The 57671-nt window shown below is 41.9% G+C and carries 58 protein-coding genes (1 of these 58 running past the window's edge); 2 read left to right on the forward strand and 56 right to left on the reverse strand.

Features of this window, described 5'->3' with window-relative positions; translation table 11 throughout:
* The 28 genes from A3I5_RS0110895 to A3I5_RS12710 form a co-directional block, all read right to left on the reverse strand.
* A partial coding sequence (locus A3I5_RS0110895) for a BMC domain-containing protein (protein WP_018374643.1) occupies window positions 1–152 on the reverse strand: 152 nt, incomplete at its 3' end.
* Window positions 153–182: 30 nt separating this feature from the next.
* Window positions 183–461, reverse strand: coding sequence for a BMC domain-containing protein (locus A3I5_RS0110900; protein ID WP_018374644.1), 279 nt, complete (start codon window positions 459–461; stop codon window positions 183–185).
* Between the two features lie 11 nt (window positions 462–472).
* A complete protein-coding gene (gene pduL / locus A3I5_RS0110905) occupies window positions 473–1165 on the reverse strand; it encodes a phosphate propanoyltransferase (protein WP_018374645.1) in 693 nt (230 codons plus the stop codon).
* Window positions 1166–1175: 10 nt separating this feature from the next.
* Complete coding sequence (locus A3I5_RS0110910; protein ID WP_018374646.1) at window positions 1176–2834, reverse strand: acetaldehyde dehydrogenase (acetylating); 1659 nt, start codon at window positions 2832–2834, stop codon at window positions 1176–1178.
* A gap of 33 nt (window positions 2835–2867) precedes the next feature.
* Window positions 2868–3503: a BMC domain-containing protein gene (locus tag A3I5_RS13005; protein ID WP_018374647.1), complete on the reverse strand. Its 636-nt coding sequence runs from the start codon at window positions 3501–3503 to the stop codon at window positions 2868–2870.
* Window positions 3504–3517: 14 nt separating this feature from the next.
* Window positions 3518–4159 carry a cupin domain-containing protein gene (locus tag A3I5_RS0110920; protein ID WP_018374648.1) on the reverse strand — a complete coding sequence of 214 codons (642 nt, stop codon included), beginning with the start codon at window positions 4157–4159 and terminating at the stop codon, window positions 3518–3520.
* A 347-nt stretch (window positions 4160–4506) separates the two neighbouring features.
* A complete protein-coding gene (locus tag A3I5_RS0110930; RefSeq protein ID WP_018374650.1) occupies window positions 4507–4803 on the reverse strand; it encodes a EutN/CcmL family microcompartment protein in 297 nt (98 codons plus the stop codon).
* Window positions 4804–4816: 13 nt separating this feature from the next.
* Window positions 4817–5650, reverse strand: coding sequence for an ethanolamine utilization protein EutJ (gene eutJ, locus A3I5_RS0110935; RefSeq protein WP_018374651.1), 834 nt, complete (start codon window positions 5648–5650; stop codon window positions 4817–4819).
* Entirely contained in the window at window positions 5637–6272 is a 636-nt protein-coding gene (locus A3I5_RS0110940) for a hypothetical protein (RefSeq protein ID WP_018374652.1), read from the reverse strand. The genes eutJ and A3I5_RS0110940 overlap by 14 nt, the downstream gene beginning before the upstream one ends.
* Before the next feature lie 64 nt (window positions 6273–6336).
* Window positions 6337–7467 carry a 1-propanol dehydrogenase PduQ gene (locus A3I5_RS0110945; protein WP_018374653.1) on the reverse strand — a complete coding sequence of 377 codons (1131 nt, stop codon included), beginning with the start codon at window positions 7465–7467 and terminating at the stop codon, window positions 6337–6339.
* Window positions 7464–7910, reverse strand: a complete 447-nt coding sequence (locus tag A3I5_RS0110950; protein WP_026217045.1) for a EutP/PduV family microcompartment system protein — start codon at window positions 7908–7910, stop codon at window positions 7464–7466. The genes A3I5_RS0110945 and A3I5_RS0110950 overlap by 4 nt, the downstream gene beginning before the upstream one ends.
* Window positions 7907–8257, reverse strand: coding sequence for a BMC domain-containing protein (locus tag A3I5_RS0110955; RefSeq protein WP_018374655.1), 351 nt, complete (start codon window positions 8255–8257; stop codon window positions 7907–7909). The genes A3I5_RS0110950 and A3I5_RS0110955 overlap by 4 nt, the downstream gene beginning before the upstream one ends.
* A 121-nt stretch (window positions 8258–8378) precedes the next feature.
* On the reverse strand, window positions 8379–9359 hold the full coding sequence (gene cutD, locus A3I5_RS0110960; protein WP_018374656.1) for a choline TMA-lyase-activating enzyme: 981 nt from the start codon (window positions 9357–9359) through the stop codon (window positions 8379–8381).
* Between the two features lie 323 nt (window positions 9360–9682).
* A complete protein-coding gene (gene cutC / locus A3I5_RS0110965; protein ID WP_018374657.1) occupies window positions 9683–12229 on the reverse strand; it encodes a choline trimethylamine-lyase in 2547 nt (848 codons plus the stop codon).
* 248 nt (window positions 12230–12477) lie between these two features.
* Window positions 12478–13833, reverse strand: a complete 1356-nt coding sequence (locus A3I5_RS0110970) for an aldehyde dehydrogenase family protein (protein ID WP_018374658.1) — start codon at window positions 13831–13833, stop codon at window positions 12478–12480.
* A 13-nt stretch (window positions 13834–13846) separates the two neighbouring features.
* The gene (locus tag A3I5_RS0110975) at window positions 13847–14164 is read right to left on the reverse strand and encodes a BMC domain-containing protein (protein ID WP_018374659.1); all 318 of its coding nucleotides are present in this window, start codon (window positions 14162–14164) and stop codon (window positions 13847–13849) included.
* An 11-nt stretch (window positions 14165–14175) separates the two neighbouring features.
* Window positions 14176–14475, reverse strand: a complete 300-nt coding sequence (locus A3I5_RS0110980) for a BMC domain-containing protein (protein ID WP_018374660.1) — start codon at window positions 14473–14475, stop codon at window positions 14176–14178.
* A gap of 14 nt (window positions 14476–14489) precedes the next feature.
* Complete coding sequence (locus A3I5_RS0110985) at window positions 14490–14774, reverse strand: hypothetical protein (protein WP_018374661.1); 285 nt, start codon at window positions 14772–14774, stop codon at window positions 14490–14492.
* Window positions 14775–14777: 3 nt separating this feature from the next.
* A complete protein-coding gene (locus A3I5_RS0110990; RefSeq protein ID WP_018374662.1) occupies window positions 14778–15791 on the reverse strand; it encodes a DMT family transporter in 1014 nt (337 codons plus the stop codon).
* Window positions 15792–15818: 27 nt separating this feature from the next.
* Entirely contained in the window at window positions 15819–16097 is a 279-nt protein-coding gene (gene eutM / locus A3I5_RS0110995; protein WP_018374663.1) for an ethanolamine utilization microcompartment protein EutM, read from the reverse strand.
* Window positions 16098–16589: 492 nt separating this feature from the next.
* Window positions 16590–17447, reverse strand: coding sequence for a MerR family transcriptional regulator (locus A3I5_RS0111000; RefSeq protein ID WP_018374664.1), 858 nt, complete (start codon window positions 17445–17447; stop codon window positions 16590–16592).
* A gap of 1004 nt (window positions 17448–18451) precedes the next feature.
* On the reverse strand, window positions 18452–18925 hold the full coding sequence (locus A3I5_RS0111010; RefSeq protein WP_018374666.1) for a sigma-70 RNA polymerase sigma factor region 4 domain-containing protein: 474 nt from the start codon (window positions 18923–18925) through the stop codon (window positions 18452–18454).
* A gap of 357 nt (window positions 18926–19282) precedes the next feature.
* Window positions 19283–19858: an anaerobic ribonucleoside-triphosphate reductase activating protein gene (gene nrdG, locus A3I5_RS0111015; protein ID WP_018374667.1), complete on the reverse strand. Its 576-nt coding sequence runs from the start codon at window positions 19856–19858 to the stop codon at window positions 19283–19285.
* Window positions 19859–20407: 549 nt separating this feature from the next.
* Window positions 20408–20899: a GNAT family N-acetyltransferase gene (locus A3I5_RS0111020; protein WP_026217047.1), complete on the reverse strand. Its 492-nt coding sequence runs from the start codon at window positions 20897–20899 to the stop codon at window positions 20408–20410.
* Window positions 20900–21198: 299 nt separating this feature from the next.
* Window positions 21199–21342: a hypothetical protein gene (locus A3I5_RS12770; protein ID WP_018374669.1), complete on the reverse strand. Its 144-nt coding sequence runs from the start codon at window positions 21340–21342 to the stop codon at window positions 21199–21201.
* Window positions 21343–21408: 66 nt separating this feature from the next.
* Window positions 21409–23583, reverse strand: coding sequence for an anaerobic ribonucleoside-triphosphate reductase (gene nrdD / locus A3I5_RS0111030; RefSeq protein ID WP_018374670.1), 2175 nt, complete (start codon window positions 23581–23583; stop codon window positions 21409–21411).
* A gap of 187 nt (window positions 23584–23770) precedes the next feature.
* On the reverse strand, window positions 23771–25354 hold the full coding sequence (locus A3I5_RS0111035; protein ID WP_018374671.1) for a hypothetical protein: 1584 nt from the start codon (window positions 25352–25354) through the stop codon (window positions 23771–23773).
* 36 nt (window positions 25355–25390) lie between these two features.
* Window positions 25391–25531: a hypothetical protein gene (locus A3I5_RS12710; RefSeq protein WP_018374672.1), complete on the reverse strand. Its 141-nt coding sequence runs from the start codon at window positions 25529–25531 to the stop codon at window positions 25391–25393.
* Window positions 25532–26062: 531 nt separating this feature from the next.
* On the opposite strand from A3I5_RS12710, the gene cls reads away from it, so the two are divergent.
* Window positions 26063–27610: a cardiolipin synthase gene (gene cls, locus A3I5_RS0111050; RefSeq protein WP_018374674.1), complete on the forward strand. Its 1548-nt coding sequence runs from the start codon at window positions 26063–26065 to the stop codon at window positions 27608–27610.
* Window positions 27611–27778: 168 nt separating this feature from the next.
* On the opposite strand, the gene A3I5_RS0111055 is transcribed toward cls, so the two are convergent.
* A complete protein-coding gene (locus tag A3I5_RS0111055; RefSeq protein WP_018374675.1) occupies window positions 27779–28978 on the reverse strand; it encodes an ROK family transcriptional regulator in 1200 nt (399 codons plus the stop codon).
* Between the two features lie 247 nt (window positions 28979–29225).
* On the opposite strand from A3I5_RS0111055, the gene A3I5_RS12825 reads away from it, so the two are divergent.
* Window positions 29226–29513: a hypothetical protein gene (locus tag A3I5_RS12825; RefSeq protein ID WP_018374676.1), complete on the forward strand. Its 288-nt coding sequence runs from the start codon at window positions 29226–29228 to the stop codon at window positions 29511–29513.
* Here the strand turns inward: A3I5_RS12825 and A3I5_RS0111065 are convergent.
* The 27 genes from A3I5_RS0111065 to A3I5_RS0111200 all read right to left on the reverse strand — a co-directional run.
* A complete protein-coding gene (locus A3I5_RS0111065) occupies window positions 29496–31535 on the reverse strand; it encodes a family 16 glycosylhydrolase (protein ID WP_018374677.1) in 2040 nt (679 codons plus the stop codon). The two genes, A3I5_RS12825 and A3I5_RS0111065, sit on opposite strands and share 18 nt — an antisense overlap.
* Window positions 31536–31559: 24 nt before the next feature.
* A complete protein-coding gene (locus tag A3I5_RS0111070; RefSeq protein WP_018374678.1) occupies window positions 31560–31868 on the reverse strand; it encodes a PTS sugar transporter subunit IIA in 309 nt (102 codons plus the stop codon).
* Between the two features lie 9 nt (window positions 31869–31877).
* Complete coding sequence (locus tag A3I5_RS0111075; RefSeq protein WP_018374679.1) at window positions 31878–32189, reverse strand: PTS sugar transporter subunit IIB; 312 nt, start codon at window positions 32187–32189, stop codon at window positions 31878–31880.
* A 9-nt stretch (window positions 32190–32198) separates the two neighbouring features.
* Window positions 32199–33098 (reverse strand): DUF7916 family protein, encoded by a 900-nt coding sequence (locus tag A3I5_RS0111080; protein ID WP_018374680.1) that lies wholly within the window; start codon window positions 33096–33098, stop codon window positions 32199–32201.
* A gap of 15 nt (window positions 33099–33113) precedes the next feature.
* Window positions 33114–34442, reverse strand: a complete 1329-nt coding sequence (locus A3I5_RS0111085) for a PTS sugar transporter subunit IIC (protein WP_018374681.1) — start codon at window positions 34440–34442, stop codon at window positions 33114–33116.
* Between the two features lie 448 nt (window positions 34443–34890).
* A complete protein-coding gene (gene rsmA, locus A3I5_RS0111090; protein WP_018374682.1) occupies window positions 34891–35763 on the reverse strand; it encodes a 16S rRNA (adenine(1518)-N(6)/adenine(1519)-N(6))-dimethyltransferase RsmA in 873 nt (290 codons plus the stop codon).
* Between the two features lie 12 nt (window positions 35764–35775).
* On the reverse strand, window positions 35776–36312 hold the full coding sequence (locus tag A3I5_RS0111095; protein ID WP_018374683.1) for a DUF1697 domain-containing protein: 537 nt from the start codon (window positions 36310–36312) through the stop codon (window positions 35776–35778).
* 101 nt (window positions 36313–36413) lie between these two features.
* Entirely contained in the window at window positions 36414–37043 is a 630-nt protein-coding gene (locus A3I5_RS0111100; protein ID WP_018374684.1) for a DJ-1/PfpI family protein, read from the reverse strand.
* A gap of 33 nt (window positions 37044–37076) precedes the next feature.
* On the reverse strand, window positions 37077–37646 hold the full coding sequence (rnmV, locus tag A3I5_RS0111105) for a ribonuclease M5 (protein ID WP_018374685.1): 570 nt from the start codon (window positions 37644–37646) through the stop codon (window positions 37077–37079).
* Window positions 37647–37884: 238 nt separating this feature from the next.
* Window positions 37885–38658, reverse strand: coding sequence for a TatD family hydrolase (locus A3I5_RS0111110; RefSeq protein WP_018374686.1), 774 nt, complete (start codon window positions 38656–38658; stop codon window positions 37885–37887).
* A 47-nt stretch (window positions 38659–38705) separates the two neighbouring features.
* Window positions 38706–39716, reverse strand: coding sequence for a type I glyceraldehyde-3-phosphate dehydrogenase (gene gap, locus A3I5_RS0111115; RefSeq protein WP_018374687.1), 1011 nt, complete (start codon window positions 39714–39716; stop codon window positions 38706–38708).
* A gap of 313 nt (window positions 39717–40029) precedes the next feature.
* Window positions 40030–42111, reverse strand: coding sequence for an elongation factor G (gene fusA, locus A3I5_RS0111120; protein ID WP_018374688.1), 2082 nt, complete (start codon window positions 42109–42111; stop codon window positions 40030–40032).
* Between the two features lie 486 nt (window positions 42112–42597).
* Entirely contained in the window at window positions 42598–43068 is a 471-nt protein-coding gene (gene rpsG, locus A3I5_RS0111125; RefSeq protein ID WP_018374689.1) for a 30S ribosomal protein S7, read from the reverse strand.
* Between the two features lie 19 nt (window positions 43069–43087).
* Complete coding sequence (gene rpsL / locus A3I5_RS0111130; RefSeq protein ID WP_018374690.1) at window positions 43088–43501, reverse strand: 30S ribosomal protein S12; 414 nt, start codon at window positions 43499–43501, stop codon at window positions 43088–43090.
* A 395-nt stretch (window positions 43502–43896) separates the two neighbouring features.
* The gene (locus tag A3I5_RS0111135) at window positions 43897–45756 is read right to left on the reverse strand and encodes a beta-glucoside-specific PTS transporter subunit IIABC (protein WP_018374691.1); all 1860 of its coding nucleotides are present in this window, start codon (window positions 45754–45756) and stop codon (window positions 43897–43899) included.
* Between the two features lie 224 nt (window positions 45757–45980).
* The gene (licT, locus tag A3I5_RS0111140) at window positions 45981–46820 is read right to left on the reverse strand and encodes a BglG family transcription antiterminator LicT (RefSeq protein ID WP_018374692.1); all 840 of its coding nucleotides are present in this window, start codon (window positions 46818–46820) and stop codon (window positions 45981–45983) included.
* A gap of 338 nt (window positions 46821–47158) precedes the next feature.
* On the reverse strand, window positions 47159–47974 hold the full coding sequence (gene purR / locus A3I5_RS0111145; RefSeq protein WP_018374693.1) for a pur operon repressor: 816 nt from the start codon (window positions 47972–47974) through the stop codon (window positions 47159–47161).
* 356 nt (window positions 47975–48330) lie between these two features.
* Window positions 48331–49269 carry a 3'-5' exoribonuclease YhaM family protein gene (locus tag A3I5_RS0111150; protein ID WP_018374694.1) on the reverse strand — a complete coding sequence of 313 codons (939 nt, stop codon included), beginning with the start codon at window positions 49267–49269 and terminating at the stop codon, window positions 48331–48333.
* 33 nt (window positions 49270–49302) lie between these two features.
* The gene (locus A3I5_RS0111155) at window positions 49303–50586 is read right to left on the reverse strand and encodes a DNA recombination protein RmuC (protein WP_018374695.1); all 1284 of its coding nucleotides are present in this window, start codon (window positions 50584–50586) and stop codon (window positions 49303–49305) included.
* Window position 50587: 1 nt separating this feature from the next.
* Window positions 50588–51214, reverse strand: a complete 627-nt coding sequence (locus A3I5_RS0111160; protein ID WP_018374696.1) for a thiamine diphosphokinase — start codon at window positions 51212–51214, stop codon at window positions 50588–50590.
* Window positions 51207–51866 carry a ribulose-phosphate 3-epimerase gene (gene rpe / locus A3I5_RS0111165; protein WP_018374697.1) on the reverse strand — a complete coding sequence of 220 codons (660 nt, stop codon included), beginning with the start codon at window positions 51864–51866 and terminating at the stop codon, window positions 51207–51209. Before rpe ends, A3I5_RS0111160 begins: the two co-directional genes overlap by 8 nt.
* Window positions 51867–51910: 44 nt before the next feature.
* On the reverse strand, window positions 51911–52795 hold the full coding sequence (gene rsgA / locus A3I5_RS0111170) for a ribosome small subunit-dependent GTPase A (RefSeq protein WP_018374698.1): 885 nt from the start codon (window positions 52793–52795) through the stop codon (window positions 51911–51913).
* A 909-nt stretch (window positions 52796–53704) separates the two neighbouring features.
* Window positions 53705–54226, reverse strand: coding sequence for an HXXEE domain-containing protein (locus tag A3I5_RS0111180; RefSeq protein WP_018374700.1), 522 nt, complete (start codon window positions 54224–54226; stop codon window positions 53705–53707).
* Between the two features lie 64 nt (window positions 54227–54290).
* Complete coding sequence (purB, locus tag A3I5_RS0111185) at window positions 54291–55583, reverse strand: adenylosuccinate lyase (protein WP_018374701.1); 1293 nt, start codon at window positions 55581–55583, stop codon at window positions 54291–54293.
* A 193-nt stretch (window positions 55584–55776) separates the two neighbouring features.
* A complete protein-coding gene (locus A3I5_RS0111190) occupies window positions 55777–56433 on the reverse strand; it encodes a hypothetical protein (RefSeq protein ID WP_018374702.1) in 657 nt (218 codons plus the stop codon).
* Window positions 56434–56506: 73 nt separating this feature from the next.
* Entirely contained in the window at window positions 56507–57406 is a 900-nt protein-coding gene (locus A3I5_RS0111195; protein WP_018374703.1) for an NYN domain-containing protein, read from the reverse strand.
* A gap of 63 nt (window positions 57407–57469) precedes the next feature.
* On the reverse strand, window positions 57470–57671 hold the end of the coding sequence (locus tag A3I5_RS0111200) for an aspartate/glutamate racemase family protein (RefSeq protein WP_018374704.1). It continues 491 nt past the right edge of the window; 202 of the gene's 693 nt are visible here — the last part of the coding sequence; its start codon lies beyond the right edge, outside the window; it ends in the stop codon at window positions 57470–57472.

Below are 57671 nucleotides of genomic sequence, written 5' to 3' on the forward strand. Positions count from 1 at the left end.
ACATCGCCACGAACCATGACCGTTACCAAGCCACCGCCGACATGTTCTTTACCAATCAAGGTCACGTTGGCTGCCTTAACCATTGCATCAGCCGCTTCAATTGAGCCGATTAATCCCTTAGTTTCTATCATTCCTAGTGCTTCTGAGTTCATTGGGGTCTCCTTATTTCTTATGAGTTCACATTATTTGGAAGCGGGTAAAACCGCAGCCACTTCAGCATGTGGGCGTGGAATCACATGCACTGATACCAATTCGCCGACACGCTCAGCAGCTGCCGCACCTGCATCTGTGGCTGCTTTGACAGCACCGACATCGCCACGAACCATGACCGTTACCAAGCCACCGCCGACATGCTCCTTACCAATCAAGGTCACGTTGGCTGCCTTGACCATTGCATCGGCTGCTTCAATTGAGCCGATTAATCCCTTGGTTTCTATCATTCCTAGTGCTTCTGAGTTCATTGGGGTCTCCTTTATTTAATTAATTTCAATTTATCTTCACCTGATACTCCGAGTGCATTTGCTTCTTCTGTATCTAGATGACATTCTAATGAAAATGTCTCATTCACACGAATCACGACATTCCCTATTATTCCACCGCGCTCTCCCGGTAATTCCAGAGAAACAGTTTGATCATCTTGAACACCATACCGATGTGCATCATCAGGTGACATGTGGATATGACGCTTGGCAACGATGCACCCTTTCCCCAGCTGAACAGATCCCTTCGGACCAATAACTGTGCAGCCTGGTGTCCCATCTATATCACCTGAAATCCGAAGTGGTGCTTTAATTCCCATTTTAAAACAATCTGTAACCGTCAGTTCTATCTGTGTATCGTCCCTAACAGGTCCCAAAATCCGAACCTTCTCAATGACTCCTTTGGGACCTGCTATTGTAACACATTCCTGATAAGCATACTGACCTTTTTGGGAAAGATTTTTTAAAACCCCAAACTGGTACCCTCTACCAAACAAAACATCGACATCCCTTTGTGAAAGATGAATGTGATGGTTCGAAACTCCTAACGGAATCGAAAAATCGTCCTCTGTTACTTTAGTATTTTCAACTATAGATGAGAATGGAGCAGGTTCTTGTGCTGTTCCAGGAACACCACTCAGCTGATCAATAACCTGATAAAACAGACTTTCTAATGATTCTTCCATATCTCCTCCCTTACTTTTGTTTTAACGCCGATAAGATCTCTCGGACAATCGCTTCGTTATCAGAAGTATTTCCAGTGTTAACATTGTTCGGGACAGATTCTTCTACAACTACTTCTTGTCTTTTTTCAAATGCTTCTTGAATAGACTGCGGTGTTTGGTTTAAAAAGGCTTGTTGACTATTACAAACGCTGTTTTTAGAGACATGAACAGAGGCGGAGCAGGAAGCATCAACCTTGCTGACATCTGTTAAGAGCGTTTGTTTTGGCAAAGCCTGGAAAATCGCATCGTCTGACATCAGTTTGGAGATGTCCTTCAAGCCATAGGCTACCGTCTTGACATTGACGAGGTGTTTTGGTGACAAATTATCTGAAACTGAGCTGCCACCATCTGTACCACAACCCAAGGTAAAGGCAATTGGTAGACCTGTTGAAACGCCAGTCCCACCTTGACTACCTCCCGTATTGATCAAGATACGAGACGCTGGCTTGCTTGAAAAACGAAAAATCATTTCAGGGTCTTCTGTATGAAGGCTCATCGTATGGCCAATCCCATTTTGCAAAAGCTTAATACTCAGGGCACAAGCTTCTTCCCAATTTTTCACGACATAAAAACCAACAACTGTCGTCAATTTTTCAAATGACAGTGGATTTCCTTGACCGACACCTGACTGAGGACCAACCAGTAAGACTGTGTTTTCTGGAACAGAAAGCCCTACTGCCTGAGCGATAGAAAGTGCGGATTGTCCTACAAACTTAGGATTCATAGATAGATTGCACCCTTTGGAATTTCCTTTAAAGAGTATCTCGCAAACCCTATCAGTCTCTTCCTTGGTCATCATATAACAACCTTGATCTTTTAGCTCCTTAAGAACTGCCTCTTGATTAGACTCTTCACAGATAATGGCTTGCTCAGAAGCGCAAATAGTGCCATTGTCAAATGTCTTAGAAGCCACAATATTGGCAATCGCTTTTTTGACATCAGCTGTTTTTTCAATATAGGCTGGAGAATTTCCTGCTCCCACACCAATGGCAGGCTTTCCACTGCTGTAAGCAGCTTTCACCATGCCAGGACCACCTGTCGCAATAATCAAGGCGATTTCTTTAGCGTGCATCAGCTCAGTTGTCGCTTCTAATGTCGGGTTCATCACGCAACCAATAATATGCTCAGGTGCTCCAGCTTCTACCGCAGCTTTTCGAACCAATTCTGCAGCTGCAGCACTACAGCGTTTGGCAGAGGGATGCGGGGCAAAAACAATCGCATTGCGAGCTTTTATGGCAACCATCGCCTTAAAGATGATTGTGGATGTCGGATTAGTGGAGGGGGTAATCCCCAGCAGCAGGCCCATCGGTTCTGCTACTTTAAACACTTTTTTGTGCTCGTCCAACTCTAGAATACCTGAGGTTTTCTCATCTTTTATTTCATCATACAATAGCCGCGAAGCTGCATAGTTTTTGTAAGCCTTATCGGTCACCTTGCCAAAACCTGTTTCTTCAACAGCCATATCAGCTAAGTAATAAGCATTCGCTTCAACCGCTTTTACAATACGCTGAAGAATGCGATCAATTTGCTCCTCAGAAAATGCGGCTATAGCATCAGCTGCCTTTTTGCCTTGCCTTACCAAGTCTCGCGCTTCTTGAATGGAGCAGAGATCAATGTCAATTGCTTTCATTCTCTCAAATCTTCCTCTCTATCATCACTAGCTTTACCCTTGAAAGGCTTCAACCAACAGAGCAATCATTTCTCGTCTGACCAACCTTTCTAGCTCTTCCTCAGAAATGTGAATCTTGGGATTCTCAGAGACCAACGCTCTCAAGTCAGCAGCCTTAGTCTTTCTGAGCCCTCGCTCATATTCTTCCAGACTCACCTGGTGAATACTGTCAGTTACTTCTTTAGCGGCTTCTTCACCCTTTCCTGATCCTTCTGTTATGAGCTCTACGGACTCCTCAAAACTATGTGCCAAATCCTCTTCAAAACTTGCTTTTCCAACTGTCTCCGTTGACAATTCTTGTTGTTCAAAGCATTCATCTTTGGTGAGATTTGTCACATCACTATTTGCAGAAATATCTTTTGCATCATAGATAGATTGCAATTGATAATCAGGCCTTGGAATCACATGAGAACCCTGAAGGCTGCGTTCATTTAAACGTCTAACAGCACTAGCACCAGCTTCCACAGCTGTCTTAACAGCTCCAACATCTCCTTCAACGCTAATCATGACTAGCCCGCCTCGGACTTTCTCTGCGCCCAATAAGGAAACATCTGCTACTTTCAACATCACATCTGCTGCCTCAATCGCTCCAATCAATCCGAAGGTTTCAATCATGCCTAATGCTTTCATTTTGAACCTCCTCGTTACATCAAGTCAGACCAATTTGAAGGATATGTTGTGTAGAAAATTTTAGCCTGATCTGGCGATCCCCAGACAACATCTGATCCCGAAGGAACAAAGATGACATCCCCTTCTCTAGCAACATAAGTTTGACCATCAATCTCAATAGAAACAGTGCCAGAGATAACATAGTCAATCTCTTCGTAGGGCAGTTTCCAAGCAAAATTGGAACGGTCAATCGTTAAGAAGCCAGCGCTCATTTGGGATTCGTTTTTACCGACTAACTCTTGAAAACCAACCTTATCTTTAGGATTTCCTGTATCAAATTCATCCATTCTAACAGTCCCACCCTTAACCACTTTAAGACCATTGGGGTGGGAGACACTTCGATAAGGTAAGCATGGTTTTGCATTGCCTTCCTCATCATTATTGGTCAAAAACTTTTTTAGAAGCGATAGAATCTCCTCTGTGCTGATGCTATCTATGTCTTTATCTGATGAATGACTTGTTGGACAAACCTGATTGCAGGTCTCAATTGTGATTCCGTACTTTTTGGCTTCATCGTACGCAGCAGGCGTAATAATTGTCCCTTTTTCAAGGTGACACACCGACTGGCCAGCTTCATGGCAACTGACAATATCTTTTGCAACAATTAACTTTGCCATTTCTTCTCCTTTATTAGTTAAGATATGAGGCCGTTGAAAAATCCGATGAAAAATGAGAAAACAGACGACAAGTCGCGGGACTTGAGGAAGTTTTTGAATTTTATCGAGGATTTTAGGCCGAATTCAGTTCTAAGATATGGGGGCGTTGAAAAATACGCTGGAAAATGGGAAAACAGACGACAAGTCGCGGGACTTGAGGAGGACTTTGAATTTTTTCTAGGATTCTAGCTTGAGTTCAATTTAATTAAAATACACGACTATATAAGATTTAGTAGGAAAACAAGAACAGTCAAAGGAATCTGGAAGCTTTACTAATTTTCTCTAAGATTTTAGCCGTATCCATTCGATTAAGAAAATCTCTCTATTTTCCCATTTTGTTTTTTGATTTCATCATAATTCTCATCAATAATCCCAATGACTGCAGCGTCTACAGGCATCTGATCATCTCCCATCATGCGACGAGCGGCAGAGCCAGTCGCTATAATGACACGGTCTCCAATGCCAGAGCCAATGCTATCTACCACAACCAACAACTCACCTGCGCGACTGCCACCTTTGACTTCAGCCAGTAAAAATTTGACGCCGCTCAGGCTATCCGATTTGCGAGTTGCCCAGATGGTATCTACTAATTCTGCAACTAACATCTTCCCTCCTTATTCAGTCAATGACCTCTTGACTACAATTCATCGCAATACCAATTGGGGTCACAAACATAGGATTTCTCGGTTTAATTGTTCGAATCCCCAACTCCTGCTCAATAATCTTCTCAATCCCTGTGAGACAACTTGTTCCCCCAACCAGATAAATAAGATCAATATCGAACCCTTCGATGCTTTTTTTAATAATGGAAGAAATTTTTTGGACAACAGGTTTTAAAAGACCAAGCAATTCCTGATGGTTACGGGAGTTTCTCTTATAATCATCTGCTTCATCAAATGGCAACTGGCATGCTCCTGAAACAACTAAGGTAAAATGTGTTCCCCCAGTCGCCTCATCAACAGATTTAACCACCTGCCCATCTTTTAAAATGGAAATACCAGTAGTCCCACCACCAATATCCACAATCGCACCATTTATCAGACCAACGATTGTATTGGCTGCTGTTGGTTCATCAAGGAGAGCTGTTAATTCAAAACCCGCACCTTGAACAACATTTTTGACCACACCTCCATCTAAAGTAGCCATACCAGGCGGAATCGCTGCTGATGCAAAGAGAAGTTCTGTCTGTAATTGCTGCTCCAATTTTTCCTTTAACTCACGGACAATTGTGATCGCTCCAATATAATCCACAATCATGCCATCACGAATCACATCCGCTCGCCTATGAGCACCGGCAACGATATTCTTTTGATGATCCAAAACAACTAGGACGATATAAGCTGTTCCTAAATCAATCCCCGTTAGATAGTAGGGACTATCTCCTTTTATGGGAAACTGCTCTGCCTTTTCAAACTCTGCGACATACTGGTCACATGTCTTATCCCGAATCATAGCTTCCCTCCTCTGTTTTATTGAGGTAATAAGCAATCAGCTGTCCCAAACGATTAGCCACCTCTAAGAAGCGCTCACAATCAGAAGACCGATACTGATTGCTCAGCGCACCTAATTGAAAATATAGCGAATATAGTCTTCGTAAGATGCGCCCCTTAGATTTGTGAAGGCAGAGACCTACCACCGAAAGATTATCCTCAATAAATGATCGATCCACTCTCTCTGGGACTTTTTCGATCTGGATGATATGCGGAAGATTGTAATTTGCTTCTGATACGTCTACCGCCAGAGCACGCTCCAACAGCAAGATCTCCTCGGATAAAGACGAATCTAAAACGGCTAATTCTTCAGCTACTCTAAAAAATTCACAACGCATCATCAACCAATCCGACTGATATTCTCGCTTCTCCACATCTTCCTTTTCTTTCTGACAGTGACTCGGAACAACTGGAGACCATTTTCTTTTCTTCTGTAGGCTATTGTCGTCTTTAATCGTTACCTTTCGGTCCATCAAAAACGTTCTTGCGCCGGGTGTTAGCTTTGTTTGCGGTGGAATCGTGAACGTCTCAAAAGGAAATTCATGATAGGCCACTCGTAAGTCATTTTCGGTTAAAAATTTCATAAATTTCTTCTTCCATTCAACAGTTCTTCACTCCGTCACTGGACGAAAGCTCTCTTCCGTAAACCTATAAACCACGATAGATGTCTTCTAATTGTTTAACGGTAACTGGTCGCGGATTAGTCGGCGTGCACGCATCTGCAATCGCTCGTTGAGCCATTTCAGGTATTCTGCGGTTAAATTCTTCACAATCAATGCCCAACTCCTCAATTGTAGCTGGCATATTTAAGCGATTGGTCAAAGATCTAATCGCATAATTCAAGGCGCGCACACACTGCTTTGAAGAAGTTCCATAGAGCTGGAGCATATTAGCAATTTGAGCGTATCTCCTTGTTGTAACTGTCTCGCCCTCTTCTGTCAAAGAAGCATTAAAAACAATGACATGTGGCAAAAGAAGTGCATTGATTCGCCCGTGTGGCACATGAAAGAACGCTCCTATCGCATGCGAAAGACTATGACATATCCCTAAGCCTGCGTTATTAAAGGCTAAGCCTGCTAGAGAAGAGGCATTGTGCATCTTCTCGCGAGCAAACTCATTTGTAGTGCTCTTATAAGAATCAATCAAATATTTCCAGGTTAGGTTAATTCCTTTTTCTGCACAGGCGTCCGAAAAATCACTCGCATTACTAGATACATAAGCTTCCAGACAGTGCGTTAGAACATCCATGCCAGTGTCTGCTGTCACCTGAGCTGGCACACTCATGGTATAAACAGAGTCTAAAATAGCAATTTCTGGTACCAAAGCTTTATCAACCAAAGCATATTTCTCATTTCGAGTCGGATCAGAAACGACTGAAAATGCTGTATTTTCGCTACCCGTACCACTGGTTGTTGGAATCGCAATGACTGTAGGTTTCTCTACTTTTGCAGACTCCGTATAAACTTTGACTACCGCCTTTGCTGCATCTATGGCTGATCCGCCACCAAATGCAATCACGACATCTGGGCAAAACTGTTTAATCTCAACGACACTCTCAGAAATAATTTCGATAGTTGGATCCGGCACGATATGTGAAAAAATAGCCGTTTCAACATCCTTTTTTTCTAGAATATCAAGAACAGTTTTGATCATCTGACTCTTTACAATGAACGGATCACAAATGATGTAGGCCTTCTTGATAGATAGCTCAGAAAGTTTCGCTGTAGCCCCATGACCAAAAATAAATTTAGGGCCTACATTAAATTCTTGTATTTTCATTCTTGACCTTTTCTTATTACATTTACTGTCGCTAAAAGTTCCTGACATTGCTCCGATTGATTTAAATCCACTTGATAGATACTATCAACACCTGCTTCAACCAATTCCTTGCGACAGTCTTCTAAACATTCCAAATCACCCTCCTTTTGATGGACAATAATTCCTAAAACCGGAATTCTAAAAACGTTTGCAAAATTTGGGGAATACACTCTAAATTGGCGACTGCTAGGCAGCAACATCAAGATACTATCTGCTTTTTGTTGTGTCGCAATAATGTGTTGCAACATGCCCTGACTTCTCAAATACGCACTAGGAACGACTATCGTCTCTGAATAATAAGTTACTGAACTCCTAAAAGACAGATCTGACTTCCTCTCCAGTAATTGTACGATACGTTTTTTCCCACTGCCTTCTGGACCGATAATAAGCACTCTTTTTCTCATGATCGTGTTAGGTGAACCACAGAAAAGTCTAGGTTTTCTTTAAAATAATTCAAAATACGCTGCAAAGCTGTCTCCACACTCTGAACATCTCCGCTAAACATTACCGATCCTGTAAACCGATCCACAAAACAAATCTCAACATCAGCTGCTTTTCCTGCAATATCAGTTGCAATGACAGCTGTCTCGTAAGGTGTCAGGGCCAAAATGCCAATAGCGCCCTTGTGAGCAACCCCTAAACTCTCATAAACCGCTTCAATAGGAGCAGCAATGACATGTGCTAAAGTGATTTGCTTTCCAGGAACAGATTCTTGAATGATTCGGTCAATTTTTCCCAATCCATCAATCACTTAAAGCCTCCTTGTAAGATACAAATGTGTTGGAAAACAAGAGAACAACCGATGAACGTCAAGGAACAAGAGAAGCCATATCGTTTACCAAGCATTTTAGCTCAAATTCTGTTGCATATCATTAATGTTTAACAACCGTCACTGGGAAATCATAAGACAAAATATAACTCTCGATACGATCCAAATCGTACTGACTCAAGGACGGATCTCCTTCAATTGGGTATTCCATGCCCAATTGCTGATACTTATTTACCCCTAGCTTGTGGTAAGGTAGCAAGTCAATTCCATCAAAATTAGAATAGTCCTTGTAAGGGAGAAGAAACTCAACAATTGCTCTAATCTCCTCTTCGCTGTCATTGATCCCCTTGAGCATCGGCATTCGGATTTTGATATTGTAGCCTGATTCGATGACGTATCTGAGATTGGTCAAAATCCGTTCATTCCCAACTCCAGTCCATTCATTATGTTTTTTAGAATCCATATGTTTCATATCAAAGAGGAAGAGATCCACATAAGGAGCAACTGCTTGAAACACTTTATTAGGAACATGACCAGCTGTTTCAACCGCTGTGTTGATACCATCTTGCTTACAGGCCTGTAGAAGCGCCAGTGCACCTTCTGGTTGCGCAAGACATTCTCCGCCAGACAGAGTCACCCCGCCACCGGACATATCGTAGAAAGCATCATCTTCATGGATAATAGCCATCAACTCAGAAATCGTCTTGGCTTCGCCAGCAACAGCAAGTGCACCTTCTGGACAGCCTTTGATATCCTCCTTAGTCGGCAATTTTTTGGCATATTTTCGAATATCAATGGGGTGTTCCACATCCGAATACTCATAAGGGACTGGGTTGTTTTCATTTTTGTATTTAAAGCAAACTTTGCCCAGCGGACAGGTCGCAGCACAACTATTATAAGGCTTACACAGGGTTTCCTTGTACATCATATTGGTGCCAAACTCCAATCCTTCTGGATTTGCGCACCATTTACAGCGCATAGGACAGCCCTTGAAAAAAACAATCGTCCTAATACCTGGTCCATCATAAAGGTTGTATTTTTGAACATTAAAAACGTTAATCCGTGTCTCATGTTTTTTGGACATTACCACCACTACCTTTTATCCCTGTTATTGAGGCTGGGACAGACCACCGTGATGGCTTCGCCCTCACCCACAAAAGCATATAACCGTTGAAGATCACGTATAATAATCCTAGTCTCTACAAAATCACTTTGTCTAACGAACAAGACGCAGGGGTTGGGAATAAGAGTTGCTGACTATGCCAACTCAATCTTACCCCTGCACAGGTCGGAGCTGAGTAGATGATCCAGACCCACTCAATTCATTGAGCCAAAATGACATTTCATAGATGACAAAACCGAATCTTTCGGCTTACCAACTTTTGTGCCATTCCCAATAAAATGTTATTAAATATTAGTCAGCACCGTACGTGAAATAATTTCATCCTGTACATCTTTACACAATTCAACGAAGAAGGCACTGTAGCCCGCTACACGGACAATCAAATCGCGGTATTTCTCAGGATGTTTCTGCGCATCAATCAAAATCGAGTTATCTAAGTAGTTGAATTGCATTTCACCATTTCCGAGAATACTTGCCGTTCTCAAGAGGGTAATCAAGCTTTCTTCACCTTGAGGCGTATCTAGCAATCCAGCCATAATCTTGAAGTTGTGCACCATACCGATGTTCATATTTTCATTGGCCATCTTAGATACAGACTTGATAATGGCAGTTGGGCCTTTGGTGTCCATACCGTGGTCTGGAGAGATGCCATCTGACAATGGCGCCCACGCGCGACGTCCTGAAGCAGATGCTCCTGTGATTTGACCGAGTGGCGTATTGTTTGAGATAGACAAGGTACCGTGACTCAAGATTGAGTACAGTGTCTTGTATTTACGGTGCTCCTCTTCAGTAAATTCAATGATATCTGACGCAAAGTAATCGACATAGTCATCGTCATTACCATATTTTGGAGCTGCAAGACAGTCTGCTCTGACTTGCTCATAGCCTTCAAAGTCAGCGACCATGGCGCGGTTCAATTCTTCTAGGGTGTATTTCTTATCTTCAAAGACTAATTTCTTGATGGCTGCCATAGAGTCTGCATAGTTGGCAAGACCTGACCATACAACCCCAGGACCGAAGTTATACATGGCACCACCAGATTTCACACCACGGCCATTTTCCATGGTGCCTTCATACATCATAGACATCAGTGGTACAGGTGTCAATTCACGTTGCACACGTTGTGAAATCACAGTCATCACAGACGTCCATTTAGTAACATACTTGATGGTTTCCTTGACTGCTGCTTCAAATTGTTCAAAGGTTTTATACTGATCAAGCGGCCCCATATCTGGTGTGACAGGCTTGCCGTACCATAGTGGCACACCATGGTTTAGAGTGGTTTCGATCAAGATAGGCCATTGGGTATAAGAAGTCGATGTCCATTGGTAGAGACGACCTGATTTCTGTGGTTCCACACAGCCCATGAGACAGTAGTCACGCGCATCTTCCATTGACACCCCTTTGGCCAACATCATCTTGATATGGCTATCATCAAAGTGGCAAGCTGGGAATCCAACACCGGCACGCACCACATCTACAATCTTCTTCAAGTATTTACGAGGTGATTTGTTATTGATACGTGTTGCAAGAGTTGGTTGATATACTTTAACATGACGAATAGCATCCATGAGCAAGTAAGTCAAATCATTTGTCGCATCACGGCCTTCACGCGTAACACCACCGACACACATATTAACGAATGGCTGGTAACCTGCGAAGAATTTAGAAGAGCCTTCTGATGTCAACCACATCATTTCAGACATCTTAATGAACATAGAACCAGCAATTTCAAATGCTTGGAAATCTGTCATCCGACCTTCTTCGATGTCTTTCTTGTAGAATGGATACATGTATTGGTCCACACGACCGATGGACAAGCCTGTTTGGTTTTCTTCACAAAGGAGCAAGTGTTGGATCGTTACCAAGTACTGCATTGCTTCCCAGAAAGTTTCTGGCTTGTGAGCTGGTACATTGGCATTGACACGAGAAATCATTTCCAATTCCGCCTTGCGTTTTGGATCTGTTTCCTTGCTAGCCAATTGCGCCGCATAGTCAGACATCCGTTTTGCGTAGATCATCACACCCTCAGCTGTCAAGATTTGCCCTTTGTAGAAGTAAATCTTTTCAAGGTCATCTGGATTAGCATAATCCAATTTTGCGAGATGGGCTTCTGCTTCTGCCTTGATATCCAACATCCCTTTTTTCATACCGACAACGTCGTAACCTGGATTAGAGTCACCACCACCAGATTGGGCATGGTAAGAGCAGTCTGAAACAAAGGATTCACCTGATAATTCCCAGGCACCCGCTTCACGGTATTGTGATTCACAGGCTTCGTCAACTGATTTACCAGTCCAATATGGGAAAATTTCTTCTACCAAGATTTTCTTATCTTCTTCTGACAAATCGTATGGGTCTTGCGGACGAGTAGAAACCGTGTCTAATTCATCCCGCAACCAACGCCAAGAAATATCTGGTGAGAAAGCACCAAACCGTGCGCCGCCATTTGGCGCACCAACTAACAATTCATGGTCTTGAATCACAAGTGGTGCGATTTTACAAAATTCTTTAAAAGCCGTTCCACGAAGCACCGCTTTTGGCATGCCTTCATTTTCTTTTGATACGCGAGTCAAGTTGATCGCGCGGAGTAATGAAATCGTTGGACGAGCATTTAAGTATTGATTTTTCAACGCTTGCAGACGAGGCGTAATGCCATCTGGCACTTCCGTTCCTTCTGCTGCGATGACTGAAGCTGTTGTCTGCTTAGCCTCTGGTTTCGTAATCTCTCCAGATACACTCTGGAAAAGTTTGGTCAGTGCTTGGCGCTCCTCAGCACTTAATTGTTTTGTTGCTTCTTCTAATTTAGCCGTAAATTCCTGCATTTCCATTTGACTATTGTCCTTTCTCAATAAGGGCTGGGCTCAAGTCCAAACCCATTCATTTTGCTTGGTAAAACGAGCTAATCGCAGTGGTTTAGAGATATACGACTGCTATTCCTATACATCAGCCACTGCTAATTGGTAGCGTTATCCACTTTTTAAAATCCAATCATCCATTCGCTATTTTCAATCGTAACTGCGCGAGAGGATGACGAACTCTTTTTAGTTAGTAAAATGTGAGCTCGCTCTCAGCGATTTTAACATTCTAAAGCAAATCCAATCCTTCTCGTGTATGTCCAATGTTTAGGGGTAATGTTTTCTGAACTAAAACCTCGTCCAGTTGTAATACCACCTAAAATTAAGGATGGTGCAAACGCTGAGATAATCCCTGTCGCTGCACAAGCAGTCGGTGCGTTGACAACGATACGACCAACAGCTTTCACCAAAGCAAATTCCTGAATAACTTGCCAATTTTTGGAATGAATGGTTAGGGTGTGCCCCATTTTCAGTTCCGCCAATAGGCGCATACACTTAGTGCAAGCCAGAGTCCAGTCTGGCTCAAGATAAACCAAAATGATTGGACAGAGTAACTTTTGATTGAAAAAATCCTCTTCATTCATATAATCTTGTACAGACACAAGAACCTTTGTATCTGGCGGAACAGAAATTCCCGCCTGATCCGCAATCCAAATCGCTGATTTTCCGATATAATTATCTACAATATTTTTTTGTGATTGTTTTAGAAAAGAAACTAATCGCGGCAAATCTTCTGCTGTTAAAAGATAAGCACCATTAGCCTTCATCGCAACTATAAGCTCATCAGCTATGACGTCTTCAGTGACAAGAAATTGCTCTGCCCCTGGTAAAATTCCGTTATTAAAACTTCTTGAATGAATAAGGTCCTCAACAGCTTGCTTGATATCAGCCGTTCGTTCAATAAAGACAGGGCCAGATGACTCTCCACCATAAATAAGAGGAGTATTTGTCTGAAATACCTTTGTCACATACTCTGGACACCCAATATTGACGATCAAGGATAGCTTATCGCTAGCCAATAATTCTAAAACAGCAGCATCGCCACTATTTTCTAAAATCACAATGCTTCCTTCAGGGAAGCCACATTTTTCTGATAGTGTAACGAGGTTTCTAAGACTTTTAATGGTTGAGGCTTTTGATAAGGTATTAGCTACTAATATCAGAGAATTTCCTGATTTTATGGCCAATAAGAGAAGATTTACTAGCAAGGTAAAGGTCGGATGAGTTGGTAACAAAACTGCTACAACTCCAAGAGGAACACCAATTTCAATGGTCTTATCAGCAACATTTCCACCTATAATCCCAACGTATCGTTCGGGTTGAATCGTCTGTGTAAAACGCTCCAAAAACTTGACACAGAGCTCGGCCTCGTCCTCTACAGTACCATAACTATTTCCCTGAACAAAATCATCAATCAATTGCTCTTTTTCCTTTAGCACTTCCTCAATAAAGGCTGCACTGTAACCGTCTAAATCAGATTGCATCAGCTGCTTTAACTGACTAGCAACCATCTGAGCATTTTGCAATGAGTTACGAGCTTCTTGAATAGCATCTAAATCTTTGTCAATATACCTCATTTGGCACACCCTCTTACTCAGAAGTTTCCTCTGGAAGCAAAACTGATAGGGAATACCGATCGATAATCTTTCGTAAATCCTCATGTGGACCTGGGATGACAACGTGACTGTAAACTTCCGTTCCCATCTTCTCTACCGCTCTTACTCCAGCATCCACTGCTGTTCTACAGGCCTCTGTCTCCCCTTGAACGATGACAGAGATGTAACCCGAAGCAGTATTTTCGTATCCAATAACTTCAACATCCGAAGCCTTTACCATCGCATCAGCTGCTTCAAGCACATAAACCAATCCGAATGTCTCAATCGCTCCAATTGCTTGATATCTTTCCACGATTTTCTCCTTTACACATTGTCAATGTCATGCACGGAAACAATATCCCCAACTGTAGGAATTGGCCTTGGCATGACATTATGTGACGTCAACTTTCCAATGGCTGCGGCTGCAGCTGCGCCAGCTTCTACAGAAGCCTCAACCGCAGCAACATCTCCAACAACCATAATCGTTACAAGAGTAGAGCCAACATTTTCATATGATACCAGTTTGACATTACTTGCTTTTAACATTTTGTCACAAGCTTCTAAAGCTGGAACCAATCCTACGGTTTCAACCAGACCTAGCGCTTGTCCACCATAATACCTCATTTTGCTCACTCCTTTCAGTGTCTAAATTCTTTTACAACATACTTCTCAACAGCTGATTGACCATCTTCTGTGATTTTATAACGGATTCTCAAGTTGCCCAATTCATCTAAGTCATAACCCGTTTGTTCCAGATAGCCATTACATTCCAGTGACATCAAATGTTCTAAGAAAAGCGGCTCTGTAAACTGCTTTTCCCTACCATATTGAGATTTTAGGGCAAGCATCACTTGCTGTGTATCAGCTTCATCAACCGTAGACATGTAATTTAAAACAGCTGTTCGTGCCGGTAGTAAACCCATCTGTTACACCTCTTTTTTTCTAAATAAGTCTAGTGGATTCGTTGTAACCAAAATCGCACCTGCAATAATGACAATCGAGCCAATCACAATAGTAGCTGTCAGCGGCTGATTGAGAAATAGAATACTTAATAATACTCCCCAAAATGCATAGGTAATGTTCAACGACATACCAACCGCTGTACCAACCATGGCATTTGAACGATACCACTCGGTATAAGAAAAACCAGCGAGCACTCCAGAAATCAACAACAAGAAGAGCACCCAAGGCGATGCTAAGACACCTGCGAACAAATCTGTCGCACCAATCAATGGAACAATAATGAGCATCTGAATCAACCCAGATACGAGCTGTCTTAATGTTACCGTCACCTCAGAATCCAACATCGCTCCACCAAAACTTGAAATGGTTCCTTCTAAGCCCCAGCAAACTGCAGCCAAAACCGCTAAGATAATCCCCAGAGTAAAATTAGGAGCACCATCTGGCTTGACTAGGTTGATAATAATCGCACCTATCACACATAAAAGCATGCCACCCATAACCCGTTTATCCAGTTTTTGCTTTAAAAATATCGCTGCAAAAATCGCACCAAATGCGGCTGTTGTCGCTGAAATCGGAATCGCAAAAGCACCCGCCAAATACAACCCTACTAGATAGGCACCGTTAGCTACAGGGCCACCAAGTACATAACCTAGAAGCATGATTTTCCCTGGCTTAGTCGCAAGTGTCCTACCAAGCTCATGAAATTTCCCAGTTCTGATCACATTTAGCAATAAAACACAGCCCCCTAGAAAGTCATTAAGTGCTCCTGTTACAAAAGGAGCTGCTAGAATCCCAACTGCTGACTTGACTGGGTCATAACCCTGAGCAATCATAATAACGAAGGAATAAAGACCGTAGAACAAGCCCGATACAGCACCGCTTCGGATACCCTCTGAGCGGAACTTCTTGGTCATTTCCATCATTTTCTGTTGTGCACCTATGCCTACTTGATTAACACTACTGACATTTTGTCCCATGCAATGATTACCTCTTACTTCCCAGTTTTATTTTGTGTTTGGCAAAATCGTTTCAACTTCAGTATGGGGACGTGGAATAACGTGGACTGAAATCAATTCGCCTACTCTCTGCGCTGCTGCTGCTCCGGCATCTGTCGCTGCTTTTACAGCCCCAACATCACCTCGGACAAGAACTGTAACCAGCCCTCCACCTACGTGCTCTTTCCCGATTAAGCTGACATTCGCAGCCTTAACCATAGCATCAGCTGCTTCAATAGAACCAACCAATCCTCTTGTTTCAATCATTCCCAAAGCTTCGGAATTCATGATAGTACCTCCATTTTTTTATTTTTTGACTAAAATAACTGACACCGTGCTCCTAAAATAAAGTTCACCCCAATGATAAACTAGCGGTGCTCTATGTTCATTTTCTAACAAAATCACTTCTATTCAATTGTAAGCCCTTACATAAGGTCAAAGTCAATCCTTTTTTTAAAATTAGAAATATTTAAATTTTCAGAAATTATAAATTAAAGAAAAAGTTCACAATTAGTAGGCTTAAAAGGAATTTTAATTCTTGCCACTGTTTATTTATTTTAGGTTAAACATTACTTTTTAACCAGAAAAAGACAAGTCATTCCAGCTTAAAAAAGAGCTATTTCCTTTCAAAACTTTATCCTTAGGGAAAAGTTTACGGGCAATAAATCAGATAAATTAAAAAGACAAACCCTATAAAAATTAGTTTGTCCTTGCTATACTATTTTTTAGTTTAATAGTCAAAATGGTCAGTTCATCGGTCGCGCTAAGCTATTCTTATACTCAAAGAGTATTACTGGCTATCGGAATGATGATTTCCGTTACAAATTCCTCTAGGTTTTGCGTAACCCAATAATCAATGACATGGCGCTCATAACATTCATCCATGAGCAAATAGTTATTTTCCTGACTATACTGAATCATTTTTTGATAAGTGGTATGGATTAAATCCAAGGAACCAATATGGTAGCAACTTAAAGCCATAAATCCACCAAAAGTGATGAAATCTAGCGATTCAGGAAAACAGTGCTGCAAGATTGTGACCTGATGACTATTTCCTGACATTTTTTCCTCGTAGGAATCATACTTCAAAATAACTGGCCCAGAGACTTCTAACCCTCTGTCGCTCAAAAACTTCGTCCACTCAAGATTGATAATCGATTCTTTGTGATTATAAGTGTACGATTGTTTATTTTGAAAATAGCTTTTCTCCTCAGGATAGTATTTCAAATTAATCATGGGAACATTACCTGAAAAAGTCTCTTTCACTTGATTTTGGAGACACATTTCTCCTTCAATGATAAGCTGCAACCAGTCATCAACAGATGCTAAGGCAACTAATAGTTCATCTCGCTCTGCCTTTAACTCCTCTTGTCTCTTCTTTAAGTAGTGATAATTATTAGAGCAGCCCGCTCCAGTGACTAATTCCTTAATTCGCTTTAAATTTAAGCCAATCTGCTGATAGTATTTGATAATCGGAATCAAAAGCAGTGTTTCCTTGTCGTAATACCGGTAGCCGCTATCTTCGGAAACATGTTTGGGATGAATTAAATCTAGACTCTCATAATAGCGTAAAGTCTTGGTAGACACACCACTCATATCAGCAGCCCGTCCAATCGAAAATAAACTTTCTCTTACCATAACATCTCCTTCATTTTTTAGTATATGCAAAACCTAAATATTATTTTTTGAGGGTAAAAAAACAGATCAGTTCTAAGAAAGAACCGATTCAATCAAGCACTTTACGCTTGTTCCAAATAACTGTCTATCCTATAATAAGTAAAAACAATACTATCTGCGAAAAGAGGCAAACTAGCATTAGTTAAGATAAACCTATTCAATTGGTCTTACCTTTTATTTATCTGAATGAACTCGGAATCATTATACACTGCTTTTTTAAGTTTTGCAACCGCTTTCTAGTAATATTAAAATTTTCAGACAATACAGTCATCTATAGTTATCTTGAACTGGCTTCCCATCGATCAAAACTATTGGCCAGACTAAAACACCTGTAAACCTTTGTCTAAAGCCATTATCAGACTCTATTTAAAGCCACTCCGTAACAAGATTTACGGAATTACGTTTATCTCTTTGAAAACTGAGCACATCGAAAATGAAGCTAGTCTTAACAAGTCTCGTTTGGTGTCAAAATAAACTGATCACAAGTCTTAACTTACGCTCCTATAAAGATCAGATGAATTGTCATAAGCGATATCGCTTAGGGATTATTTACATCCTGCGTTAGACCACTTCCAGTTCAATATCTCTCTGTTATTATTCTAATGGCAGTTGCTGTCAAAGAATTGATGGTAGAACATAAGCGATTCATCATCGCTTCAAGAGATTGAAAAAGCTGATCGTAGCCTAAATTTGTTCAATGGCAGTCATCTCAGACACATAAAGAGGAATAAACAAAAGTCTGAGACAGACCACCATGATCATTTCCAGGCTTATAATCATTTTGAAGATTAAGTATCAAAAGTCTTGTCTAAACAACAAAAACGAACAAAGTTGGATTTCAGCTGATCGAAATGCTGCCTTTGTTCGTTTTTAGATGTTCTGCAAAGTTTTAGATAAAAATCTTTTGTCTTAGATGCTTCATAAGACTGGGACAGACTGTCATGATGGTCTGTCCCAGTCTCGTTCTACTGTTTAAAATCCTTCAAATAAATCTTCAAATCACGCAACATATCCTTGCGTCCTCGAAAAACCTCTCCTCCCATGAGACGGTCAAAATTGTCCTGCAAAGGCTCTGGCAAAGCCTGTCGGTACTGCTCCAGCATGTCTCGCAAAATGACCCGATCAGCTGTAGCCATCTCACGAATGTAGAGCTTATGCGCTACCTCGCTCACTTCCTCATAGTTTTGGCGGTTGAGCTTGCGCTTGTCACTCTCCTGCTTACGAACCATGTCCAGCACGTAATTCCGAAACTTGGTCTTGAAAAAGCGGAATAACTCTCCTTCATTGTTTTCAATCCCTGGGCAGGCGGTCAACAAGCGTGATAAGGTCAGCATCCCTTCCTGATCCCAGTCTTCTTGATCCCACAGCTGGATGTAGTAGTCCTTGCGCGTTTTGTGCACGATGGGTGCCACCTTTTTATAAATAGATTCAAATGTCATCACTATCTCCTTTAGCATTCTTTTGTTAAGATAGGAGCATTGTAACCTATTTTTAGCGCCCTGTGGTCAGGATTTCATAAACGGTCGCCTTTCACTCACCAATGGTCAAAATGAAAAATCCCGAGAGAGTACTCACGAGATTTATCCTATGCTTAGAACTTGCATTCACAAGCAAGCTCCTTTGATTCAGAAGATCATTTTTCGAACATTAAAGCAGTTTACGTTCCAACTCAAACCTTCTATCCTCAGCCATATCTGTGGTTCATTCTCTGCTATTCAAAGCAAACTGAAAGACTGACTGTATTTTACGAGACTAGCGTCATACTGATTGGTGTGAACACAAGGTCCTACACCGCATTATTGCTCCGCCGCAGCCCCATCATTAAGCTTGTCCCAGATGATGACTTTATTTTGCGCTAGAGACTTTTGCACGTCAATAATACGTTGATTGGAGGATCCTCGGAACTGAAGCATAAGATTTTTCTTGGTCCGATCAAAACGTCCATCTACCAAGATATCTAGATAAGAGAGCAACTCTAACTTATCTGGTGTCTCCAGCAGCATCTCCTCCCAGGTATAACCCGTCCAAGACCAAATGTCCTTAGTTGGCAATTCCCTGCGGATGCGTTTGACCAAGGGAAGGAGAATCCCTGTGTTCAGAAAAGGCTCGCCACCCAGAAGGGTCAAGCCCTGAACATAGGGCTGAGCCAAATCAGCCATAATCTGCTCCTCCAGTTCTGGTGTATAAGGAATACCTGCTTTGAAATTCCAGGTCGCTACATTGTAGCACCCCTCACAGTGAAACATACAGCCCGAGACATAGAGGCTACAACGCACACCCTCGCCATCTACAAAATTAAAGGCCTTATAATCGATAATACGACCTTGACTAAGTTCCTCAGCCTTCCATTCCTGAGGTTTGGGATTGTTCATATCACTTCTCCACTAAGATAGAACGGACCTTGAAGCTCCGTGGAAAAATTAGAAATCAGAAGATAAGTCCTAAACTTGGTACTACTAAAGTATAAGCGATTTTATACTCAAATGAATTAGGAATGACATTCTTCATTTTAGTATACTTTGGGGAGTAAAATGAGGTAGGCTCAAAGGTGCTCAATCTCGTTTCTTTGATTTGAACAGGTTGACGCAGATGTTGGCTTCGCCCCTCACCCCCAAAGCATGTAACCGTTGAAGATTACGTATAAAAAGTCCAATCTCACCTCTCATCATTTGCGTAAAGTTCTCAGCGCAGTGGTTGATTGGCAGATTTGTTCGTGTTTTACACTCAAAATCCAGCCTAATCAACTGTGCGGGGGTGGGAAAACGAACTCTTTTTTGATTGCTCGAGTTATTTCCCACTCCCAATGAACCACTGCTAAGTGGGGGTGAAACGACAAAATCGATTTCAATGATATCACAACTTCTGTCTCACTCCCATCCTAGACTCTTCTAAATTTCTCTCGTTTTTAGTCCCTGTTTTAGTTAAATCCAATAACGCTCAGTGCCCTCACGAACATCTTCCAAGTTTCCACCGTTAGCCAATATGACTGCACGACTAGCAATATTGGTTTGGTCACAGGTCACAAGAACCTTCTCAATATTTTTAGATTTGGCCAGCTCAAGACCCTGAGCCAGCATTTCCTTGGCATGACCTCGACCTTGTTTGCTTGGACGCACCGAATAGCCAATATGACCTCCATGCGTCAGCAGGTAATCATTGAGTCGCAGGCGGAGATTGAGAAAACCGACTGCTTGGCCAGTCTCGTCAAAACCGACTAATTGGATAGCAGGCACCCACCCCTCTGGCAGATTGAGCCCTAGCTCTTGGTCAAGATTAGTTAGTAACCATTCTTCATAATCAAAATCATCCGCTGTCCAAAAGCCACCGTCATGGGCGGAACCTGAATCTTCAAACTCTGCTATCATGTCTAAAACCGTTTCGCGGTCATCTTGTTCTGGTCGTCGTAGTCTTATCACTATTCTCTCTCCTTAGAATTTAGAGCACCAACAGGCTTCTTAGAGCTGCGAACTGATCATGGATAGTCTGACTGAGCCGGCCTGCTGGACGATACTCCCAGCCTAACCAGCCCGATTTTTAGCAGCACAAATAGCTTAGGACCTGTATTCACAAAGGAAGATTTCCCAGATTAGCTCTGATTTTAGGGACGATCAAGGCAGATTTTTTTGAAATACTGACGTATTTCAAAAAAATCTAACGATGAGTGGCTCCAAATAAGAGCTGAGATGGGAAATATGCCTGTGAATACAGGTTCTTAGTTCTTCTTGGTCAATTTTTGAGCGAACTGCGCCTTGAGAGCCCTAGCCTTATCTGCCTTGTTCTTGTTTTCAGATGAATGCTTCTCGTGGAAGCGCTCCACCTGCTTCATCCCCTTATAATCTAATTGGTACTTTCCCATTTTCTCTCTTTTCTAGTGTTTCATATAGGCCCGTGGCAGACAATCATATTTTTTAAAATCTGAATGTTATTCACCTGGATTTTTAATGGTTGACCCATTCATGTGTTTAACGCGGGCTGAGATTTCCTTGTGACGGCCATTGACCATCGGTCTGGCCTGAGGGTTTCCCAGATAACCACAGGTTCGCTTAACCACATCAACTGTCTTCGGATCATGATTACCACAGTTAGGGCAGGTAAAGCCACGCGCTGTCGGCTCAAAATCTCCCTCAAAATGGCACTCATAACAACGGTCAATCGGGGTATTTGTTCCCAAATAACCAACCCGATCGTAGGCATAGTCCCAGACGGCTTCTAAAGCTTTCGGATTTTGCTGAAGGACAGGGTATTCACAATAATGGATAAACCCACCGCTAGCTCCGACCTCAGGATAAATCTTTTCAAAGTCTAATTTCTCAAACGGTGTCGGGTTCTTGCGAACATCATAATGGAAGGAGTTGGTGTAGTATTCCTTGTCGGTGATGTTCTCAACAATACCAAATTTCTCAGTATCTAAGCGACAAAAACGGTCCGTTAGACTTTCAGATGGCGTTGAGTAGATGGAGAAATGATAGTCATATCGATTAGACCATTCATCTGCTAAACGCTTCATCTCACGAATAATGTCAACTGTGAACTCCTTTGCCTCAGGATTGTTTTCCCAATTTCCGCCATAAAAGACAGTAGCCACCTCGTAAAGACCGATATAGCCCATAGAGACAGTAGCCCTGCGATGCTTGAAAACTTGGTCTACCGCATCATCTTTAGCCAGACGCTTACCAAAAGCACCATACTGGTAAAGGATTGGTGCATTAACAGGTGTAGCTTCCTTGACTCGCTCCACTCGGTAAACTAAGGCGTCATGAAGAATAGCCATCCGCTCGGCGAAAATTTGCCAGAATTTATCCTTATCACCTGCTGACTCCATAACAATCCGAGGAAGATTGACCGTCACCACACCTAAGTTCATCCGGCCTGAATTGACCTCGATACCATTTTCATCCTTCCAACCTTGAAGGAAGGAACGACACCCCATAGGCACCTTGAAGGAACCCGTCAACTCGACAATCTTGTCGTAGCTGAGCATGTCTGGGTACATACGCTTAGTCGCGCACTCAATAGCCAATTGCTTGATGTCATAGTTAGGTGAATCTGGCTCTAAGTTGAGACCACGCTTAACAGTGAAAATCAACTTTGGAAAAATAGCTGTGCGGTGTTCAGCACCCAAACCCTTGATACGAATGTTGAGAATGGCTTTTTGAATTTCCCGCGCCAGCCATGATGTTCCAAGACCAAAACCAAGCGAGGTAAAAGGTGTCTGACCGTTAGAGGTAAAGAGAGTGTTTATCTCGTACTCCAAGGACTGCATCGCATCATAAATATCCTTAGTGGTTTTCTCACGCGCATAGGCTTCGCGCTTGTCCTCTGCCACCCAAATCTCAGCATCAGCCATATGTTTTTGATAATTTTTAGCCGCATAAGGAGCTAGTGTCTCATCGATACGGTCTGCCGAGCAGCCACCGTACTGGCTGGACGCGACATTGGCAATAATTTGGGAAATCTGCGCTGTCGCTGTCTGAATGGACTTAGGCGTCTCCACATCAGCATTGCCAATCTTAAAACCATCCCGCAACATGCCTTCAAAATCGATCAAACAACAATTGGTCATAGGTGTATAAGGACTGTAGTCCAGATCGTGGTAGTGAATATCTCCCTTTTGGTGGGCATTAGCCACATGACTAGGGAGCATCTTGAGGCCAATGGATTTCCCGACAATCCCTGCGGTTAAATCGCGTTGGGTATTGAAAACATCACTGTCCTTATTGGCATTTTCATTGACCACAGTCTGGTCCTTGTTAATCAGCTTGTCAATTGAAAAATTAATGTCCGTCGCTTGCGCGCGTGCAAAATCACGGTCTTTTCGATAAGTGATATAAGCATCGGCCAGCTGATAGGCTTTGCTCTCTAAAAGCTCGTGCTCGACAATAGCTTGGATTTCGTAGATTTTAACATCCGTTTGAAAGCGACTAAAAATCTCTGCCACCGCTCGGTCCGTGATATATTCAATCTCTTTTTCCAAGAGCGGCGTCATTCCTCCAATCGCCTGTGCTGCTTTAACGAGAGCTTGATAAATCTTATCCCGATCAAAAGTCACCCTTCTACCGTCCCGTTTAAGAACAAAAAGAGTTGCTACTTGGCTCATGTTTTCCGACCCCTTTTCTAAACCTTAAAAGCTACTTCGCCAAATTTCTCATCCATTACCTGATGAGTCTAGCCTTTAAGGTGGCTTGATAATATCTGTTACCTATTGTAGCACTTAAAAGATAAAAAAACAATATCTTGTGTGAGTTTTTAAATTTTTTATTTTAAAAACACAAGATATTGTTGTTCTATTTTAGGCGATAAACCTTGAATTCATGCAGGTTCAGGTCGATTTCCTCATAAGATTTAGCCAAATGATTGGCAAAAGAATCAAGCATCGGTTGATTTTGATTGACCACTACATAACTAGCCCTGTCATAACCGAGCGCTAGGTTAAGATCCGACCGCTTATCTTCATCAACCAGATAGGTATCTGGCGTAATGTACGCAGCTGAAGCCCAACGACCGCTTTCTAGGTAGACCAAGGCACTATTATCCCAAGCATAAATTTTCTCATCTTCGCCCGTATTAGCCGCAATATGCTGAGCGACAAGAAGGCGCTCTTCCTGAACCCTCGCTTGGCTAACCCACAACCAAGCAGGATAAGCAACGAGATAAAGAAGCGCAAGGATCGGCAGAAAACCATTGAGCGCAACATAAGACTTAGGCTCTGTGTAGTCAATAAATTCATCATCATCTGAAGGCAACACTTTGATTGTGCTAGCCATATAAAGCCCCGTCAACAAAAGACCGTGTGGCAAGAGAGGAATCAGATTGGAGACAGAAAATGGTGTTTCTAAAACGGCTAAGATAGCAGTCGTCAAAAACAGGAGATAAAGAAAGATTGGGATAGGCTTGTTGTCCGAAGCAACTATGGCCATCACACCATAAACCAAACTAGTCAGAAGTCCTGTCACCAACACTAAACCAGCAGCAATCATCAACGGAAGAAAACTCGTTTTCAAGCTAAGTCCTAAGGTTGTCAGAGGATAAAGGAAAGTTTGCTCAATAGCTGCGCCAATATTTTGATACAAGACGGTATAGTAACCAGCAAGGTATACAATCAGCAAGAACCCCAGTACTGTCGCTAAAAATTGGTAGAACCCACGCGCTTTGCGCTTCCACCTCCAATTAACCACAGCCAAAAAAACGAAACTCATTAACCACAGGAGGATGCTTTTAGGATCAATCAAGAAAGCCAATGCTCCATTAAGGCCAAATAATATGAACCCTTCATCTCGAGTATCTCCTGACAGGTACCGCAACATAAAGGACAGGCCATTGAGAACAAAAGGCAAGGCAAAAAGAGAAGCATATAGGCCACCCCATCCCAGACAGGCAAGGCCGAGGTAGAAGGCGAGAAGAATCTGGCGACTGATCCCATCATGATAAGTCAGGAACCAAATAATCCGATAAAACAGAGCACCTGACCAAATCGTGAAAACAAACTGAATCCCCATCAGAAGCCATGGTGAACCCCAAAAGTTTCCAAGCATGGTCAAAAGATAGAAGATCAGACCATCTGTCCCAAAGAAATCGAGATAGGGAATATAATTTGCTACCATAGCCGCCCCAGCATAGAGGTTCTGAGACTGCAAACTGTCTGCAAAACGCATCAGCAGAGGATTAGCTACACTAAATACTGCCATCAAGGCACTTAGCCCAAAAATTATCCCCCAAGGTAGATGAATCCTTGATTCTCTCAAAGATAAACGAGAGCTTTTCTCTTCACGCTCAACTGGCACTTCTTGCCGCTTTTCATTTCTGAGACGGCTTTTCCTGCCATGCTTTCCACGCGGGTATAAACTTTCCATACGACTGTACTCACTCATTGGTAACTCCTTACTTCCTAGCTATATCCTAGTATATCAGAAAGTCAGCTGAGTGTCATGCACTTCTTGAACCTTTTGGCATTCTGTCACAGTACTTTGCCGCGCATAGCGTTCAAGTTCCCTAAAGGCATGAAATTTTTCGTTCCAGAAATCTTGAAGAGGATGAACAGTTTCCATAAAACTCCTTTTAAATTCATTTTTTGGTTTTGATTAATACTCAAAGAAAAGCAAAATCTATTGAGATGACAAAAGTATAAGACTTCAACAGGCAGAGAAGCAACTGTTGAAATTGAGAAAGCATGATTTTCTTCGTTCCCAGCTTACAGCAATCTGAGACAATCGCATGAATTTTTGATTTGTAAAACATATAAGAGAGAGCTTTCCAAACCTCGTCTCCTCAAATACCAGCCTGCCTTGTTACTTAGAGGTGAATTTTTTAGTAAAAATAATAACTGGACTGTCAGGAATATTACCACAACAATCCTTACTCAGTTAAAACTATTTTTCGTAGTGAGTGGAAAACGCGGGCTGACTATCCTAACTTTTTTAGCTCACTTCAAAAGTATTAGTTGCCCTGACAAAGTTGTCGAAATCATAGATTTCTGCCTGACTGCCTATTTCTACAGAAATTACGATAAGCTAGTCTCCTCATCTCTCTAATTCGGGAAAAACTTTGAAAAAGCTTCTTATTTTTGCTATAATTTAGCCATGGAAAAACTGTACACTTTTATCTCCCGTTTTGGATTTTATCTTTTTTGCGCCTTGGCCATTATCATCGAAATTTTGGCAGTCATCCTCTTCTTCGTCTATTTAGCAGACAAGGCGCCCTTCTTATGGATTCTGCTTCTGATTGTCTATCTGGGATCCATTTTATCCATTATTAATAAAAATACAGCCCCTGAAAACAAAGTGGCTTGGCTGATCATCGTCTTTATGTTGCCAGGTGTTGGTAGTCTTTTTTATGTCATGTTCTTTGAACGACGGATTTCAAAGGTAGAGCGCCAGCATTTCCAAAAAATAGAAAAGCGCGCCCTCAGGCATGTCTTACTTCCCGGTGAACATCCCTTGCTACAGGGCACACACTTATCCGATCCTCCCACCTACAATCAGCTTCATGCCCTGATGATGACTGACCCGACAGCTCAACCCTACACGGATACCCAAGCCCAATATTTCTCGATTGGTGAAAGCATGTGGGCTAAGATGTTGGAGGATTTACGCCAAGCCAAGCACTTCATCTTTATGGAGTATTATATCGTCGAGCTCGGTCAGATGTGGGATAGCATCTTAGACATTTTGACCCAAAAAGTCAAGGAAGGCGTTGAAGTCCGCTTCATGTACGATGACATCGGCTGTATGGTGACCCTGCCAAACGACTATGATGTTCAACTTCAGAAGCTAGGTATCAAGGCTACGCCTTTCAACCGTGTGACCCCTAAAGCTTCTGTCGTCTATAATAATCGTAGTCACCGCAAAATCCTCGTCATTGATGGTCAAGTCGGCTACACAGGTGGCATCAATCTAGCGGATGAGTATGTCAATATCAAGGAGCGTTTTGGGCACTGGAAAGACGGTGGGATGCGCCTTGAAGGCATGGCTGTGCAGGCCTTGACCAAGCTTTTCCTGCTCAATTGGGACATCAACTCCATTGAGGTTTCTGACTTTAATCACTATCAGAGCTTCACTCAGCCAGTTACCAGCGACGGTGGCCTTTACGTCCCTTACGGCTCTGGCCCCAAGCCGATCTACGAGCACCATGTTGGCAAGATCGTCTACCTCAATCTTCTCAAGCAAGCTCAGCACTATGTCTACATCACGACCCCTTACCTGATTATCGATTATGACTTGACTGAGGATTTGAAAAATGCTGCGCTCCGTGGCGTGGAAGTTATCATTCTCATGCCTTTCATCGCAGACAAGCCACTGATCCAAATTGTTAATCGCTCTGCTTATCAGGAGCTACGTCATGCTGGTGTGCGCATCTTTGAATACACCCCAGGCTTCATCCACAGCAAAAATTTTGTCGTTGATGATATCTATGGTGTCATCGGTACCATTAATCTGGATTACCGTAGCCTCGTTCATCACTACGAGAATGCCGTCTTCATGTACAATTCCCCAGTTATCGCAGATAGCAAAAAAGACTTCCTAGAAGCCTTGGCTGTCTCCCAAGAAATTCATGACGACACCCTCAAAATCAGTTTCCGTCACAAAGTCATCAAAGGACTGGTTGAAGTCTTTGCACCGATGCTTTAACGCTTTAAAGTCAAAAGAACTGTAGCTCATCAATCCATTTTGATGAGCTACAGTTATTTCTGCGTCCGAGATATAAGAGCGTGAACAACTTCTAGACAGAGTATCGTGTCAGTCGCTTATATTTACGGTGAAGAGCACACAAAATCTTGGAAGGGTCAATATAGTTCGTTATTGATTCTCACCTGTATGATTGAAAATGAAATGATTATAAATCGCAAGCGTACAGGCCCCTATCGCACCCTTATTTGAATTATAGTGTAAAACAAAATGTTCTATATGATGCTCTTGCTGAACAATCCGTGGTGCTTGTTCTAATTTTGATTGTAATTTTTCAGCAATCGATCGCTCCTCAAACAGTTTACCATGAATATAGACAACCTCAACATCTACAATCATTGATAGATTATTGATCTGAAGCGTTAAATAGTCTATTGCTTGTTCGACAATCTTATGAATGATTTCATCTCCCATATTATAGGCTAGGAGAAGGTGGGATAGGGTGATTTCCGAGGCATCATCAACTAATAAATTTAAATAAGAAGATCGACCAGATTCATAGGCATACCTTGCTTTTTTGATCAGCCATTTCATACCAGCATAAGTTTGCAAGCAACCCGCCTTACCACATTCACACTGTTCTCCATCAGGGTTGACAACGACATGTCCTACCTCACCTACTAAATAATTAGTATCACCATAAATTTGACCGTTATAAACATAAGCAGCAAATATGCCTCTTTTTAAAGATAAAAAAAGGAAATTGCGCTGCCTCTTCCCACCATTCAAATAGAGTTCTGTTAATGCCATACACTTAACATTATTCTTAACATACACTGGCAGTGTAAAACTTGAAAGGATTTGTGAAATTTGAAACTCTGCCCAAAATGGATTATTAGATACTATTTTCTGTTTTTTAGAATCATAGTGTCCCGGAACAGCGATACCTATAGCCTTAATCTGATAGTCTGCATGTTTTACTAAAAATGCCTCTACTGAACGCTTAATATTATCTTCTGATAACCTAAAATCCTGGTCAAACTCTTTTACGACTGTTTCAGACGGTAAACATTCCCCTAAATTGTCCGTCAAACAGATAATCAGTTTATGCTCACTCAATTCAATCCCCATATAGTATGAATAATGAGGAGAGACTTCTAGTAAAATTTTCTTTCTACCAACTCCAGAATCATTTAATTCTTCTCCACATTCTTTAATCAAACCGTCGTTAATCAAATATCCAGTAATTTCTGTCATCGTTGCGGGTGTAATTCCTAACATTCGTGATAATTCCGCTCTGGATAAGGCACCATGTAAATAAAGACACTCTAAAATTTCATTGCGTTGTTCTGTCTGTTTTTTCGACAACATCTCAATACCTCTAATTTATTATTTTCAATTCGCATCTCAGACGTACAGCCTCTAGTCTCTTCAATTGCCTGATTTTAGCACTACTTTTTACAAAACAAAAAATGCTGCTTGAAATAAGTTGCTTTGCTGCAACATTACTTTTCACATATCTACCTGTGATGCTAGTTAGAAGATCATCTATAGACAGCTCACCTCTCTTTTACAGGACAGGAAAACTATAAAAATAAGCACATCTATTGAATCAGGAATGATATACCACTATTTTATCGCAAAAACACCAACTCGTAAAGAAGAACGAGTTAGAGCCACTAGCCACAGCACCTTACTTGTGAATACAGGTTCTAATGGAAGTCACTCTTTTCAAAATAAGGGTATTTTCGTTTTAGAAATTCTATATCATAAAGTAGCATTCTCCGATAAAACAGATATAAAAAGGAACAACGATCGGATTTCTGTTTTCGACAGCCAGTCGTTGTTCATTTTTTTATTGATGGTTGAGCAAGGTGAGTTAGCAATGTCAGTTTTTGATTTTTGACGAGTATAAGCCGATTAGCACTACGAAGATTACTCCTATTACAGGCATCTGTCCATTATTCAAAGCATTTGTTTTAGGCAATATCGACCGACTACCCACTTTATTAGTTCCAGAATGCTTCGACCCAACAAGATCGTCCCCCTTTTTTAAAGACGAGGATTTTGTTGAATCTATATTATTTTTGTCATGTTTTGTCTCAGGTCGCTTATCATTATTGGGACTATCTTTAGTCTGTGGCTCTTCCTTTTTTTCGGTGGTAGGTGGGACACTTTCTGTCTCAGGCTTCTTAGGTTCAATGGTCAGCACGACCGTTTTTCTATCGACATAACTAGCATAGTTTAAATCGTTTGGTATTGCACTATAGTGAATGTTATAGCGCCCTACTGGAAGTGTTGCAATTTTTTCGCGATTGGCTTTTCCTGCTACTAGGAGACTTACATTAGTGTTTCCATTCCCACTATCGTCAAACATCTGCTCATCATCAATGGAATAATCAACATGATAATCACTTAGATTCGTTGATACACCTGATAATAAGTCAGGCACTTCTCCTTCCGTAATGGTAACATCTTTGACACCATTTAATCTAGGTGAAACAGCGTAATATCTATCTGCCTGCTCCTTTTGCACATCATTGCGGGAATAGGAGATATAATCAATCATAAATTCTGTTCCCGCTAAACCTGTCCCTGCAGGTCCAGGCCAAGCCCCACCCATGGCTAGATTCAACTGTGCATATTGTGGTTTATTGAATATTTTAGAAGCAAGCTCGTCATCTGAATAATCAACCGTCCTGACAACAACTCCATCAACTAGCCAAGAAATTTTTCCTTCATACCAGTCAATCGCAAATGTATGAAAATCATCACTAAAATTACCATTAGAAATGGAATAAGCTGTTCCATTTCCTGAATATTTCCCAAAATGATTTGAATTTTCCCCATAGTGTATCGTTTGATAGACAGTTCTGTTTGCATAGGAGCCTTCTTGTGAATCACCTACCAGTTCCATAACATCAATTTCACCAGTTGTTGGCCAACCTCTTCCTTGCTCACCAGCAATCTTTCCATCTAAACAAAAATCTGATCCCAAGGTCCAAAATGCTGGAAATACACCTTGTCCTTTTGGCAGCTTAGCTCTAATTTCCAATTTTCCATAAAGAAATTCTTTTTTGCCATGCGTTCTTACGCTTCCAGAGTTGTAAATAACTCTGCGTTCCTCATTTCTAGGATTATTATATTGTTTTTCTGCTGGACGGTCGGTTGCCCTCAAAACAAGGTTGCCATCTCGTAAAAACACATTTTCAGAATTTGAGACGTAATGCTGTTGTTCATGACCACGAATAGACCCCAATTCATAGCCCCAATCGTTTAGATTTAGCGATGCTTGATCAAAGTCATCACGCCAAACTAGGTTATAGGCAGTATCATCTCTCGGCTTCTCATCTTTATCCGAGTTCTGTTCATTATCCTTATACATTTCCACATTATCAATAAATATGTTTGATTTTTTCGTCTTTTCGGATTCTGACCACTTGACAAGCTGTATCAAAACTTTTGTATGATTGCCGGAATTAAACGAAAATTGATACTTTCTCCACTCAGTTGAATTAACTGTTTGATCTACTGCGCCACCATTGACATCTGTAACAATCTCTCCTTGCTGGTCATTATCAAACCACCTAGCGGTAAAATAGCCTTCCGCACCTTCAGTGTCAGTCTTTGCAAAAGCACTCACAGTATAATTTGTGTTTGGTTCAATACGAACAACTTGCCCAATATATCCGTTTGCAAAATTACCTGATAAAGCTTTAGGAGATAGTACTCCTGAATAGCGACCTGTACCATAACTCTGTTCGGATGTTACCTCGCCTTTATTTCTAGAATCCCAGGCCACATCTCCCAATTCAAAATCACTGTTTTGAATTAAATTTGTCTGAGCTTCAACAATTACTGGAAATAGCATCAGTGATGCTACAAAACAGAAGAGGACACATAATTTAGTTTTTAAACTCTTTTTCATATCGCACTCCTACTCATTTTATGATTATCTTAAACGGTATAAGTCAATAATTTCTTTTGCTATATCAACGAAAGTAATTGCAGTCATTAAATGATCCTGGCTATGAACAGTTAAAAGAGTTAACTCCAATTGATTTCCTTGTGCTTCTTGGGTGAGCATACTTGTTTGCGATTGGTGTGCCTCAATAAGTGAAGCTTTTGCCTGTTCCAATTTGCTATCGGCTAAAGAGAAGTTGCTTGCCTTAGCTGCCGCAATAGCTTCTATCGCATTGCTTTTGGCCTCTCCGCTATTCATAATCAAACCCATGATTGATTCTAAACTAACTTCTGCCATAGAAATCTCCTAAACTATTAAATTCAAGGCATTTTGCAGCACTTTTGCACCATTCATCATACCATAGTCCTGCATATTGATAACTGCTAGAGGAATGCCTAATGGTTCTAATTTTTCCTTCATATTGGCTTCTTCATAACGAACCTGCGGGCCTAATAAAACCACATCAATCTTATTTTGAGCCAATTCTTTATCGACCTCTGCTACAGACACTGCATAAATCTTAACTTCTTCATCTTGTTCTTGTGCGGCTTTCTCCATTTTAGTGACTAAAAGACTTGTAGACATACCTGCTGCACATGCTAATAAAATTGTTTTCATTTTCACTCCTTATCTGTTTATTGAACGACCAATCATCGCCAAAGTATGACGTTGACCACGGATTGCTTTACTCATTGTAAAGATATTCTCAACGGGAGCTAGACCACCATAGCCTGCATCACCAATATGTTGAATATCAACACCACAAATTTTATTTTGAATAGCCATGTAACGAATAGTTTCAGGCTCTGAACTTTCTTGGCTGGTTCCAATCGCCGTCATTACTAACGCTCCCTGACGATGAGCTGTCTTGACCATTTCTGTCAATTCCACCGCTTGAAAACCTGGTACACTACCGATAGAAGGTGCTAAAATCACATCTGCACCTGCGTCAATCAAAGCCTCAACAACCTTTAGATCTGCAACTGGTTCATCAACGCCAGCAGCATGCATTTTCCCAGCAATAATCAGTCCTGAAAAATGTTGTTTCGCTAATCTCACGGTTTCAATAATCGCTGCATTTGTAACACCTGTCCCAGGATTACCAGTCAGGCAAACAAAATCAAATCCCAAACGCTCTATTTCTTGAAGCGTTTCTAAGTGAGCTTGGCGACCGCGGGAGATTATCAATGTTTCATTCATCATATCTGCTGTAGAATCAACAGGCTCTAAATTAACACCAATAGGACGGCCAGTCAAATGGTGTAACCGTTCGACAATAGCACCATGACATTCACCTAAGCCGGCTACAACTGGTTCAAAAACATCTAAGCCATTTAAGAGAATCAAATCTGCTCCAAAGGCACGCGCCATTTCTGCATTAGTACATTCTGCAATGTAAGGCTCTCTCGGAGCCACATTCTCTGATAGAATTATACGTCCCTCCGAAGCCTTAATACTTTGCTTTAATTCACTAGCTGACATCGCTACAATCTCTGAAGCCTCAGCACTTAAAAATCGTTTCACCATACCATCACACCTTACTTATCCTTGTTTTTCTTCCTGTTTTTTGAATTGTTTTTCCATTGTCATAAAGAATGGGAGATAAAGAGCTATATCAATCATAATCAAGACAATTTGAAGAATAGACCCCATAATGCTGCCTGTTGTTAAAAATCCTGATAAAATTGGAGGCATCGTCCAAGAAGCTTCCGCACGTGTCAAAGGAACTAAACCAGAAGACATCGCTAACCAAGCAACAAGGGCATTTACCATTGGTGCAAGAACAAATGGTAGCAAAAGTGTGACGTTCATTACAACAGGTAAACCAAACATAGCTGGTTCGTTGATATTAAATAGCCCAGGGATAACTGTCAATGGTGCTAAAGCCTTAGTCTGTTGACTACCATGCTTCTTTCGTGCATACCAGCCAATCGCTAAAACCAGACCGATCGTTGCACCGCCACCACCAATATAGACAAAATTATCCATAAATGGTGTCGTAAAAATTTCTTTTAATGGCTCACCTGATTGATAAGCTTCGACGTTAGTGGCTAAATTGTCAATCCAAGTCGGCTTCAAAATGGCATTCACTGTACTTCCACCGTGGATACCAACAAACCAGAATAAAGAATTAAGACCCGCTACTAATATCACCCCTATAATATTACTACCTATCAAGCTGATAGGTCCTCCAATGATTGTTTGTGCTAACTCATGGAGATTAGGTAGATGATTGGCATCTAAGAAACCGTAAACCGCCAACCACATGGATATAATCACTGCTCCGGGAATGATGGCAGAGAAGCTTCTTGAAACAGCAGGAGGAACAGCATCTGGGAGTTTGATTTGAATATTATGTTTAATAAACCAGTCATAAATAATGGCACTAATCAACCCTAAAAGAATCGCTACAAACACGCCCTTAGCTGCCATATAAGAAGCGGTAATGCCACCAGGTACTACTAAACCTTCTGGCAATTTAAGATCTGGATTAGCTAAAGCTACAGTAGCTGCATTGACGTATGGAGTAACTGTGATAAACGAAGCAAGCGAAATCAGTCCTGAAGCTACTCCATCAACCTTTTCCTGATTGGAATAACTGTAGGCAATCCCAAAAGCTGCAATGAGACCGAGTAGACTAAAGCTACCATCTACGCCTTTCCATAGATAGCCTGCTATACCAATATCACCCAGCCACGCTTCCCATCCCGGAATAGGAAATGATGCAATAATCATAAAGATTGAACCTATAATCAACAGAGGCATGGATAGTGTAATCCCATCACGAATCGCTACCAAAGACTTGTTAGAACTCATTTTAGCCGCAATAGGCATAAATTTCTGTTCAACAAATGAATTGAATGTTTCCATAATTGATACTCCTTTTTGTAATCGCTTTATTTAATTATATTTTATAACCAAATAAAGTTTTTGTCAATATATTTTGTTTTAATTTATAAAATAAATTCCTAATCAACATGCCTGAGCTTACGCCATTAAACTTTTAATAAATCTAGCAAATTATCTCTATTGCCTATAAGACACATGAAAAGGCTGGTCTCAAATCTAAAAACAGTAAAACGGCATAAAACCAACGTTAAGTAAGCGTTAATTTCATGCCGTTTTTAATATTTTATAATTAATAGAATCAAGTCAATACAGATTTTTAAGCTAGTCCTTGTTCCTAAATGGTCGCTCTTGTTTTTCAAATTGCTGCTGCAATCATATCTTAGACTATAGGAATTCTAAGTTTCAAAATATTTTTTGATTTCTGAACAACAAAGACGAGCTTATGAGCTAAGCTTTAGAATGCTCTAATTTATAATCCTTGCTCTTTAAGTGCATCGGATAATCTTGCAAAGCCTTCTAAGCTCAGTGCTTCACCACGGACACTTGGCGCTAGGTCAGCTTGCGCTAAAGCTGTTTCTAACTTTTGGCGAACAGCATCGGATTTCCCAAAATGATTCGTCAGATTATTCCAGAGAGTCTTTCGACGGTGAACAAAGCTAGCTTTTGCAATACGGAAGAAGAAATCCTCGTCCTGAACTTGGACAGCTGGCTGGCTTCTACGAACCATTTTTAAAATAGCCGAGTCCACATTCGGTGCCGGAACAAAAACAGTCTTAGGCACGATAAAGGCAACCTTGGCATCCATGTAATACTGAACCGCAATTGACAAACTCCCATAAGCCTTGGTATTAGGCTCAGCTGAGATACGGTCTGCCACTTCTTTTTGCATCATGACCACAAACTCCGTAAAGGGAATCTTGCTCTCAATCAGGTGCATAAGGATAGGCGTTGTGATATAGTAGGGAAGATTTGCGACTATCTTGATTGGCAAGTCAGGATTTTTAAATTGCTGAATTTGCGTCTGCAAGTCAGCCTTTAAAATATCCTGATGGATGACTTGAACATTGTCAAAACGCTCCAAAGTCTCTGCCAAAATCGGAATCAGGCGGTCATCAATCTCAAAAGCCATGACCTCAGCGGCACGCTCTGCCAAAAACTCAGTCAAAGCCCCAATACCAGGCCCAATCTCAATGACATTGACCTGCTCATCAATCTCCGCCGTATCAACAATCTTACGTAAAATATTGGTATCGGTCAAAAAGTTCTGACCGAAGGATTTCTTAAAGGTAAAGCCATGACGATCAAGCACCGCCTTAGTTACCGAATAGTCTGCTATGTTCATGTGTGTTTCTTTCTAAAATAACAATGACAACTCACTCAGGCGTTTGATGACACTGAGTTTACGCATGGTCATACAAATTCCGAGTTGTTTTTCAAGGAAGTTAGTGTTTAATCGCTTCTTTTTAGCGTCACGAGGTAAGTACAGATAAAGGCATTCACTACCAGCAACAAACGTTTCATCTCCAAAATCCGTTTGAGATAAACCGTTTAATGCTTCAGTATCTAAATCATCATTCGTAAATACCAAGTGAATACGAGACAAATCATAGGTTTCATCAAAAGGATTTTCCTGAAAAGCCATTTCCAGTTGTGCGGGCGTTTTGATAATCACTGATAAGTCCGCTCCGATTTTCTCCAAAATGGTGTCGTGAACAAGTTTTCTAATCGTCTCATCAGACAAGGCTGTCTCTAAGATAACATTGCCGCTTTGAATATAAGTTTGGACATTGTCAAAACCAGCTTCTGTCAAAATTTCCGCCAGATAGGCCATCTTGGGAATGCGATTTCGACCAGTCGGCGTCACGCCGCGTAAGAGAATAATTTTTTTCATAAGTTTTACCTAATGTGACTTTTCTTGATTTTGTAGAGATAATTCATCTCTATAGAACACATTCGGCCCTCATCACTACAGTATGATACTAAAATAAACAACTAGCGACTTTCCTGAGAAAGCGAAGCCATCAATTCACCATAATAAGCAGCATCTCCAGTTGAAAAATACTTGAACCAAGCCTCCACTGTCTTTTCTGAATAGAGTTCTAAAGCTTCAATAATATATTTTGCCCACAGGAGCGACCCTGCTGAACTGGCCGTAATCAACTGACCATCACGAACAGCAACAGTCTCTTGATAATAATCCTGCCCTCGATAGCGTTGACTCATTTGACTCAAGAAAAATGAAGCGTTGCTTGTATGAGGACATCCATCTAGTAAACCTAGGTTAGCCAAACCCAAAGTAGCACCGCAAATAGCAGCAACCAAGGCATCTTGTTGCAGAAGTTTTGATGCTAATGTCAAAACATCTGCCTGCTCTTTAGCCAACCAAGTATCACCGCCAATCAGCACCAAGGCCGCTACAGTCGTAACGTCTAGCTCATCCAGACTTAAATCTGGCACTAGGGTAATTCCACTGGCTGTCCTAATCGGAGCCTTTGTCCTCCCCACCGTCTTAAAAGAAACTTTGAACTTTTTTAACATGGCTTGCAAACTCAGCGCCTGCATCAGATAGCCATGTTCCCAATCTGCCATAGTATCTTGGACATACATGTACACAGTTTTCATTTCATTTTCCTCCCTGATTCTCATATCCACTTTTTAATTTCTATAATTCTCCATCACCTCTTCAACCTCACTCAAACTCACACCAAACAGTTCCAATCGTTTCAAGAGCTGCTTACCATTGCAATAGCCGACGCGCAGCTTTTCGCCTAGATATTCCCGGCGCTTGCGGCTGTCGTCTCCCATAAGAAGACCCAGGCGCATGAGATCGGATTTGGTAATGTCAAAGTGATTCTCATCGTCATAGTGTCCCAGCACACCAGACAGAGCCTTTTGCAAATCGTCAAAGCCAGCGTGTTCGACACCGAGCGAACGACCTTTGGTCTTGGACTTTGGGACAGCTTCCCCGCGGTTGAGAAAGGCATGTTTGGCTGTCGGCACAGCCTCCATGATGAGCTTGCGAATGCGCTCGCCATTGTAATCAGGATCTGTAAAGACAATCACCCCGCGCAAGTCATTGAGTTTTTCAATACGCTCCAGATCTTCATCCGTGATGGCAGAGCCACGGGTTTCGTAAGTATCCACATCATAAAAACGGCGTAAATTAGCAGTGTCATCCTTGCCTTCTACAACCAGAATTTCTTGTATTTTTATTTTTTCTGTCATAACTTCTTATTTTTTGGCAATCATCCTTAAGTGGTTGGGACAGAGCACCATGATGGCTTCGCCCACACTCCCAAAACATGTCATCGTTGAAGATTACGTATAAAAAATGTCTCAACCTTCTCTTTTTTATAGCAATAACAGATTGACGCAGTGGTTGATTGGAAGTCATAAACCCTTGCTACACAATCGTTAGTGGCCATCCTAATCAACTGTGCGGAGTTGGCGCGCTTTGCTCCTTCTACTGTCCTAATCTAAAAATCCGTTTGGCATTTTGAGTTGTCATTTCTGCTACTTCCTCCGCACTGATTCCACGCAGTTCTGCAATTTTCTCAACCACATAGCGGGTATAGGCAGTCTTGTTTTCGCGGCCACGTTTTGGTACTGGAGCCAGGTAGGGAGCATCTGTCTCGACTAAAAGTTTATCTAGTGGAATTTCTTGAGCTACTTCATGCAACTCCCCAGCTTTTTTAAAAGTGACCACGCCTGATAATGAAATCATCATCCCTAGCTCAATAAACTGCTCTGCCATTTCCCAAGAGCCAGAATAAGAATGCATAATCCCACCGCAAGTGCCAACACCCTCACTCTTAATAATGGTATAAGTGTCCTCTAGGGCATCGCGGGTATGGACTACAAAGGGCAAATCCAATTCCTTGGACAAGCGAATTTGACGACGGAAGACATCTTCTTGAACATCCTTGGGTGCTGTCATCCAGTGGTAATCAAGGCCAATCTCGCCAAGGGCGATGACCTTTTTATGGACTAGGTGTTGACGAAGATAAGCTTCAACCTCGTCAGTGTAGCTAGCCGCTTCAGTCGGGTGCCAACCGATGGTAGCGTAAATCTGAGGAAAACGCTCCGCCAACTCCAAAGCCTTTTCAATGGTCGGCCGATCAAAACCAACCACATTGTGATAGACCACCTCCATTTCGGTAGCCAAAGCCAATTCTTCTTCTTCTCGTCCTGTAAATTCTTCCACATTCAAGTGGGTGTGTGTGTCAAAAATTTCCATGCTACTATTGTAACACAAAAAGAGGGCCTAAGCCCTCTCATTAGTCATTATTTAGCAATGTTTACAAAGTGTTCAAGTGTACGAACCAATTGTGCTGTGTATGACATTTCGTTATCATACCATGCAACAGTTTTAACCAATTGTTTGCCGTCAACTGTCAACACTTTCGTTTGAGTAGCATCAAACAATGAACCGTAAGAGATACCTACGATATCTGAAGAAACGATTGGGTCTTCAGTATAACCGTATGACTCATTGGCAGCAGCTTTCATCGCTGCGTTGATTTCGTCTGCAGTAACTTCTTTTTCAAGAACAGTTACCAATTCTGTTACAGATCCTGTTGGAACTGGAACACGTTGTGCAGCACCATCAAGTTTACCGTTCAATTCTGGAATAACAAGACCAATAGCTTTAGCAGCACCTGTTGAGTTAGGAACAATGTTCACAGCTGCAGCACGCGCACGACGGAAGTCGCCTTTACGGTGTGGAGCATCCAAAGTCATTTGGTCACCAGTATAACCATGGATAGTTGTCATCAAACCTTCAACAACGCCAAACTTATCTTGAAGAACTTTAGCCATTGGAGCCAAACAGTTAGTTGTACATGAAGCACCTGAGATAACTGTTTCACTTCCATCAAGGACATCATGGTTTACGTTGTAAACAACTGTCTTAACATCGTTACCACCAGGAGCTGTGATGACAACTTTTTTAGCACCGTTAGCGTGCAAGTGTTTTTCAGCACCAGATTTAGATGCAAAGAAACCAGTTGCTTCCAAAACGATGTCAACTTCTTGTGAAGCCCAATCAATGTTTGAAGGATCAGCTTCAGCAGAAACTTTAACAAATTTACCGTTAACATTGAAGCCACCGTCTACAACTTCAACAGTACCGTCGAAACGACCTTGTGTTGAATCGTATTTCAAAAGGTGAGCCAACATTGCTGGATCAGTCAAGTCGTTGATGCGTGTTACTTCAACGTTGTCCAAGTTTTGGATAAGACGGAATGCAAGACGACCAATACGACCGAAACCGTTAATACCAACTTTAACTACCATGTGTGATTTCCTCCTTATGAAAATCAAATAAAATTTAGTTTAGAGGTTTCCCTCTAAGGTTATTGTGAAATAAGTCACTAAAAATAATTCCAGTAAACTTTTCAACAATTCTATTATATAACTTTTCAAGTGCTTTTGCAAGATTTTTTCACGAATCAAGCCCTCAATTACAGGGATTCAAAGTTATTCCAAAGCGGATAAATTGAACATATCCTAGGGACTCTGCCCGCTTTGCACTAATACACATCAAGTATCTTTCTACAAGCTCCCTATACAAAAAATCCGAAGACAAGTGTCCTCGGATTTCGGTGACTTAAGCTTCACCCTTGTTTTTCTTGATAATCTCTTCTTGTACTGACTTAGGAACATCTTCGTAGTGGTCAAACACCATCATGAAGGTACCACGTCCTTGAGTCGCTGAACGAAGGATGGTAGCATAACCGAACATTTCAGCAAGTGGCACATAAGCACGAACGACTTGAGTATTCCCACGCGCTTCCATACCATCTACACGACCGCGACGAGCAGTCACGTGCCCCATAACGTCACCAAGGTTATCTTCTGGTGCAGTGATGGTTACAAGCATCATCGGCTCAAGAATAACTGGCTGAGCTGTTTTCGCTGCTTCTTTAAGAGCAAGTGAGGCCGCAACCTTAAAGGCAGTTTCAGATGAGTCGACATCATGGTATGAACCATCGTAAAGCTTAGCTTTCACATCGACCATTGGGTAGCCGGCAAGAACACCGTTAGCCATAGATTCGATAAGTCCTTTTTCAACAGCTGGTACGAATTCACGTGGAACCACACCACCGACAATGGCGTTCTCAAACTCAAATCCTTTACCTTCTTCGTTTGGTGTAAATTCGATCCAAACATCACCGAATTGACCTTTACCACCAGATTGACGTTTGAAGAAACCACGAGCTTGTGTAGAAGCACGGAAGGTTTCACGGTAAGATACTTGAGGAGCACCAACATTTGCTTCAACCTTGAATTCACGTTTCATACGGTCAACAAGGACGTCCAAGTGTAACTCACCCATACCGGAGATGACTGTTTCACCTGTTTCTGGGTTTGTCTCAACGCGGAATGTTGGATCTTCTTCGGCCAATTTTTGAAGGGCGATACCCATCTTATCTTGGTCTGCTTTTGATTTAGGCTCAACCATCAATTGGATAACGGGTTCTGGAACTTCAATTGACTCTAAGATAACTTTAGCTTTCTCATCAGTCAATGAATCACCTGTTGTGGTGTCTTTCAAACCAACGGCAGCAGCGATATCCCCTGCATAAACCGTTTCAATCTCTTGACGGCTGTTAGCATGCATTTGCAGAATGCGTCCGATACGTTCACGTTTTCCTTTTGAAGTGTTCAATACATAAGAGCCTGAGTTAAGGACACCAGAATAAACACGGAAGAATGTCAAACGCCCTACGAATGGGTCAGTCATAATCTTGAAAGCAAGAGCTGCAAATGGCTCTTCATCAGATGCTGGACGTGTTTCTTCTTCGTCTGTATCTGGGTTAATACCTTTAATCGCTGGAATGTCAAGCGGACTTGGAAGGTAGTCAATAACAGCATCAAGCATCAATTGAACACCTTTGTTTTTAAAGGCAGAACCACAAAGCACTGGGAAGAATTCAACGTTGATCGTTGCTTTACGGATCCCTTCTTTCAACTCTTCATTAGTGATTTCTTCACCTTCAAGATATTTCATCATAAGGTCTTCATCTGTTTCAGCAACAGCTTCAACCAATTTTTCACGGTATTCTTCAGCTTGTTCAAGATATTCTGCTGGAATGTCCTCTTCAAGGATATCTGTACCAAGGTCGTTAGTATAGATTTCAGCTTTCATCTTGATCAAGTCAATGATACCACGGAAATCATCTTCAGCGCCGATTGGCAATTGAATTGGATGAGCATTTGCTTGCAAACGATCATGAAGTGTAGATACTGAGTAAAGGAAGTCTGCACCGATTTTATCCATTTTATTGGCGAAAACGATACGAGGTACACGGTACTCAGTTGCTTGACGCCATACTGTTTCAGTTTGTGGCTCAACACCTGATTGTGAGTCCAAAACAGTTACCGCACCATCCAATACACGGAGTGAACGTTGTACTTCAATCGTGAAGTCCACGTGTCCTGGGGTATCAATGATGTTAACACGGTGTTCATTCCATTGTGCTGTTGTCGCAGCAGATGTAATGGTGATTCCACGTTCTTGTTCTTGCTCCATCCAGTCCATCTGTGAAGCACCTTCATGTGTTTCACCGATCTTGTGGATTTTACCTGTGTAGTACAAGATACGCTCAGTTGTGGTTGTTTTACCGGCATCGACGTGCGCCATGATACCGATGTTACGAGTTTTTGCAAGTGAAAATTCGCGTGCCATGAGGTTATGTTCTCCTATTTTTTTTGTTTACTTAGCTAGTATACCACAATGGTATAAAAACGGATAGGCAGAGGCCCACCCGTTCTGTGTTTTTTAGATTGTGATCGAATTCTGAAACGAACTCATCATATCTTGTTTATATCTTAATTGAACTCGAGCTAAACGCTGGGTGAAAAAGATAGAGTTCATTGTGTCCAAGAGACACCACATCACTTCCCTATTTTCACTGTGCGTTTTTAACGCCTTTTGCATCTTAAGTAGTTGAGTTCAGGCTACAAATGTCTGCCAAAAAGATAATTCTTCCTAGAGACTGAAGTCTCGTCATCAGAATTCCTATTTTGTCTAGCATTTGTTTTACGCCTTCACATCCTAATCGAACTCGAGCTACAACTCACTGACAAAAAGATGAAACTCATTGATTGCAAAGCAATCTGCTTCGTTTCCCTATTTTGTCTAGGAGTTGCTTGACGCTCTCGTATCTTGTTCTTACCAACGGAAGTGTGCAAATGCACGGTTAGCTTCTGCCATACGATGAGTGTCTTCACGTTTCTTAACAGATGCCCCTGTGTTGTTTGACGCGTCAAGGATTTCTTTTGCTAAACGCTCAACCATAGTGTGCTCACCACGGTTACGAGCAATTGTTACCAACCAACGAAGGCCTAGTGTTGTACGACGTTCTGGACGAACTTCAACTGGGACTTGGTAGTTAGAGCCACCGACACGGCGGGCACGTACTTCAAGGACAGGCATGATGTTTTCCATCGCTTGTTCGAAAACTTCAAGTGGCTCGTTGCCGGTAGCTTCTTTGATGTAGTCAAAGGCTCCGTAAACGATGCTTGTAGCTGTACCGCGTTTACCATCAAGCATTAGACGGTTGATCAAACGGGTAACAAGTTGTGAATGATACAATGGATCTGCCAATACTTCACGTTTTGGCGCTCTATTTTTACGACTCATATGTAGTTACTCTCCCTTCTTAGCCTTTTGGACGTTTCGTACCGTACTTAGAACGGCCTTGTTTACGGTCGTTTACACCTGCAGTATCAAGCGCACCACGAACGATATGGTAACGTACCCCTGGAAGGTCTTTCACACGTCCACCACGGATAAGAACCACGCTGTGTTCTTGCAGGTTGTGGCCGATACCTGGGATGTAAGCAGTAACTTCAATAAGGTTGCTCAAACGGACACGAGCAAATTTACGAAGGGCTGAGTTAGGCTTCTTCGGTGTCATTGTTCCAACGCGAGTTGCAACACCACGTTTTTGTGGTGAAGAAACGTTCGTTGCTACTTTGCGATGGCTGTTGTAGCCAACGTTCAAAGCTGGTGATTTAGATTTTTCTACTTTTGATTTACGCGGTTTGCGAACCAATTGGTTAATTGTAGGCATCTACATTCTCCTGTATATATTTTTTAATTTTGGTTGATAGAGCACTTGGTGACAGTCCCTATCGCGGTGTACTTTTGCAACATTTGTCAGCACGTCTCTGTACACTTTTGAGAGACCAAAAGTAAAAAGTACCGTCTTATATCATATCACGACAGTGGTATTTTGTCAAATAGGACTTCCTTTCTTTTTTTACTTTTTCACACTTTGTAACTTCCCACAGTAAGTTCCGTTTAATTATGAAATGTGGAGGATTAGTATGAAACGTCTTTTTCCCGCTTCTTAAAAGCTGTATTTCACAAGCGAAGGACTTTAGATTAATTAAGAGAACATTTTTTGGAAAGACTATTAACCTTACCTTGAAAAAGTGGAGGGCTGTGAATATAGGTGTTTAATCCCTACTTTTCAATCACTGTCAATAACGGTTGGCCAAGCTTGATATTATCTACCGTTGCTGGTAAAACATCCATATAATCTGGAGAATTAGTAACAATGATGGCACTGGTTAAATCATATCCCTGAGCTTCAAGATGTTCTCGATCAAACTGCAGCAAGGGCTGGCCAAGTCTAACTTCCTGCCCATTCTCAACTAAAACTGTGAAGCCTTGGCCGTCCAAATGGACGGTATCAATCCCCAGATGAATCAAGAGTTCTACTCCATCTTCTGAACGAATTGTCAAAGCATGCTTGGTCGGAAAGGTGGTCGTAACAATTCCCTGTACAGGAGACACAAGCTGATCTGATGTCGGCCTGACCGCTACTCCCTCACCCATAGCACCGCTTGCAAAGACAGGATCCGGCATAGTTTCAAGAGGAAGCACCGTCCCCCCAAGGGGACTAAATATCGTATGATGACCAATTGGAATTTGTTTTGTGTCTTTATTAAGAGTGTCCGAAATCATTTCCTTTTCCGTCTGGTCAGGAATTCTAACCAGCAAAGTCAAGATAAAGCCAGCTAGAGTAGCTAGAAGCATGGCAATGATTGATTGGAGAAAATTATTGACATCTTGCCCATTGGGATCTACGAAAGTTGTCAAGGCAAAAATCCCCAAACCTCCCATATTATAAGCATGGATTGCCGTCCAACCAACAAAAGCCCCCTGAACAGCACCGCCAATGCTACTTAGAATAAAAGGCGTTCGAAGCGGCAAACTCAACCCATAAATAGCTGGCTCTGTCACACCGAAAAAGGCCGATACCACCGATGGTAAGATTAAGTTCTTCTGACGTGGATTTTTTAGTTTAAATGCCAAAGCTAAAACGGAGCCAAACTGTGAAAAACTAACAAAGTTGATAATCGCTAAAATCGTCGAAAAACCACTGGACTGAAGCTGTATGGTCATAAGAGGAATCAAGCCCCAATGCAGACCAAACATGACTAATAGTTGCCACAAACCTCCCAAAACGGCACCCATCAAAACTGGACTAAATTGATAAATGAGATGAAAAAAATCACCAATCACATTTGACAAACCAATCATAGCTGGGCCAATTCCTAAAATTGTCAAAGGAGCTACCACGATAAGTGTCAAGAACGGCACCATAAAATACTTGACCACATCGGGTACAATTTTTTTAAAAAATTTTTCAACCTGCGCTGCCAGAGCAACTGACATGATAATCGGCAAGACTGTTTGATAATAGCCGCCCGAGGGAAGGTAAATCGGAAATCCTAGAACTTCTGGTAGGCGATTGTCTGCATTTAAACCAGGATACAAGAGAGTCGCTGCCAAAGCGATACCTGTAAAAAGATGCAGATTAAAATATTTTGTCGCACTAATCGCGATGACTATAGGGAGAAATTGGAAAAACCCGTCACCGATAGCCTGAAGCAAGAGGTAAATACCGCTATTTTCAGCCGTAAGTCCACAAAAAGCCATAATCGCTACAACTCCCTTTAGCATGCCTGTTGCAGCTAAGACGCCCAAGGCTGGTTGGAAAACAGCCGAAACCATCGTGATAAAACGGTCAGTTAGGCGAGTCGAGGGCGCGCTTGCTCTTAAATCACCCAAGGAAGAAATGCTAAGCAAAGCATCGTAGACATCTGCCACATGATTACCGATAACAATCTGATATTGCCCACCACCACGGACAATGGCTGTCACCTCTGGGTGAGTCTTGAGCATTTCTGTCTGCGCTTGGTTATCGTCTTTGAGCGTAAAACGCAATCGTGTTAGACAGTGGGTCACTCCTATGACATTTTTTTCACCACCGACCAATAGCAGCAACTCCTTGGCCAGATTCGTATATTTTTCCATAAAACCTCTATCTTATTGATACTTAACAAAATTCGACATTTTATTGTCAATCAGCACTTTCCAGCTCTTGAAGCGCCTCTGTGAGTCATGAATTCTTTGACAAGAATTAACATAAAATTGATAACAGGAAGATACTGGATATCGAAATAGAAGCGGTATCCATCTGTCACGATTTGAAAAATCCCCAGTCAGCTCAAAGCTGAAACCAGGGAAATGGTGATGCACTAAGCGGTTTTATTTGTCGTTCTTTGAATATGAATGGTTAGATAGACCAGTTCGTCCTGAGAGACAACAAATTGATATTGACTGAGAACATATTTGCCAATCAACTCTGCACAGGCAAAGGCTTTAGGATAGTTAGTCTTGACCTGCTCAAAAAGAAAACTGTCTTCACCTGATTGTCCCTGATGATCAATGACGCGTTGGGCAAAATACTGGAGATGGGTGACAAAGCGCACGTAAGAAATACTTTCCTCATCAAACTCAATCGCATAATACCGACGGACAATATTAATCATCTCCTGAATCAGCTTGGTTGTCTTCACCGTCTGATCCATTTTGTGGTCATTCTTCTGGGCGTTGACAAAGTGCAAGGCAATCGAAGCTGCCTCATCCTCAGGAATCTCCAAAGCAAAACTTTCATTCAAAAGTTTGACCGCTTCAAGACCCACCTGATACTCCATCTGGTAGAACTTTTTGACTTCCCAAAAGAGCGGATTTTTGATAAAAACACCCTGTTGCGCCCGTTCAATGACAAAATGCAGGTGATCTGCCAAAGCCAGATAAAGGTTTTCGTTGTAGCTTGTCTCTAAAACACGTGAAGCTTTTGAGATGATCGCTTGAAAAATATCAACTTCTTTTGGACTTAATTTGACGTAGAGCTCTGAAACTGCTTGGGTAAATTGTTGATCGGATAACTTAAAGACTTTTTCAATCAGGGTTTCATCAAGAATGTCACCTGTCTTTTTTTGAAATCCTAAACCTCTTCCCATGACAATAGCCTCAAGGCCTTCGGCATCTTGAATCATCACCACATTATTGTTAAAGACCTTGACAACTTCCATGCTACCTCCTCGACCTTTTGAATGTTACTTTTGTCCATAAAATCAAGACTATCATCTGCTTGAACTTCTTTTATGATAGCACTTCCAAGTTAAAAACGCAACTCACTTGAAGCCAAAAACAGAACAAACGAATAAGGAAACCGTCTCTTAGTTTTTTTATGAGCGAAAATATTCTGAAACAGCAAAAATTAGTCATGAAAACCAAAGAAAACTTTCCTTTTTCTAGTCATTTTGTACTGTTTTTCTAATTGATTGATTTTCTTTATGCGTTGTCGTGACCCCTAAAAAGAGAAATTGGGACAGACAGCCATGATGGCTATCTGTCCCAATCCTTTTCATTAATCTTCAAAAATATTGCCCAATTGAACGGAAATCTTTGCATTTTTAATATCAATATCAGTAACTGACAAGAGAGACTTGTAGTTCATCTCATCGCGTTTGCCTTGCACATTATCCGCAAAGATGGCGACACCAGCTAAAGTACTATCAAACTCAGACAAGAGACTGATCATGCCGTTGATAGTCCCGCCACCTTTTAAGAAGTCGTCTACAATCAAGACACGGCTATCTGGTTTAAGACTGCGTTTCGAAAGGAACATCTTCTCAATCCGCCCACTTGATCCTGAGGCATAATTGACAGAGACGGTCGAGCCTTCAGTGATTTTCAAGTCGCGACGGACAATAACAAATGGCACATTGAGCACATCAGCCACAGCATTGGCCAAAGGGACACCCTTAGTTGCCACGGTCATGACCGCATCAATTTTTTGATCCTTGAAGGCTTTAGCGATAATGCGGCCAATCTGTCTCAGAATAGTCGGTGTCGAAAGGAGATCTGAGAGGTAAATGTAGCCCCCTGGTAAAATGCGATCACTTTCCGCCATACGAACGCAGAGCTCTTCAACGACTTTATGCGCTTCCTGATCCGAAATAGTTGGTGTAAATATTACCCCGCCGCTAGCACCTGTGATCGTTTCAATCTCTCCAATTTCGCTCGTTTCCAATGCACGCTTGATAATAGAGATGTCTTCAGAAATAGAAGATTTAGCAGAATCGTAACGTTCTGCAAATGTGCTCAAACTGGTCAACTCATACGGATGATTGATCAGGTAATTTGAAATCAGTACCATCCGCTCACTACGTCTAATTTTCATCTTTTGTCCTCGTTTTTGTTTCTTTTTTCTATTATATCATACAAATAAAAAACGAACAATTTTTAAAATAAAAAGTCCGTTTTTTCGTTTTTAGCGATAGTTTCAACTTAGAAATTTGCGTTCACAAACAGGACGCTTTCTTTAATCAACACAATTTTGAGCGGCCGCATATTGACGACGTGTTGTGAAAAAATAGTGAACTTGTTCGAAAACACATTGAAAATCATTCCCTTTTCATAAATCGTCAGTCTAGGTTTTCATTGCCCCCTTGCAATCAATCTTCTTAGACTACGGAAAATCTGACTGTTGAACTCTTTTTCGTTTTCCGAACAAAGACAGTTACTGTGAGGGCACTCCTAAAGATTTGGTTTGTAGAAAGAGCGGTTGTCCATGGCAAAGAGACGGTTTGTCAGCTCACCTGGTGCTATTTTGTCAAGAGCTGTGATCATCATCATCATCTCCGCATCAATATTGTCAATCATATGGAGAATCTCAGCTTCCATGATTTGCGGGCGTACAGGACTTCCGTACTCCAAAAGGCCGTGGTGACTAAGGATAACATGACGCAGAACAATCACTTCTTCCTTGCTATCATCAATACCAAGATCGATGAGTGTTTTAGTGATTTCTTCATCAATCAAAGAGATGTGGCCGATCAAGTTCCCTCGGACGGTATAGCTGGTGTCATCTGGCCCAGACAACTCAATAACCTTAGCGAGATCATGCAGCATGATTCCTGCAAAGAGCAGGCTCTTGTTAAGCTGAGGGTAAATATCGCCAATGGCATCTGCCAAGCGAACCATGGTCGCAGTGTGATAGGAAAGACCAGCATAGAAGGCATGATGATTGGTCTTTGCGGCTGGATAGCTGTAAAATTCCTTTTCGTACTTACCGTAGAGCGCGCGCACCAAGCGCTGCCAAGTCGCATTCTCAATGCGGAAAATCATCTGCTGCAGGTAGTCTCTCGTATCTGAGATGTCTACTGGTGGCTTCTCTTGAAAATCCACAGGATCATTTGGCTCATCTAGTTTTGGTAAGCGCAGACTAATTTGATTAACCTGCGGTGTGCCGTTATAAACCTCCCGCATGCCTCGCATAAAAACAACCTTGCCTGAGGTAAATTCAGTCACATTATAAGCTTGAGCGTCCCAGAGCTTACCCTCAATAGTGCCTGTATCATCTTGGAAGGTAAAGGCAAGGTAATCCTTACCAGCCCTAGTCTGACGGACCTCTGCTGACTTAATCAGGTAAAACCCTTCAAAAGGCTCGTCTTTCTTCATTTGGTTGATTTTCATAGCATCCTCATTTCTAATCACAGGCAAGCCTGCTTATCCAAAATCTTCTTGATCGGGAAAGGTCTTCTCGTCTTCTGTTACTGCGTCAAATTGGAGCATTTCTGGCAATTTCCCATCTTCGCCATAGTGTTCAATGGTGCGAAGAGCACGCTCAATAGCTTGAGTTCTGGTGGTCAGCAGGCTATCAATATTCTTGGTGGCCCGCCCTAATTGAACCTGAGTCTTCTGCAAGAGGTTTCCAAATTTGCCAAACTCAGTTTTAACATTGCCCAAAACTTTACTAATATCATCTGCCGAGCGCTGGATATTAAGCGTACGAAAGCCAACAGATAGGGAATTGAGCAGGGCTGACAGGGTAGATGGGCCTGCTATCACAATGTTTTCTGTCCGACGTAGGTCATCAAAAAAGGCTGGCTGGCGAACGATTTCCGCATAAAGTCCTTCCGTTGGTAAAAACAAGATCCCAAACTGCGTCGTCTCAGGTGGACTAATGTACTTGCGATTGATGTCCTTGGCAAAGCCTTTGACACTTGCAAGAAGCGCCTTGCGAGCCGACTCAACCTGTGCCTTATCTCCCTCATCATGGGCTTCTTCTAGACGGTAGTAAGCATCCAAAGGAAATTTAGCATCAATGGGTAAATATACCGTCTCACCCTCGCTCTGACCAGGGAGCTTGATGGCAAACTCAACCCGATCACTAGAGCCTGCAATCGTTGGAATTTCACGCTCATATTGGCTGGGGCTCATGATATCCTCGATGATCTGAGCCAGCTGAATCTCACCCAAAATCCCTCGGCTTTTGGTACCTGAGAGAACTTTGCTGAGACTGCCAACATCACGAGCCACCGTCTTCATTTCACCTAACCCCTTGTTGACCGACTCTAACTGTTTAGACACGGTTTCAAAGGACGACCGCAATCTGGTCTGAAGGGTCTTCTCCAGCTTTTCCTCGACGGTCTGACGCATCGCTTCCAATTTGCCTTCATTGGAAGATTGCATTTGTTGCAATCCTTGACTGAGAACGGTACGGTTTTGATCCAAATTTTGCGTGATTTCCTGCCGCAGCTCAGTCAGATGATGGTAAAGGTCCTTGCGGACATCGGTCAGACGATCTGAGGTTTGACTGGTTGCCTGGTGCAGATCGCGAAGCTGATTTTGCCCAGAACGCTCTAGCAAATAAGTCATCTGGTCAGCCATGCGATCAGCTTGGCTATCCAGCATTTCCTCAAAATCAGTTTGAAGCTGTTTCTGCCCCTGCCAGAGGAAAAAGACAGCTACCAGTAGCACTATACTTAAAATTAAAAGCAGTATTTCCATGTCAATCCTTACTGTAAACCACAACCAGATAGCCATCAGGCACAGTCACCTGAATAGGCCGATTTATAAATTCATTGCACCCATAGATTTTACGGTCAAAAAAGCTCTGGTCATCCATCTCGTACTTGGCATTTTTTATGGTCAGCTGACCTCGCCCCTCCAGCATAAAACCAACATAGTCGTAGCCTGATAGAGGGGAAATTTCCCTGTAGCCAGCCTGATAATAAGTGATACGGTTTTGTCCATCAACTAGCTCAAATTGGCGCAAATAAGGAAAAAGCTCGGGGTGACTAGGCAGAAAAATCGAAGACAAACTATGATCCACGCGACCACCTAGCGCACCATAAATGGTCACGTGCGCTTCTGGATCGTCCTTACAAATGGCCTTAATGGTCATTTCTAAGTCGGTATCGTCTTTGTGACTGGGAGCTGTCACCAAACGTTTAGCCGAGCGCTTGACAGTCTCAAACTCCTCATCGCTAATCGAATCAAAATCGCCAACCGCCAAATCTAGCGGTAAGTTCATCTCCACTAGCTTCAAAGCTCCCGCATCAACCCCAGCATAAGCATCAAAATCTCGCGGAAAATCTGTCAGTGGTCCACCTGCCAGCACACACCAGCTAACCATTGAGCGCCTCTCTTAAGGTTGCCACGCGCTTTGCTACGTCACCTTTAAAGACATAAGACCCTGCTACAAAGACATTAGCACCAGCTTTCTTAGTCAAAGCGATGGTCTGATCATCAATCCCACCATCAACCTCAATATCAAAAGCAAGACCTTTTTGCTCTCGTAACTTAGCTATTTCTTCAATCTTTTCAAGCATTTCTGGAATAAAGGCTTGACCTCCAAAACCTGGGTTGACCGTCATAATCAAGACTTGATCTACCAACTCTAAGACATGGGTAATACTAGCCACAGGTGTCCCTGGATTGAGCACCACACCAGCCTTCATACCAGCTGCCTTAATCTTTTGTAGGGCGCCGTGAATATGAGGTGTCGCCTCGACATGAATGGTCATGATATCAGCGCCAGCTCTGGCAAAACTCTCGATATATTGCTCAGGGTTGGAGACCATGAGATGGCAATCAAAGACCAGCTTGCTATGTGGACGCATACTGGCCACCACATCTGCCCCAAAACTGATATTGGGCACAAAATGACCATCCATAATATCGATATGAACGTACTCACTCCCTGACGCATCAATGCGTTTGAGCTCCGTTTCAAAGTTAGCATAATCTGCGGCTAAGATGGATGGTGCTAGTTTATCAGTAAACATAAGAGACCTCGTCTTTCTATTCGTTATTTTGGACAAATATGGCTTTATTTAGGTAATTTTTTAGCTGTTTTCTTATAGGTTTCACGACGATTTTCAATTTCGCTCAGGAAAAGCAAATAGTTGTCAAAACGGCTCTGAGATAGCTGGTCTGCTCCTACAGCTGGCTTAACAGCACAGGACGGCTCATGCGTATGGGTACAGGTGCGAAACTTACACCCTTGCGACAATGCTTTGATTTCTGGGAAGCAAGCATTGAGGGTCTCGCTATCAGAGATTTCGTAATCTAGGGAAGAAAAGCCTGGTGTATCAGCGATTTTTCCGCCATAGAGGTTGTAGAAACTAACCGCACGTGTGGTATGGCGACCACGGCCCAGACTATCTGAAATCTCACCTGTCTCCAAGGCCAGCTCAGGTGCAATTTTATTGAGCAAGGTGGACTTTCCAACGCCAGTCTGACCCATAAAAACTGTGATCTTACCCTCAAGCAAGCTTGGCAGCTCTGCTATGTCCCAAAGAAAATCGTAGCCAATCGTCTGATAAAGGCTGCAAACTTGATCAAAATACGCCATCTCCTCATCAACCAGCAAATCGCGCTTGGTCAGAAAGACGATGGGATGGATGCCCTTGTGCTCAAGGAGGATCAGAAAACGATCCAGCAAATTGAGACTGAAATCCGGCTCCTTGGCCGACATGACAACCACGGCCTGATCAATATTGACGATGGGAGGACGAACCAGACTGTTTTTGCGGTCATGGATAGCTAAGATATAGCCCTCCGAATTTTCCTCAGCCGAAAAATCAACCCAATCACCGACATAGGGCGTTTGGCCTTTTTGACGAAAGTTTCCCCGCGCACGGGTCTGGTAAACCTGACCATCTGACTCCACATAGTAAAAGCCAGCCAAAGCCTTGACAATAATTCCTTGCAAATAATACTCCTTATATAAGATATGAGGCCGCTTATAAAACCGTATGAAAATAGGGAAGTGATACTGCGATTATAGTCACACGGAACTTTATCATTTTCACTAGGTTTTTAGGCCAAATTCAGTTGTTGAGATACAAAAGCCTTAAGAAATCCGTATAATTATAATAATGAGGAGACTGATGACTAGTCTAATGACTAATGACTTGGGAAGGCCTTTGTCTTTTCTCTAGGATTTTACCGAGCATTTTAGCCCGTGTTCAACGCACTAAGTTTGATTATGACTTAAGTCACTAAATAAGATACAATGTTGGCTATAAGCCTCTCATCTCTACCCTTATAAAATCACGATTCAATAAAACAATATACTTCAGCCTTATTATACCAAAATTCTGCCTATTTCGCTGAGAAATCGGGTGCGAACTGCGTTTAGTCAAAAGAAAATCAGGCCTGTGCCTGACTTTTCTAGGAGATGTATGATACGCCTCTGTTCGTCACAAAGTGAGCTACAGAGGTGGTTTCCTTTAGGGAAAAAGGGATGAGGTGGGCCTTTTTGCCCAACCCCATCTCTCATCGTTTGCGTAAGCATCTCAGTGCAGTGGTTGGGAGTAAGACTTGTTGGCCATGCCAACTTAGTCTTACCCCTGCAAAGATCATTAGGTGCCTTAGCACCAATGAACCACTGCTGATTGGCGGATTTGTTCGTGTTTTACACTCCAAATCTGGCCTAATCAACTGTGCGGGGGTGAGAAAACGAACTCTTTTTGGGTTGTTCGAGTTCTTTCCCACTCCCAAGGATTTAGGAGGTCCTGCTATCTCTAGCGGGATTATTTACAACAATAAAGTGGCAACCTTAAACTCTCCTAAAATTAAATTCCTAGATGCCCACTGGAGGTTACTTTGAAATAGCATGCTATTTCACAACCCTTTGAATCCAATGGTCTATTTTTTCTGACTGACGGTGGAGCCAGCGAAGATTGGCTAGAATAAGAACAAGAACAAGTGGCGTTAAGACCAGTAAAAGCCAGCCATTCACAGGCCTGACGAGAAAAAAATAGAGCAGATCACCAACCAAGATGGGAAAAGTCAATAAAGCGGTGCAACTCCCCGGTACAAAACGGCGGTAGCGAAGCCACTCTCCTATATGGGCCAATAAATGGAAAAGATGTCCTATAAGCAGAGCCAGAGCCAATTCCGGCAAATCACAAATAGAGGCTATGATGGAAATCAAACTGACAAGCAGGAACTCTTCTCCTATCATCAGAGCTATACTCTCGGTGGATGGGTAATGCTTGCGCCCTTGAATAAAGATCTCTTTTTGATAAGCAGGATTGTCCTTCTGCGCCTCAATCCAAGGCTTTACCATAATCATCTCCTCAAATTCATGTAGCATGAACAAGGAGATATTAATCAAGGAAAATAGGGCGATCAACATCGTTTTTTCTCCTTTTAAAGTGGTGGTTAAGCAAAAATAGCCACCTAATGCCTTTTTCTATCTTCTATAATCCCAAACGCTCAAAAATGTCATCCACCCGTTTCGCATAGTAGCTCGGATCGAAGAGTTCATCGATTTCTTCTTGGGTCAGTTTGGCAGTGACCTTCTCGTCAGCTTCCAAAAGCGGTTTGAAGTCTACTTGATTGTCCCATGAGTAGGCTGTCTTTGGTTGTACCAAGTCGTAAGCTTCTTCACGGGTCATGCCTTTTTCGATCAGCTTGAGCATGACGCGTTGGCTGTAAATGAGTCCAAAGGTCGAATTCATGTTGCGAATCATGTTTTCAGGAAAGACCGTCAGGTTCTTGACAATATTGCCAAAACGGTTGAGCATGTAGTTGATAAGAATAGTCGTGTCAGGTGTGATGATGCGCTCAGCCGATGAGTGGGAAATGTCCCGCTCATGCCAGAGGGCAACATTCTCATAGGCCGTCACCATATGACCACGAATAACACGGGCGAGCCCTGTCATATTTTCAGAGCCGATCGGGTTGCGCTTGTGAGGCATAGCAGAGCTGCCTTTTTGACCTTTGGCAAAAAACTCTTCCACTTCACGTTGTTCCGATTTTTGCAGACCGCGGATTTCCGTTGCCATGCGCTCGATCGAAGTTGCGATGCTTGCTAATACGGCAAAGTATTCGGCATGCAAGTCACGTGGCAAGACCTGAGTGGAAATTTCCTGTGGACGAATGCCTAATTTTTCACAGACGTATTTTTCTACGAATGGCGGAATGTTGGCAAAGTTTCCAACGGCACCAGAAATTTTTCCAGCCTCGACACCAGCCGCTGCGCGCTCGAAACGCTCTTGGTTACGCTTCATTTCGCTGTACCAAGTCGCCAATTTGAGACCGAAGGTCGTTGGCTCCGCATGAACCCCGTGGGTGCGCCCCATCATGATGGTGTACTTATGCTCACGCGCCCTGTCCGCCACAATCTGCGTAAAATTAGCCAAATCCTTGCGGATAACGTCGTTAGCCTGCTTGTAGAGGTAACCGTAGGCCGTGTCCACCACATCGGTAGAGGTCAAGCCATAGTGCACCCACTTGCGCTCCTCGCCGAGGGTTTCAGACACCGCACGGGTGAATGCCACCACATCATGGCGCGTCTCCTCTTCAATTTCAAGGATGCGGTCAATGCCAAAATCCGCATTGGCACGAATCTTGGCCACATCTTCCTTGGGAATCTCACCCAACTCAGCCCATGCCTCATCAGCGAGGATTTCCACCTCCAACCAAGCACGGTACTTGTTCTCTTCACTCCAAATGTTCGCCATCTCAGGGCGGGAATAACGGTTTAGCATAATTAAGATATTAAGGGCGTTAAGCGGACACCGTGAAAATAGGAAATTTTGAGCAGAGCGACTTGCGCTCAAACAAAATTTATCTTTTTCACACAGTCCGCGGCCCGTATTCAGTTTAGAGAATACGATGCCCTTGTTCCTTTCTATTTTTTGTTTTTCTTCACCTTTATGCAACAGTCCTTATCTTTTGTTATTAACTAGCCGCTTTAAAGATGTCTTCTTGAATTGTTAAATACTTAGTTAAATTAATGATGTTATCATCTGTCATTTTGCTTTTCTGTTCCTCAAAAATTTCGTAATCATTAACCACAGCTAAATCTTCTGTATATTTTTTAATATATCTAATTAAAGCTTGTAATTGATTCATATTAATCACTACTACGTCACTTTCATCAGATTCTAAAATCTTTATCAACTGATTCTTTAATTCAACAATTACAGGGACGGAAAGTGTTCCCGTTTTTGTAGCAGTTATGTATTTAGTCAAAGAATCATTAAACTTAGTATCAGGTGCTACTTCAATTGTAGCTGTCTTATCTCTATTCTTGATTAACTTTCTAATTCCATAGAATGCTACACCGCTAATTACTATCGCACTTCCAACTATTAAACTTGTTTTTCCTTTATTCTTAGATACGTAATTAATTAAATCATCAACGCTAAAAGAAGATTTTGTTGCTATATTAGAAACTACTTTTTCAGCCTGAGAAATTTTATTCGCATCTTTCAAGTGCTCAAAAACTCCTCCTGTGGCTTTATAAATTACACCTCCATGTCTGACTAAATCTCCTGAACACAAACCTGCAAACGCAGCCTCTGTAATATCCATTGGTACTTGTATAATTGGCATAACATTCCCTCTTTTTTGCTTTATTTTTTACGATATTTATTTCAATAGAATGGTGGTGACAGAACCATCAATATTATTTTATTGATTTTTTTATAGCATATACAATTCCACTAGCTGCAGCAATTCCACCTGCAATCCAGCTCTTGTTCCGTTTCCAAAACCCTTTCTCTTTTTTTGCTTGTTTTTTAACTTCTTGGTCTTGTTTTCTTTGTTGCTCTCGCCTCTGTTCAGCAGCTTTTTCATTCGCTACCTTTTTCAGTTTATCATCTTCCATTTTGGCAGAGGATAAAATATTATCAACTTCTGAAATCTGTTTAAAATCTGTTAATTCATCAATCTTAGCCAAATAAATATCTCTATCGGTTATGTACTGCAAGCCAGATATTTTGTCTTTTGCATTCTTCTTAGCTTGATCAAATTCCTGCTCTTGCTTTTCTCTTGCAAGACGCAGCTTTCTGTTTCCCAAATATTCTTTTGAGTAGCTATCATTGTTAAAATATACAACTTCATCAGCAATATCATCAAGATATTTTGTTTCTTTAAAGCAATACCTCAAATCACCTTTCTCATACTCTGAACTAATGCTATCTTTCCAAGACCATAGAATTATTTCCCATTTTTGGGAAAATGCTTCTTCAATTAGCGGACGCATATCCAAGTCTCCACTCATTAAAATTAACTTGCCTGGGGATTTTATCCTTTCGATATGCTTCATGCCTTCAATCAATATTTTCCCATCCACACCTTTTTCACCAGATTTAGTTCTTTCATAAGTGTGAACTTCAAAATTATTATTTTCCATTGTTCTCCAAAAACTATCATTTGGAGGAGGAGTTGAGCCAGCTAAGACTTTCTTCTGATTATTGTTATTAGTATATTTTTTTACAAATTTTATGTAATCAATTCTTGCTCCGTACTCAAATTGATTTAATCCTATAAAAATATTTGAATTGTCAATTAATAAAAGATCCATTTATATCCCTTCAAGTAGAAAGTAAAATTGTAGGAATTTCCTAGTCCTAGTTTACCACAACACTCACTCATCCATAGCTAACTCCGCTGCTTTCTCTGCGTGGATTAGTGTTGTGTCAAACAAGGGAATGTCAGTATCGGTTTGTTTTACTAAGAGGCCGATTTCGGTGCAACCTAGAATAACAGCTTGGGCACCTGCACTTCTGAGCTGCTCAATGATGTTAAGGTAGGCTTGTTTGGATTCTTCGCGGATGGTTCCAAGGCAA

The organism is Streptococcus merionis DSM 19192, assembly GCF_000380085.1.
GTDB lineage: Bacteria > Bacillota > Bacilli > Lactobacillales > Streptococcaceae > Streptococcus > Streptococcus merionis.

What these genes read in the sequence shown, in the direction of transcription:
- A3I5_RS0110900 (WP_018374644.1), bottom strand. Translation starts at nt 461, where the DNA reads ATGAACTCAGAAGCACTAGGAATGATAGAAACCAAGGGATTAATCGGC.
- pduL (WP_018374645.1), bottom strand. Translation starts at nt 1,165, where the DNA reads ATGGAAGAATCATTAGAAAGTCTGTTTTATCAGGTTATTGATCAGCTG.
- A3I5_RS0110910 (WP_018374646.1), bottom strand. Translation starts at nt 2,834, where the DNA reads ATGAAAGCAATTGACATTGATCTCTGCTCCATTCAAGAAGCGCGAGAC.
- A3I5_RS13005 (WP_018374647.1), bottom strand. Translation starts at nt 3,503, where the DNA reads ATGAAAGCATTAGGCATGATTGAAACCTTCGGATTGATTGGAGCGATT.
- A3I5_RS0110920 (WP_018374648.1), bottom strand. Translation starts at nt 4,159, where the DNA reads ATGGCAAAGTTAATTGTTGCAAAAGATATTGTCAGTTGCCATGAAGCT.
- A3I5_RS0110930 (WP_018374650.1), bottom strand. Translation starts at nt 4,803, where the DNA reads ATGTTAGTTGCAGAATTAGTAGATACCATCTGGGCAACTCGCAAATCG.
- eutJ (WP_018374651.1), bottom strand. Translation starts at nt 5,650, where the DNA reads ATGATTCGGGATAAGACATGTGACCAGTATGTCGCAGAGTTTGAAAAG.
- A3I5_RS0110940 (WP_018374652.1), bottom strand. Translation starts at nt 6,272, where the DNA reads ATGAAATTTTTAACCGAAAATGACTTACGAGTGGCCTATCATGAATTT.
- A3I5_RS0110945 (WP_018374653.1), bottom strand. Translation starts at nt 7,467, where the DNA reads ATGAAAATACAAGAATTTAATGTAGGCCCTAAATTTATTTTTGGTCAT.
- A3I5_RS0110950 (WP_026217045.1), bottom strand. Translation starts at nt 7,910, where the DNA reads ATGAGAAAAAGAGTGCTTATTATCGGTCCAGAAGGCAGTGGGAAAAAA.
- cutD (WP_018374656.1), bottom strand. Translation starts at nt 9,359, where the DNA reads ATGTCCAAAAAACATGAGACACGGATTAACGTTTTTAATGTTCAAAAA.
- cutC (WP_018374657.1), bottom strand. Translation starts at nt 12,229, where the DNA reads ATGGAAATGCAGGAATTTACGGCTAAATTAGAAGAAGCAACAAAACAA.
- A3I5_RS0110970 (WP_018374658.1), bottom strand. Translation starts at nt 13,833, where the DNA reads ATGAGGTATATTGACAAAGATTTAGATGCTATTCAAGAAGCTCGTAAC.
- A3I5_RS0110980 (WP_018374660.1), bottom strand. Translation starts at nt 14,475, where the DNA reads ATGAGGTATTATGGTGGACAAGCGCTAGGTCTGGTTGAAACCGTAGGA.
- A3I5_RS0110985 (WP_018374661.1), bottom strand. Translation starts at nt 14,774, where the DNA reads ATGGGTTTACTACCGGCACGAACAGCTGTTTTAAATTACATGTCTACG.
- A3I5_RS0110990 (WP_018374662.1), bottom strand. Translation starts at nt 15,791, where the DNA reads ATGGGACAAAATGTCAGTAGTGTTAATCAAGTAGGCATAGGTGCACAA.
- eutM (WP_018374663.1), bottom strand. Translation starts at nt 16,097, where the DNA reads ATGAATTCCGAAGCTTTGGGAATGATTGAAACAAGAGGATTGGTTGGT.
- A3I5_RS0111000 (WP_018374664.1), bottom strand. Translation starts at nt 17,447, where the DNA reads ATGGTAAGAGAAAGTTTATTTTCGATTGGACGGGCTGCTGATATGAGT.
- A3I5_RS0111010 (WP_018374666.1), bottom strand. Translation starts at nt 18,925, where the DNA reads ATGACATTTGAATCTATTTATAAAAAGGTGGCACCCATCGTGCACAAA.
- nrdG (WP_018374667.1), bottom strand. Translation starts at nt 19,858, where the DNA reads ATGAACAATCCCAAACCTCAGGAATGGAAGGCTGAGGAACTTAGTCAA.
- A3I5_RS12770 (WP_018374669.1), bottom strand. Translation starts at nt 21,342, where the DNA reads ATGGGAAAGTACCAATTAGATTATAAGGGGATGAAGCAGGTGGAGCGC.
- nrdD (WP_018374670.1), bottom strand. Translation starts at nt 23,583, where the DNA reads ATGAGCCAAGTAGCAACTCTTTTTGTTCTTAAACGGGACGGTAGAAGG.
- A3I5_RS0111035 (WP_018374671.1), bottom strand. Translation starts at nt 25,354, where the DNA reads ATGAGTGAGTACAGTCGTATGGAAAGTTTATACCCGCGTGGAAAGCAT.
- A3I5_RS12710 (WP_018374672.1), bottom strand. Translation starts at nt 25,531, where the DNA reads ATGGAAACTGTTCATCCTCTTCAAGATTTCTGGAACGAAAAATTTCAT.
- cls (WP_018374674.1), top strand. Translation starts at nt 26,063, where the DNA reads ATGGAAAAACTGTACACTTTTATCTCCCGTTTTGGATTTTATCTTTTT.
- A3I5_RS0111055 (WP_018374675.1), bottom strand. Translation starts at nt 28,978, where the DNA reads ATGTTGTCGAAAAAACAGACAGAACAACGCAATGAAATTTTAGAGTGT.
- A3I5_RS12825 (WP_018374676.1), top strand. Translation starts at nt 29,226, where the DNA reads ATGATATACCACTATTTTATCGCAAAAACACCAACTCGTAAAGAAGAA.
- A3I5_RS0111065 (WP_018374677.1), bottom strand. Translation starts at nt 31,535, where the DNA reads ATGAAAAAGAGTTTAAAAACTAAATTATGTGTCCTCTTCTGTTTTGTA.
- A3I5_RS0111070 (WP_018374678.1), bottom strand. Translation starts at nt 31,868, where the DNA reads ATGGCAGAAGTTAGTTTAGAATCAATCATGGGTTTGATTATGAATAGC.
- A3I5_RS0111075 (WP_018374679.1), bottom strand. Translation starts at nt 32,189, where the DNA reads ATGAAAACAATTTTATTAGCATGTGCAGCAGGTATGTCTACAAGTCTT.
- A3I5_RS0111080 (WP_018374680.1), bottom strand. Translation starts at nt 33,098, where the DNA reads ATGGTGAAACGATTTTTAAGTGCTGAGGCTTCAGAGATTGTAGCGATG.
- A3I5_RS0111085 (WP_018374681.1), bottom strand. Translation starts at nt 34,442, where the DNA reads ATGGAAACATTCAATTCATTTGTTGAACAGAAATTTATGCCTATTGCG.
- rsmA (WP_018374682.1), bottom strand. Translation starts at nt 35,763, where the DNA reads ATGAACATAGCAGACTATTCGGTAACTAAGGCGGTGCTTGATCGTCAT.
- A3I5_RS0111095 (WP_018374683.1), bottom strand. Translation starts at nt 36,312, where the DNA reads ATGAAAAAAATTATTCTCTTACGCGGCGTGACGCCGACTGGTCGAAAT.
- A3I5_RS0111100 (WP_018374684.1), bottom strand. Translation starts at nt 37,043, where the DNA reads ATGAAAACTGTGTACATGTATGTCCAAGATACTATGGCAGATTGGGAA.
- rnmV (WP_018374685.1), bottom strand. Translation starts at nt 37,646, where the DNA reads ATGACAGAAAAAATAAAAATACAAGAAATTCTGGTTGTAGAAGGCAAG.
- A3I5_RS0111110 (WP_018374686.1), bottom strand. Translation starts at nt 38,658, where the DNA reads ATGGAAATTTTTGACACACACACCCACTTGAATGTGGAAGAATTTACA.
- gap (WP_018374687.1), bottom strand. Translation starts at nt 39,716, where the DNA reads ATGGTAGTTAAAGTTGGTATTAACGGTTTCGGTCGTATTGGTCGTCTT.
- fusA (WP_018374688.1), bottom strand. Translation starts at nt 42,111, where the DNA reads ATGGCACGCGAATTTTCACTTGCAAAAACTCGTAACATCGGTATCATG.
- rpsG (WP_018374689.1), bottom strand. Translation starts at nt 43,068, where the DNA reads ATGAGTCGTAAAAATAGAGCGCCAAAACGTGAAGTATTGGCAGATCCA.
- rpsL (WP_018374690.1), bottom strand. Translation starts at nt 43,501, where the DNA reads ATGCCTACAATTAACCAATTGGTTCGCAAACCGCGTAAATCAAAAGTA.
- A3I5_RS0111135 (WP_018374691.1), bottom strand. Translation starts at nt 45,756, where the DNA reads ATGGAAAAATATACGAATCTGGCCAAGGAGTTGCTGCTATTGGTCGGT.
- licT (WP_018374692.1), bottom strand. Translation starts at nt 46,820, where the DNA reads ATGGAAGTTGTCAAGGTCTTTAACAATAATGTGGTGATGATTCAAGAT.
- purR (WP_018374693.1), bottom strand. Translation starts at nt 47,974, where the DNA reads ATGAAAATTAGACGTAGTGAGCGGATGGTACTGATTTCAAATTACCTG.
- A3I5_RS0111150 (WP_018374694.1), bottom strand. Translation starts at nt 49,269, where the DNA reads ATGAAAATCAACCAAATGAAGAAAGACGAGCCTTTTGAAGGGTTTTAC.
- A3I5_RS0111155 (WP_018374695.1), bottom strand. Translation starts at nt 50,586, where the DNA reads ATGGAAATACTGCTTTTAATTTTAAGTATAGTGCTACTGGTAGCTGTC.
- A3I5_RS0111160 (WP_018374696.1), bottom strand. Translation starts at nt 51,214, where the DNA reads ATGGTTAGCTGGTGTGTGCTGGCAGGTGGACCACTGACAGATTTTCCG.
- rpe (WP_018374697.1), bottom strand. Translation starts at nt 51,866, where the DNA reads ATGTTTACTGATAAACTAGCACCATCCATCTTAGCCGCAGATTATGCT.
- A3I5_RS0111180 (WP_018374700.1), bottom strand. Translation starts at nt 54,226, where the DNA reads ATGTTGATCGCCCTATTTTCCTTGATTAATATCTCCTTGTTCATGCTA.
- purB (WP_018374701.1), bottom strand. Translation starts at nt 55,583, where the DNA reads ATGCTAAACCGTTATTCCCGCCCTGAGATGGCGAACATTTGGAGTGAA.
- A3I5_RS0111190 (WP_018374702.1), bottom strand. Translation starts at nt 56,433, where the DNA reads ATGCCAATTATACAAGTACCAATGGATATTACAGAGGCTGCGTTTGCA.
- A3I5_RS0111195 (WP_018374703.1), bottom strand. Translation starts at nt 57,406, where the DNA reads ATGGATCTTTTATTAATTGACAATTCAAATATTTTTATAGGATTAAAT.